Below are 57,671 nucleotides of genomic sequence, written 5' to 3'. Positions count from 1 at the left end.
CCATCGCGCCCACCACCGGGCGCACCTCCACCCCAGGCCGCTTCGAGGCGGCGCTGCAGGGGGCCACCCGCACGCTGGCCAGGGGCGTGGCCGGCGCGGTCGAGCTGGCGGCGCCGGCCGTCCCCTTCGGCACGGTGCTGGCCGGCGCGGTCCGCGGCGCGGTGGGTGGCGGCGCGGGCGGCGCGGCCGGCCTGGCGGGCTCGGGCGGCGGCGCCCGGCTGGCGGCGGGTGGGGGCGCGGCCGCGGTGGCAGGCGGGGGCGTGGCCGGCGCGGCGGAGGCCGGCAGCGCGGGAGATCTCCTCGAGGCCACCCGGGTGCTGCAGCAGGAGGCGCAGGCCATGAATCTCCAGTACCTGCAGCTGCAGGAGCAGATGCAGCGCGAGAGCCGGGAGTTCACGGCGCTCACCAACGTCATGAAGGTGCGCCACGACTCGGCTCGCGCCGCCATCGCCAACATCCACTGAGCCCGCCCGCCGTGCCCCTCCCCGCCCTCGGCCCTGCCGCCGCCGCGGCCAGCGCCCCCTCCGCCGCGCCGCCGGCCGGGGCCCGCTTCGGCCCCCTCCTGGCGGCCCGGCTCCGCCCGCCCCCGCCGCCTGCGGCGGCGCCCGCGCTCCCGCTGGCGGCCGCGCTCCGCGGCGTCGAGGCCGCCCAGGCCCGGCTCGAGGCCGTGGTGACGGCCGCCCGGCGCGGCCAGGTCTTCACCGCCGGCGAGCTCCTGGCCCTGCAGGCCGAGGCCCACCGCTTCACCCAGGCCCTCGACGTGGCGGGGAAGCTGGTCGAGCAGGGGGTGTCGGGGCTCAAGCAGGTGCTCAACACGCCGCTCTGAGGAGGCCGCCGTGGACCCCTGGGAAGGCAGCACCCAGCCGAGGCCTCCGCGCCCGGCCCCGACCTCGCCGGACGCCCTGGCAGAAGGCGACGAGCTCCCCTCCTCTCGCGGGCGCGGTCCGCGGGCTCCTGCATGGGGGCTGCGCGCGCTCCTGCTCGCCGCATTGGCCGGTGCGCTGGCCGGCTGCGGCGAGGAGCCCCTGCTGCACGACCTCGCCGAGCGCGAGGCCAACCAGGTGCTGGTGGCGCTCGACGAGGGCGGCATCGCCGCCGTGAAGGTGCGGTCCGAGGGGAGCGAGGCCGGCTGGACCGTGGCCGTGCCGCGCGGCGAGGGGCCGCGCGCCCAGCGGCTGCTGCAGGCGCGCCAGCTGCCGCGGCCGCGCCCGGCCGGGCTGGGGGAGGTCTTCGGGCAGGCCGGGGTGGTGCCCACCCCGGTGGAGGAGCACGCCCGCTGGCTGCACGCGCTGGCGGGCGAGCTGGCCGCCAGCGTGGAGGCGCTCGACGGCGTGGTGGAGGCGCGGGTCCACCTCGGGCTGCCGGCCGAGGACCCGCTCCGGCCCGGCGCCCGGCCGGCGGCGCGCGCCGCGGTCCTGGTGAAGTGCCGCCCGGCCGCCTGCGACGCCGTCCGCGCGCTGGAGGGCGGGCTGCGCGCGCTGGTGGCCGGCGCCGCCGACGGCCTCTCGCCCGAGCAGGTGGCGGTGGTGATCGCCCCGGGGGTGGAGCCGGCCACGCCCGCGCCGCCGGCGCGCCGCCCCACCGCCCCGCTGGTGCTGGCCCTCCTGGGCGCAGCGGGCGCCGCCACCCTGGGTGGGCTGGCCTGGCGGGAGCGCCGCCGCCTGGCCCGGTCCGCGTGACCGCCGAGGACAGAAGGCTGGTGGCGCTGGCGGCGGCGCTCTGCCCGGCGCGGGCTGGGGCGCTGCTCGGCCGGCTGGCGGCGGTGGGCCGGCGCGACCTCGCCGCCCTGGCCGCCACCCTGGCCGCCGCGCCGCGCCGCGCCCGGCTGGCCGCCCTGGCCTGCGCGCTCCCCGCCGGCGGGCCCCCGCCGGCCGCGGACGCCCACCCGGTGCTGGCGCGGCTGGCCCGCCAGGCGGACGGCGCGGCCGGAGTCGCTGGTGTGGCTGACGTCGCTGGTGCGGACGGTGGCGCCGGTGCGGGCGAGGTCGCGTCGGTGGCCGGAGTCGCTGGGGTGGCCGGAGTCGCCGGCGCGACCGGGCCTCGGACGGCGGTCCGCCCGGCGGTCGCCGCGGCCGAAGGTGGCGCCCGGATCCAGGGCTGATCCGGCCGGCACGCCGCGTGGAGTGAGGTCACCCCATGGCGCTGCCCTTCGACCTGCCGTCCTGCTCCCGTGGCCACGCCGCCCTCGGCCCCGGCGCGCGGGCCGCCGGGGTGGCGGCCGCCGCGGCCGCGGCCGGGGCCCTGGGCGAGGTCCTCGGCCTCGAGGTGGTGGTGACGGGCAGCCCCCGTCCGGCCGCCCCCGCGCCTGGCGCGGCGGCGGTGGTGCTCGGCATCGAGCTGCCCGCCCTGCCCGGCGCGGCGGTGCTGGAGGTGGAGCCGCTGCTGGTGGCCCGGGTGGTGGCGGCGCTCTCCGGCGAGCGCGGGGGCCCGCCGGGCGCCAGCGCCCTCACGCCCCTGGAGGCCTCGGCGCTGGAGCTGCTCGCCCTGGCGGCGCTCGACGGAGTGGCGGCGGTGGAGCCGGTGGCCGAGCGGCTGGCCCCGCGCCTGGCCCGGCGGGTCTCCTGGCCAGCCTCGCCGCTGGCGGTGGACCTGGAGGTGAGCGCCGGCGCGGTGCGGGGGCGCGCCCGGCTGCTCCTGCCAGCCGCGGCGGTGGCGGCGCTGGCCGGGCCGGCCGTGCTGGCGGAGCCGCTGCTCGGCTTCCCGCTCTTCGCCTCGCTGCGCGGCGGCGGCGCGCCGCTGCTGCCCGCGGAGCTCGGCGCCCTGGCGCCGGGAGACGTGGTGCTGGTGGACCCGCCGCCCGGGGGGCGCCACCGCCTGGTCTTCCCGGGCGGCTTCACCGCCTCCGGCCAGCTGGCCCAGGGCGCCTTCACGGTGGAGGAGACCTCGATGGACGAGCCGCTGGCCGCGATCCCGGTGATGCTGGAGGTGGAGCTGGCGCGCGTGCCCCTCACGCTGGCGGACCTGGCGCGCCTCACCCCCGGCAGCACGCTGCCGCTCACCCTCGACCGGCGCGGGCTGGTGACCCTGCGGCTCGGCGAGCGGACGGTGGCGCGCGGCGAGCTGGTGGACGTGGAGGGCGCGGTGGGCGTGCGGGTGCTCTCGGTGGAGGTGGCGCCGTGAGCCCGCTCACCTGGCCCGCGCCGCGCCCGGCCCTGCTGCTGCTGGGCGGCGCCGCCCTCTGCGGCGCGCTGGCCTTCCTGCCGGGCGAGCTCGGGCCGCTGGCCGCCCGGGCCGGCCTGGCCGCGGCCGGGGTGGGGGCGGTGGCGGCGCTGGCGCGGCGGCGCGGGCCGGCCGCGGCGGCCGGGGCCGGGCTCCGGGTGACCGGCCGCGCCGGCCTGGGGCGCGCGGCCGCGGTGGCGCTGGTGGAGGTGGACGGCCGGCGCTTCCTGCTGGGCGTGGGGGAGGGCGCGCCCGAGCTGCTGGCCGAGCTGGAGCCGGCCGGTCAGGCGCGGCGAGCCGGCGCCCGGGAGGCCGCGTGACCCCGCTCGTGGCCGCGCTGGCGCTGCCGCCGCCCGGCCCGCTGGCCGCCCGACCGGCCGAGCTCCTGCTCCTGCTGGGCGCGGCTGCGCTCCTGCCCATGGTGCTCGTCACCTGCACCTCCTTCCTCAAGATCGCCGTGGTGCTGTCGGTGGTCCGCTCGGCGCTCGGCGCGCCGCAGGTGCCCCCCTCCACCGCGGTGACCGGGCTGGCCCTGGTGCTCTCGCTGGCGGTGATGGCGCCGGTGGCCGAGGCGGCCTGGGCCGCCGCCGCCTCGCAGCCGGTGGCGCCCGGCGCCGAGGGCGCGCTGGCGGCCGGGGCGCGGGCCCTCGGACCGCTCAAGCAGTTCCTGGCCCGCTTCGCCCGGGCCGACGACCGCGAGGCCTTCCTGGACCTGGCGCGCCGCCTGCGCCCGCCCGGCCGCCAGGCCGAGGCCGGGCCCGATGACCTGGCCGTGCTGGCGCCGGCCTTCATGGTCTCCGAGCTGCGCCGCGCCTTCACCGCCGGCTTCCTGGTCTTCCTGCCGTTCCTGGTGGTGGACCTGGTGGTGGCCAGCGTGCTGCTGGCGCTCGGCCTCACCCAGCTCTCGCCCACCTCGGTGGCCCTGCCGCTCAAGCTCCTGCTGCTGGTCTCGGTGGACGGCTGGCGCCTGCTGGCGCGGGGGCTGGCCCTCGGCTACGCCACCGAGAGCGGTGGCCCGTGACCGGCGCCGTCCTGCACCTGGGCCGCGAGGCGCTCTGGCTGGCGCTGCTGCTGTCGGCGCCGCCCCTGGCCGCGGCGCTGCTCACCGGCCTGGTCACCGGGCTCTTGCAGGCGGTGACGCAGGTGCAGGAGCAGGCGCTCGGGGTGGTGCCGCGCCTGCTGGCGGTGCTGGCGGCGCTGCTGGTGGCCGGGCCCTGGATGGGCGGCCACCTGGCCCGCTTCGCCGGCGAGGTGCTGGCGCTGGCCGCGCGGGGCTCGCCGTGAGCGCGCTGGCGCCCGGCCAGCTCGAGGCCGCGCTGCTGCACGCCCTCCGGCTCCTGCCGGTGGCGGCGCTCGCCCCGTTCCTGGGTGGGCCGCTGGCCCCGCCCGTCGTCCGGCTGGCCCTGGGCGGCGGCGCGGGGCTGGCGGCGTTCCTGCTCGGGGGGGCCCGGCCGGTGGAGGCCTCCGGCCTCGAGCTGCTGGCGCTGGCGGCCCGCGAGCTGGCCCTGGGCGCGGCGCTGGCGGTGCTGTCCACCGCCCCGGTGGAGGCGGCCCGCGCGGCCGGCCGCCTGGCCGACACCGTCCGCGGCGCCACCCTGGCCGAGCTGCACGTGGCGCCCATCCGGCAGCACGAGACGGCGCTGGGCGACCTGCTGGTCCACTGGGTGGTGGCCCTGGCGGCGCTGACGGGCGGCTCGCGCCTGGTGGTGGCGGGGCTCCTGGGCTCGTTCGCGGCGGCGCCGGTGGGGGCGCCGCTGGCCGTCACCCCGCTCGCCGAGCTGGCCCTCTCGGCCGCGGCGGCGGTGCTGGCGTCGGCGGTGGCGGTGGCGGCGCCCGCCGTGGCGGGGGTGCTGGCCGCCGACCTGGCCGTCTCGGCGGTGGCCCGGCTGGCGCCGGGGCTGGCCTTGCCCGAGCTGGTGCAGCCGGCGCGGGCGGCGCTGGGGCTGCTGGTGGTGGCCGCTGCGGCCAGCGCCGGGGCCGGCCGCCTGGTGGCGCTGGTGGCGCTCTCGGCCGGGTGGCCCGGGCAGCTGGGGCCCGGGGGCGCGCCGTGAGCGGGCCTCGCACCGAGGCGCCGACCCCGCGCCGCCTGGCCGAGGCGCGCCGCCGCGGCGAGGTGGCGGTCTCGCGGGAGCTGACCGGCGCGGTGGCCCTGGCCGCGGGGCTGGCGGCGCTGGCGGCCGCCGGGCCCGCCCTGCTCGACGCCGCGGCCCGCCTCCTCCGGCGCGGCCTGGGCGCCGCGCTCGGGCAGCAGCCTCCGCCCGCGGCGGCGCTGCTCGAGGCCGCCGGCGCGGTGGCCCGGCTCTCCGCCCTGCCCTGCCTGGCCGCCCTGGTGGCCGGCGCCGCGGCGGGCCTCCTGCAGTCCGGCGGGCTGCTGGCCCCGGCGGCGGTGGCGCCGCGCGCCGGGCGGCTCGACCCGGCCAGCGGCCTGGCCCGCCTGGTCTCGGGCGACCGGCTGGCGGCGGTGGGGCTGGGCCTGCTCAAGGCCACCCTGGTGGCCGGCCTGGCGCTCCTCTGGGCCCGCGGGGCCTTGCCCGCGCTGGCCGCGCTGCCGCGCGCCGCCCACCCGCTCTCGGCGCTGGGTGGGGTGCTGGCCCCGCTGCTGCGCGGGCTGCTGGTGGCCCTGCTGCTGCTCGGCGGCGCCGACCTCCTGCTGGCCCGGCGGCGCCACCAGCGCCGGCTGCGCATGACCCGCGACGAGGTGCGCCGCGAGCAGCGGGAGGACGAGGGCGACCCGGCCCACCGCGGCGAGCGGCGGCGCCGCCACCGGGCCCTGCTCGAGGCCACGCCGGTGGCTCGCGCCACCTGCCTGGTGGTGAACCCCACCCACGTGGCGGTGGCCCTGCTCCACCGGCGCGAGCGGGACGAGCCCCCGCGGGTGGTGGCCAAGGGGCGGGGCGCGGCCGCGCGCCGGCTCCGCTCCGAGGCGCGGCGGGCCGGCGTCCCCATCGTGCGCGACGTGGCGCTGGCGCGGGCGCTCCACCGGCTCGCCGAGGTGGGCGACGAGCTGCCCGAGCCGCTCTACGACGCCGCCGCCGCGGTGCTGGCCCACCTCTACGGCGCGCCGGCCGGGGGCGCGGCGTGAGCGCCCTCGACGCCCTGCACGCCCTGCTGGCCCGGCTGCGCGGGTCCGGCGACGTGCTCTTCGCGCTGGCGGTGCTGGCGGTGGTGGTGCTGCTGGTGGCGCCGGTGCCGCCGGCCCTGCTCGACGCCGGCCTGGCCCTCTCGCTGGCGCTCTCGGCCACCCTGCTCACGGTGACGCTGCTGTCGCGCGACGCGCTGGCCTTCGCCACCTTCCCGGCCCTGCTGCTCCTCACCACCCTGCTGCGCCTGGCCCTCTCGGTCAGCTCCACGCGGCTGGTGCTGACGCGCGGCGAGGCCGGGCGGGTCATCGAGGCCTTCGGGCGGGTGGTGGTGCAGGGCAGCCCGGTGGCGGGCGCGGTGGTCTTCGCCGTGCTCACCCTGGTGCAGCTGCTGGTGGTGGCCAAGGGGGCGGAGCGGGTGGCCGAGGTGGCGGCGCGCTTCACGCTCGACGCCCTGCCGGGCAAGCAGCTGGCCATCGACGCCGACCAGCGGGCCGGGCTGCTCTCCGCCGAGGAGGCGGCGCGGCGGCGCCGGGCGCTGGAGCGGGAGTGCCAGCTGCACGGCGCCATGGACGGCGCCCTCAAGTTCGTGAAGGGCGACGCGGTGGCCGGCGTGGCCATCGTGCTGGTGAACGCCGCCGGCGGGCTGGCGGCCGGCCTGCTGCGCGGCCGGACGCTGGCCGACGCGGCCGGCCGGGCGGTGCTGCTGGCGGTGGGCGACGGCCTGGCCGCGCAGGTCCCTTCCCTGCTCACGGCGGTGGCGGCCGGGCTGGCGGTGACGCGGGTGGCGGCCGAGGAGGAGGGGCGCCGGCTGGGCGGTGAGCTCGGGCGGCAGCTCCTGGCGGAGCCGCGGGCGCTGGGCGCGGTGGCCGCGCTCATGCTGGCGCTGGCGGCGGCGCCGGGCCTGCCGGCCCTGCCCTTCCTGTCCCTGGCGGCCGGCGCCCTGGCGCTGGCGTGGCCGGGCCGGCCCGGCTGGTGGCGGCCGGCGGCGGCAGGTGCGGGGGCCCACCCCTGGCTGCCGCCGTGGGCCCGGGCCTCCCCGGGGCCGCCCGGCGGCCTGGCGCGGGTGCTGCCGGCGGCAGCGCCGCCGCTGCTCGGCGTCGGGGTGCTCCCGTCGGACGCCGCGGAGCCCGGTCAGGCCCCCGAGCCGGCCCTGGTGCTCGAGCTCTCGCACGACCTGCTCCAGCTGGTGCGCGACGGCGGGGACCGCTTCCTGGCGGAGGCGCTGCCCGCCCTCCGCGAGCAGGTGTGGCGCGAGCTCGGGGTGCCCGTGCCGCCGCTCGCGGTGCGCGGCGGCGCGCTGGCCGAGGGGGAGTGGGTGCTGCTCATCCACGAGGTGCCCGCGGCCGGCGGCCGCGCCGCCCCCGGGGAGCTCCTGGCGCTGGCGCCGCCCGACGACCTCCTGCTCGCCGGCGTCCCCTTCGTGCCGGCGCTCGACCAGGGCAGCGGGCGCCCCGCCGCGCTGGTGGCCGCCGCCGACGGCGAGCGGGCCGCGGCGCTCGGGCCGGTCCGCGCGCCGCTGGAGCGCGTGGCCGAGGCCTGCGGCGCCGAGCTCTCTCGCCAGGCCGCGCTGCTCATGGGGCTGCAGGAGTCGCAGGTCCTGCTCGACGGCCTGGAGGCGTCGGCCCCGGCGCTGGTGCGCGAGGTGGCGCGGCAGGTGCCCCCGGCCCTGCTGGCCGAGGTGCTGCGCCGGCTCCTCGAGGAGGGCGTGCCCATCCGGCCGCTCCGCACCGTGCTCGAGGCGCTGCTGGAGGCCGGCGGTGCGCCGCGCGGGGCGGCGGCGCTGGCCGCGGCGGCCCGGCGGGCGCAGCGGCGCCACATCGGCCACCGGGCCGCGCGGGGCGGGGCGCTGGTGGCGCTCCTGCTCGACCCGGAGGCCGAGGGGCTGGTGCGGTCCTCGCTGCTCGGCGAGCACCCGGCGCTGGCCCCGGACCAGGCGGCCGGCCTGCTCGACGCCCTGGCCGCGGCCATCGAGGGCGCGGGCGAGGCGCCGGTGCTGCTGGCCAGCGCCGACGTGCGCCGGGCGGTGCGCCTGCTGGTGGCGCCCCGCTACCCGCGGCTCCAGGTGCTGGCCTACGACGAGCTGCCGCCGGAGCAGCCGGTCCGGCCGGTGGGGCGGCTCAGGCTGGTGGCGTGAGGCGCGGCGCCCCGAAACGCGAGAAGCGCCCAGGCAGCGGGCGCTTCGGCGATGCGGCGAGGTCCGGAGGACGGCGCTCAGGAGCCGGCGGCGATCGGTGGCGTCCCGCCGCCGCCTTGCGCCGGCGCCTGCTCGTCCTCGATCCGGTTGACCCGATCGCGCAGCTCCTTGCCGGTCCGGAACAGGATGCCGCGCTTGGGCTTCACCGGGATCACCTCGCCGGTCTTGGGGTTGCGGCCCTGGTAGCCCTCGTAGTGCTTCACGTGGAAGGCGCCAAGTCCGCGAATCTCGATGTTCTCCCCGCGGCAGAGGGCGTCCTTCATCGAGTCGAAGATCGTCTCGATGGTCGCCTCGGCCTGCTTCTGGGTCACACCGCGCTTCACGACCAGAATGTTGATGAGGTCCGACTTCAGCATCGGCGCTCCGCGTGAGCGGCCCCCCTCTCTGGAAGCCGCTGGAAAAGTGAGGCGAGTCTAGTCGAGGGATCCGAAATCGGCAAGGGTTCCACGGGCATGGCCGGTCGCTGGGCGGCGGGAGCCCCCCTGGCAGGTCCGCCCCACCCCGTCCATCAGGCGCTGGCGCGGCCACCCGGCGCGGCGCCGGAGGCCTCCACCAGCGCGCCGCCGACCGGCGCCGCGCCGGGCGCGGCCGCGCGGCGGGCGTGCTCCTCGTCGCACAGCGCCCGCAGCGTGGTGGCCGCCAGGCGGGCCTCGGCCTCGGCGTCCACCTCGGCCAGCACCCGGTCCACCGCCGCCTCGCCGCCGGCGGGGTGGCGCGGGATCTGGCCGCGCACCGCCAGCCGCACGTCGAGCAGGGTGATGCGCTCGGCCGGCCGGCCAGGCACCAGCCCGCCGCCGGAGAGATCCTCCAGCAGCCTGGCCGCCCGCAGCGACTCGACCACCTCGGCGATGTCCTCGCCGCGCACGCCGAGCCGTCGCACCAGCGCGCCCACGTCGGGCGACCCCCGGCCGCCGCGGGTCCCGGCCGGCGCGGCGCCGCCGCCGCCCTCGTCGAAGGCCAGCGCCACCTCCAGCACCACCCGGCCCGCCAGCACCTCGCGGGTGGTGGGGTGGTCCACCAGCGGGCCGCCGTGCCAGAGCACCGGCGCGTTCTGGACCACGAAGGCCACCCGGGCGCCGAAGAGCACGATGGTCCAGGAGACGTAGAGCCAGAGCAGGAAGGTCGGGACCGCAGCCACCGAGCCGTAGATGACGTGGTAGCGGAAGAAGCGGGTGACGGCCAGGGCGTACCCCCACTTGGCCAGCTCCCAGGCCAGGCCCGCCAGCAGCCCGCCGCCCAGCGCCGCCCACAGGTTCACCTTGGTGTTGGGCACCAGCAGGTAGAGCGTGGAGAAGAAGGCGCAGGTGAGGAGCACGCCGCTGGCCACCGCCAGGAAGCCCAGGCCGGTGCCGCCCAGCCAGGTCCGCACCGAGTGGCCCAGCCAGATGGACCCGGCCAGCAGGAGCGGTCCCACCGTGAGCCCCACCCAGTAGATGACCGCCTGGTCGCGCAGGCGGCGCAGCTTCCTGACGCCCCACACGTCGTTGATGGCCTCGTCCACGCTGGAGAAGAGCGAGACCATCGACCAGACCAGCAGCGCGCCGCCCACCAGGCCGGCCGAGGCGGCGTGGGCGTTGCCCACGAACTTCTCCAGGTAGGGCTCCAGCGTGGCGCGGGCCCCCACCGCCAGGTTGTCGAGCAGGAACTCGTGCACCTGGTCGGCCATGCGCGCCATGCCGGTGAAGGCCTGCACCACCGAGAAGGCCACCAGCAGCGCCGGCACCAGCGCGAAGAGCGACAGGTAGGTGAGCGCCATGGCGCGCACCCGGAGGTTGCCGCCCTGCACGGCCCGGCCGGCCGCGTCGACGCCGGCGCTGGCCAGGCGCCGCAGCCGGTCAAGCCAGGGCGCCTCGTCGGGCTCGACCGGCGGGGCGGCTGGCGCCGAGGCTCCTGCGGTGTCGGTCGGGGCCGTCACCAGGCCTCGTCAGGAGGCGTCGCCGGCAGGTCCCTGGCCGCCGCCCTCGCCACCCTGGCCACCGCGCTCTCCACCCTGGTTGCCGCGCTCGCCACCCTGGCCACCGCGCTCGCCGCCCTGGTTGCCACGCTCGCCGCCCTGGCCGCCGCGCTCGCCGCCCTGGTTGCCGCGCTCGCCGCCCTGGCCACCGCGCTCGCCGCCCTGGTTGCCACGCTCGCCACCCTGGCCACCGCGCTCGCCGCCCTGGTTGCCACGCTCACCACCCTGGCCACCGCGCCCGCCGCCCTGATTGCCACCCTGGCCGCCGCGCCCGCCGCCGCCGCCGCCGCCACCGCCACCGCCACCGCCACCGCCACCACCACCACCGCCGCCGCCGCCGCCGCGCCCGCGGTTGCGCCCGCGGTCGCGATCGCGCCCGCCGCGCTCGCGCTCACCGCGGTCCCGCTCCGGCCGGTCGCCGCTGCGCTCCGGCGGGGGCGTGGCGCCGCCCGGCCCCGACTCCTCCAGCCGCTGGTGGCGGCCGTAGATGTCGAACTGCTCCTGGTGGTAGTTGCCCTGCGACTTCACCTGGATGGTCTTGTTGAAGCGGTCCATCAGGTAGCGCAGCTCGTCGCGCTCGGCGCCCTGCAGGATGCGCCCCACCTCGGTGTGGCAGTTCACCACCAGCACCGGCTCGGGGAAGTGCGGCGCCTCGCGCCGGATCTCCCGGAAGACCTCGTAGGCGATGGTGATCTTCGACTTCACGTGCCCCTTGCCGTCGCAGTAGCTGCAGGGCTCGTTCATCATCCGGGTGGTCGACTCGCGCACGCGCTTGCGGGTCATCTCCACCAGGCCCAGCTCGGAGATCTTGAGGACGTTGGTCTTGGCCTTGTCGCGCCCCAGCGCCTCCTGCAAGGCCTTGAAGACCTTGTCCCGGTTCTGCGCCTTGTCCATGTCGATGAAGTCGATGATGATGATGCCGCCGATGTTGCGGAGCCGGAGCTGGTAGACGATCTCCTTGGCCGCCTCGGTGTTGATCTTGGTGATGGTCTCCTCGAGGCTCTTCTTGCCGACGTAGCGCCCCGAGTTGACGTCCACCGCGGTGAGCGCCTCGGCCTGGTCGATGATGATGTAGCCGCCGCTCTTGAGCCAGACCTTGCGCCCGGCGGCCCGCTTCAGCTCCTGCTCGATGCCGAAGGCGTCGAGGATGGGCTCCTCGCCGGCGTACAGCTCGATGGACTTCTCCAGGTGCGGCGCCTGCTCGCGCACGAAGCGCAGGATGCGCTCGTACTCGTCGCGGTCGTCGATCACCATCTTGCCGACCTCGGACGTGAAGAGGTCGCGGGTGGCGCGCAGGATCAGGTCGAGGTCGCCGTGCAGCAGCGCCGGCGCGCCCACCTTGTCCTTCATGCGGATGATCTCGTTCCACACCTGGATGAGGAAGCGGATGTCCGCCTCGAGCTTCTCGGCGTCCACGCCCTCGGCCACGGTGCGGACGATGAAGCCGGTCCCGTCCGGGCGCATGCGGTCCACGATCTCGCGCAGGCGGCGGCGCTCGCCGTCCTTCTCGATGCGCCGCGAGATGCCGATGTGGTCCACCGTCGGCATGAAGACCAGGTGGCGGCCGGGCAGGGAGATGTGGCTGGTGATGCGGGCGCCCTTGGTCCCGATGGGATCCTTGGCCACCTGCACGATCACCTCCTGCCCCTCCTTGAGCAGGTCCTGGATGTTCTTCGGCTCGCGGGCCTTCTTGTCGTCGCGGTGGCCGTTGCGGCCGCCGCGCTCGGGGCGATCGCCGCGCTCGCGCTCGCCCTTGTCGCCGCGCTCGCGCTCACCCTTGTCGCCGCGCTCCCGCTCGCCCTTGTCGCCGCGCTCGCGGTCGCCCTTGTCGCGGCGCTCGTCGCGGCCGCCGCGGCGGCCCCGCTCGCGCTCGCCCTTGGCCTCGCGGGCCGCCTCGCGCGACGGCGCGGCGATGGCGCCGGCGGACGGGGCGGCCTCGCCGGCCTCGGCCGCGGGGGCGCCCTCCGGGGGCGAGGCGTGCTCGGCGCCTGCGCCGGCCTCGCCGAGGTCCTGCGGCCCGGCCTCGCCGGTGCTGGCCGGCAGCGCCAGCGGCTCGGGCAGGGCGGCCAGCAGCGGGATGGGGGTGGGGGCCTCGAGGAGCAGCGGCTGGCGCGGCGGCGCGACCTCGTCGGCCGGCGGGGCCTGGCGGGGCGGCAGCGGCGGCGGCAGCTCCAGGGCAGGGGCCGCCTCCACCGGCGCGGCGGGCGCCTCGGGCTCCGCCGGAGGGGCGGCGACCTCGGCGGGCGCGGCCTCGACCGGGGCGGCGCTGGTCGCCACCGGGACGTCCATGGGCCCGGCCGGCGTGACCTCGGCGCCGGTGAGCGCCTCCGTCGGCGAGCCGTCGCCGGCGGCGGCAGGCTCGGGCACTGCGGCGGACTCGCCGGGCGTGCCGTCCTGCGGCTCCGCGACGGCGCCGGCCTCGGTGGGCGGCGCGTCGGCCAGGGCCTGCACGCGGGCCTCCTGCTCGGCGGCCTCCTCCTCGCTCGGCACCTCGGTGATGCCGGTGGCGTGCTCGCCCTCGGTGAGCTCGAACTCCTCCGAGAAGTCCGGGTCGCCGGTGACGTCGCCCACGTAGAGGAAGGCGGCCTTCTCCAGGCCGATGTCCACGAAGGCGGCCTGCATGCCCGGGAGGACCCGGACCACGCGCCCCTTGTAGATGTTCCCGACGATCCCCTTCTCGCGCTTTCGCTCGAGGTAGTACTCGTGGATCGTCCCGTTCTCGACCAGCGCGACGCGCGTCTCCGCGCCCGCGGCGTTGATCACCAGGATGTTCTTGTCGGCCATGGCAGGTCCCTCTCCACCCGGGCCCGAGGCGCAGGGGGAGCGAGGCCGGCCGGCTCGGCCAACCGCGATCGAGCGAGGCCCGGAGGTTCCGGGCTCCGCCAATCGTCTTCGGAGCGTGTGCTCACGAGGTCGCTACCCTTCGCGCCGGGCGGCCGCGCGGCTCGCGGCCATGCTTCCCGGGGCATCGATTCGTTGGACTTCAAGCGTCGAGGTAGCGAGGCGCGCGCGGCTGGCCCTGTGGCCCATCCCGCTCGGTCCTCGCCAGGCTCACGCCCTCCTTCAGAAGCTTCACTCCCGCGGGAGGCTCCCCATCTGCACCGAACACCGCCGCCAGCACCTCGGCTGGCCGCGCGCTGCCGGCTGGGTCCACCCTCAAGCTGAACGCGACCCGGCACGGTCCTTCGACGCCCATGTGGGTCACTATGTCCTTGAGATCTATCTCTCTTTGCTTGCGTCCCGCAATCTTCTGGTGACGCTTCCGGTCCTTGTTCTTGGGCGCCTGGGTCCGCTGGACCACCGAGCGCTCGCTGGCCAGGAAGGCCTCCACCGCCTCGCCGAGCCGGCCGTCCCCCCATGGAACCGTAGGGAAAACGGCGACATAGTGCATGGCACGCAGTGTCTCGCCGATCGACTTGGCCCCCGGAGGGAGGAGCTCGGCCGACTCCAGGGTCAGCCCATCCGGGAGCTGCGGCGCCAGCCTGGCGGCCACGTCCCCGGCGTCGGCCTCGCCCACCAGCTCCACGTCCAGCAGCTCGCAGCGGCTCTCGATGCCCACCGACAGGGCCGGGCCGAAGGAGACCTTGGGCTTCGGGTGGTAGCCCTGGCTGAAGGCCATGGGCAGGCGCGCCCGGCGGAACGCCCTGAGGAGCGCGTGCATGGTCTCGAGGTGCGAGAGGGCCACCAGCCGCCCCGACTTCGAGTAGCGCAGCCGCACGTGGCTGCGCAGCGGCGAGGGCTCCGGGCGCGGCGGCGGCGCCGGGGCCCGCGCGTAGTCCTCCGGGAGGTGCACCCGGTTCTTCACCACCTCGTGGTCGCAGGCGCCGCAGTTGGTGCAGGGGGCCAGCACGCAGTCCGGCACCTCGGCCAGGTTGCGCGCCGCCAGCAGCTGCTTCTGCAGGTAGGCCTTGGTGACGCCGCAGTCGATGCGGTCCCAGGGCAGCACCTCGTCGAGGCGGCGGCGGCGGTGGGCGAAGAAGTCCAGCCCGACGCCGTGGATCCGCTGGCACTCCTCGAAGGCGGCCGTCCAGCGCCCCTCGTCGAACCACTCGGTCCAGCCGTCGAGCCGCTGCCCGGCCCGGTAGGCGTGCAGCACCGCGGTGCCGACCCGCCGGTCGCCCAGCGCCAGGGCCCCCTCGATGGAGGACGGCCGCGGGTCGTGCGGCTTGAACTGGATGGCCCCGTGCCGGCCGCCCAGCGCGGCGGTGATGAGCGCCTGGCGCCGCCGCGTCTCCTCGGGGCCGATCATGGGCTCCCACTGGAAGGGCGTGAACGGCTTGGGCACGAAGGTGGAGGCGCCCAGGTGGATGGCCACCGAGCCCTGGCCCTTGGGCAGGGCGCGGCGCCCCGCCGAGAGGCACCGCTGCGCCAGGGTGGCGATGGCCACCACGTCCTCGTCGCGCTCCTCCGGCAGGCCGATCATGAAGTACAGCTTGAGCGTCGACCAGCCGTTCTTGAAGATCGACCCCACCGCGGCCAGCAGGTCCTCCTCGCGGTTGCCCTTGTTGATGACGGCGCGCATCCGCTCGGTGGCGGCCTCGGGGGCCAGGGTGAAGCCGGTCTTGCGCACCCGGCCGATCTTCTCGGCCAGGCCATCGCTCATGGTCTCGGTGCGCAGCGAGGGCAGCGACATGGCGATCTTCTCGCCCTCGTAGCGGCCGATGAAGTCGTCGAGCAGCGGGTCGAGGCAGGCGTAGTCGCCCGAGGAGAGCGACAGCAGCCCCACCTCCTCGTAGCCGGAGGCGGTCAGCCCGGTCTCGGCCAGCGCCAGCACCTGGGCCGGGCTGCGCTGGCGGGTCGGGCGCGTGATCATGCCCACCTGGCAGAAGCGGCAGCCGCGGGTGCAGCCGCGCTGCAGCTCGATGGGCAGCCGGTCGTGCACGGTGGCCATGAAGGGCACCAGCGGGCGCGTGTAGGCCGAGGTCGAGAGGGTGTCGAGGTCGGGCATGACCCGCCGCTCCACCTTCTCGTAGCCGGGCAGCAGGGCGTCGATGGCCGCCAGGGTGCCCGAGGCCGGGTCGTAGCGCGGGGCGAAGAAGGCCGGCACGTAGACGCCCGGGAGGCGCGCCAGCCGCTCCAGCACCTGGGCGCGCGTGGCCCCGCCGCGCCGGAAGCCGGAGGCGGCCACCAGCTCGGCCAGCTCCACCGCCACCTCCTCGCCCTCCCCCACCACGAAGCAGTCGAAGAAGTCGGCCACCGGCTCGGGGTTGTAGGCGCACGGGCCGCCGCCCACCACGATGGGGTCCTCATCGGTCCGCTCGGCGGCCAGCAGCGGGATGCCCGAGAGGTCGAGCAGCGCCAGCACGCTGGTGTAGCAGAGCTCGAACTGCAGGGTGATGCCGAGCAGGTCGAAGTCGCGCACGCCGGCGCGCGACTCCAGCGTGAAGAGCGGCAGCCCGCGCTGGCGCAGCATGGCCTCGAGATCCGGCCAGGGCAGGAAGACCCGCTCGCAGGCCAGCCCGGGCTGGTCGTTGAGCAGGTGATAGAGCAGGCGGAAGCCGAGGTTGGACATGCCGACCTCGTAGGTGTCCGGGAAGGCCAGGGCGAAGCGCACCCGCGCCTGCGCCAGGTCCTTCTTCACCGCGCCGAACTCGCAGCCGACGTAGCGGGTCGGCTTCTCGGCGTGGAGGATGAGGTCGTCGAGCGTGACGGGGAGCGGCGCGAGGCGCCTGCTGAGGTCGGTCATGGTTCGCCGGGTGGCGGAGTCGAACCGCCGGGTACCCGCCGCTGGAGGAGGCCGGGCAGGTACGTCGCGCCCGGCGGAGGGCCGGGTGCGTACCACGCCGCGGATCGGCGGGGCAAATGAGGGCCGGGTGGGATCCGTGGCCGTGGCCGTGGCCGGGATCGGGATCGCGGTCGCGGTCGCGGTCGCGGTCGCGGTCGGGGTCGGGGTCGAGTTGGTCTGCTCACCCTCTCCCCCACCCAGTGGGGGAGAGGGCCGGGGTGAGGGGGCCGCCCGGGGTCGGGGTCGGGGTCGGGGTCGGGGCCGGGGTCGGGGTCCGGGCCGGTGCTCCGGGCCGGGACCCCGCCGACCGCCACGCGGACCACCAGACCGCCGGTCGGCCGCGGCGGCGCGCCGACTCCGGGCGGATCACCCACGATCTCGGCGCCGCGCCGCCGCGGCGGGCGCGGCACGGCGGTCGCAATCAGCCCAGCTTCAGCACGGCGCCAGCGCCGCTCCAGCACAGCACCCGCTCCCGCTCCACCCGCCGCCACAGGGGCCCTCATGTCCATCCGCTCGGTCTCCACCGCCGCCGCCTCCAGCCTCGACCTCCGCCTCGACCCGCCCCTCTCGCCACCGCCCCGCCCCCCGCGGCCGGCCAGCGGCGGCCGGCTCGGCGCGGCCGCCCTGGCGCCGCTCCAGGTGGTGCGCCCGCGCCCGGCGCCGGATCCGCTCTCCCTGGCCGGGCTGCCCGCCTGCGTCGAGGACGTGGGCGCGGCCGCCCTCCGGCCGACCGACGGCCCGGCGGATCCGCTCCAGCTCACCTCCCTCCGGACCCGCCTGCAGCGCGCCGCGGCGGAGCTGCCGCCGGCCTACCGGCGCGCCGTGGCCCAGCCGCTCCTCGCGGCGCTCGAGCAGCTCGGCCCGAAGGGCTTCGCCAGGCTGCTGGCGGAGGACCCGGACCGCGAGGGCGGCGCCCGCCTGCTGCTCGACCTGGCGCAGGCGGTGCTGCAGCGGGGCGAGGGGTACCAGCCGCGCGCCACCGCCGCCTTCCAGGAGGTGGTGGCCGACCTCTACGACGGCTTCCTCTCGGCCGAGGACCGGCGCGGCGTGAAGCCCCCGGACCACGGCGTGCTCCCCCCGCTGGTCCGCTGGGGCGAGGCGGGCTCCGGCCCGTACACCTGGCCGGCCACGGCCACCGCCTCCTTCGGCGCCACCGCGGCCGTGGTGAGCCTGCCCGCCGCCAACGCCTCGGCCGGCCTGCTGGCCTGGGCGGCGCTGGCCCACGAGACCGCCGGGCACGACCTCCTGGCGGCCGACGACGGCCTGGCGGACGAGCTGGCCCGCGCGGTCCGCACGGAGACGCGCGCCGCCGGGCTGCCGCCGGTGCTGGGCGACTACTGGGCGGAGCGGATCGAGGAGACCGCCTCCGACGTGCTCGGGGTCCTCAACATGGGGCCGGCCTCGGCGGTGGGGCTCATCGGCTACTTCCGGGGGCTGCACGCCGCCTGGTCCGGCGGGCCGGCGCTGCGGAGCGACGGCCAGGCCGAGGACCCGCACCCGGCCGACCTGGCGCGCGCCTACCTGGCGGCGGAGACGGTGCGGCTGCTCTCCTTCGAGGGGGCGGAGCGATGGGCCGACCGGCTGGTGGCGGAGGCGGACCGGGACCTCGGCGGCGTCCTCCACCTCGGCGAGGTGGCGGTGACCGGAGGCGTCGCCCGGGCCTCGGCCGCGGTGGTGGCCAGGGCCATCGTGCGGACCCGGCTGGGCGCGCTGGAGGGGCGCGCCCTCGGGCAGATCCAGGACTGGCGGGACCGGGACGAGCGGGTGGTGGCGGAGCTGCGGCGGGAGCTGGGGCGCGCCGGCGTCAGCCCAGGTGCAGGTGCCGGCCAGGACGGCCAGGGAGCGGGGGGCGATCGGGGCGGCGGGGCAGGTGCGGGCGAGGCCGCGGGCGCGGGGCGGTACCTCACGGGGGCCTACGCCGCCCACGTGGTGGCGGCGGGGGTCTACGAGGCGGTGAGCGGCGGCGCGCGGCCCGCCGCGGTGACCGGCCGGATGATCGAGCTCCTGGCCGAGATGCACGCCAGGAACCCGGCCTGGGCGCAGGCGGGAGTCCTGGCCCCGCCGATGGTCCGTGACGGTCGGTGACGGTCGGTGACGGTCCTGCACCCACCGTCCATTGCAGCCGGTGGCGCGGAGCCGCTAGCGTGGCAGGCGAGACCCCCCTCTGGGCGGAGCCCACCGTGCCCCTCAGGCCGCGCACCCTCGGCGTCGCGCTGATCCTCCTCGTGGCAGGCTTCGCCGCCGGCTACCTGGCCGGACGGTCGTACGGCGCCGCGGCGCCGGGCCAGGGCGCCCTGGTGGAGCGCCGGGAGGGCGGGTTCCGCTTCGTCAACCCGCTGCTCGAGTGCGACCTGGCCGACGACCTCCTGCGGAACCGCGAGCTGATCCCGTTCAAGGAGCAGCTGGCCGACCACCTGGCGGCGCGCCTGGCCGGGTCGCCGGACAGCGCCGTGAGCGTCTACTTCCGCGAGCTCAACGACGGCATCTGGTTCGGCCTGGGCGACACCGACCGGTTCGCCCCCGCCAGCCTGCGCAAGCTGCCGATGCTGATCGCCGTGCTCAAGGCCGCCGAGCAGCCGGGCGGGGGGGCGCTGCTCGACCGCCAGGTCCCCTTCGAGCTGGCGCGCGACTACAACCTCGACCAGAACGTCCGGCCGTCCCAGGCCATGGTGCCCGGCCGGCGCTACGCCGTGCGGGAGCTCCTCGAGCGGATGATCATCCTCTCGGACAACAACGCCTTCACGCTGCTGGGCCGGGTCGTCGATCCGGCCGAGCTGGACCGCGTCTACGCGCTCCTCAGGATGCAGCGGCCCGGGGCCGCCGGCGACGACGGCTTCCTCTCGGTCCAGACCTACGCCTCCTTCTTCCGCATCCTCTACAACGCCACCTACCTCGGGAAGGGAGCCTCGGACTGGGCGCTGTCGCTGCTGGCGCGCTCGGAGTTCCGGGCCGGCCTGGTGGCCGGCGTCCCGCCGGAGGTGGCGGTGGCGCACAAGTTCGGCGAGAAGTCCGACCAGGCGACCGGCCGCGTGCAGCTGCACGACTGCGGCATCGTCTACTTCCCGAACAACCCCTACCTGCTCTGCATCATGTCGCGCGGGCCCGACTTCCAGGCGCTCGACGAGGTCATCGTGGAGGTGTCGCGCCTGGTCTACCAGGAGGTGGCCCGGCAGGGCCCCCGCCCCGCCTCGCCCTGAGGGCGGCGCGGGCGAGCTCCAGGCGCCGGGCTATCGCCGCACCTCGAAGGGGCCGAGGCCGCCCTGGGCCTCGGCCCAGGCCACCTCGACGCCGGCCACGACGGCCGCCGGCGGGCCGCGCCGGCAGGCCTCGAGGAGCGCCTCGAGCGGGGCCCGCGCCCCCTCGGCCACCACCTCGACGCGCCCGTCGGGCAGGTTGCGCACCCAGCCGCTCAGCCGCAGCCGGGCCGCCGCCTCGGCGGTGGCCCACCGGTAGGAGACCCCCTGGACGCGGCCGGAGACGACGAGGTGCAGGCGGGCGCTCGGCACGCGGGCTCACTCCTCCAGCAGCTTCAGGAACCCCGCCTCGTCCACCACCCGCACCCCGAGCTCGACGGCCTTCTTGAGCTTGGAGCCGGCCTCCTCGCCGGCCACCACCAGGTCGGTCTTGCGGGAGACGCTCCCCGAGACCTTCCCGCCGCGCCGCTCGATGGCCGCCTTGGCGTCGTCGCGGCTCAGCCCGGCCAGGCCCCCGGTCAGCACCACGGTCTTGCCGGCGAACGGCCCCCCCGCGGCCACCTCCTCCCGGGCCGGGGACACCCCCGCCGCCAGCAGCCGCCGGACCACCTCGCGGTTGCGCGGCTCGGCGGTCCAGGCGCGCACCTGCCGCGCCACCTCCGGCCCCACGTCGCGCACCGCGGTGAGCGCCGCCTCGTCGGCGTCGAGCACCGCCTCCACCGTGCCGAAGGCCCGGGCCAGCTGCGCCGCGGTGGCGTCGCCCACCTGCGGGATGCCCAGGCCGAAGAGGAGGCGGCGCAGCGTGGTGCCGCGGGAGCGGGCCAGCGCCTCGACCATGTTCTGGGCGGCCTTCTCGGGCGGCGGGGCCGGCCTCTTCACCGGTCCGGCCCCCCCGGGCGGCGCCTCACCGGCGCCCTCGGCCGGCCCGGCCGCCGCCTTGCGGGCCCGGGCGAAGAGCTGCTGCCAGTCCTCGAAGCGCACCTCGTAGAGGTCCGCGAAGTCCTTCACCAGCCCGCGCGCCACCAGCGCGGCGCACAGCTTGTCACCCAGGCCGTCGACGTCCATGGCCCGCCGCTGGGCGAAGTGGGTGAGCCGCCCGACCAGCTGGGCCGGGCAGGCCGCGCCGGTGCAGCGCCAGGCCTTCTCGCCCTCCTCCCGCACCACCCGGGCGCCGCACTCCGGGCAGGCCTCGGGGAAGGCGAAGGCGCGCTCCTGGCCGGTGCGCCGCTCCGGCAGCGGCTTGACCACCTCCGGGATGACCTCGCCGGCCCGCCGGATCAGCACCCAGTCGCCCACCCGGATGTCCTTGCGGCGCAGCTCGTCCTCGTTGTGCAGCGTGGCCCGCGAGACCACCGCCCCGCCCAGCGTCACCGGCGCCACCTCGGCCACCGGGGTGAGCACGCCGGTGCGCCCCACCGAGGCGAAGATGCGCGTCACCTGGGTGGCCTCCTCCTGCGGCGGGTACTTGAAGGCCACCGCCCAGCGCGGCGCCTTGGAGGCGGCGCCGAGGCGGGCGCGCAGGTCGAGGTCGTCGACCTTCACCACGATGCCGTCGGTGTCGTAGGGCAGCTCGAAGCGGCGGGCCGCCATGCGGTCGCGGTAGGCCTTCACCTCGGCGAGGCCGCGGCAGCGGGCGTTCTCGGCGTTGACCTCGAAGCCGAGCGCGGCCAGGCCCGCCAGCTTCTCCCAGTGGGTGGCCCAGGGCTGCGGCCCCGGCACCAGCGCCTCGTAGGCGATGAAGGAGAGCGGCCGGGTGGCGGTGACCGTCCAGTCGAGCTGGCGCAGGGAGCCGGCGGCGGCGTTGCGCGGGTTGGCGAAGGGCTCCTCCCCGGCCGCCAGCAGGCGGCGGTTCATGGCCTCGAAGTGGGCCTTCTGCAGCAGCACCTCGCCGCGCACCTCCAGCCGCGGCGGGGCGCCGGCTGCGCTGGCAGCGCCGTCGCCACGGGCGCCGGCTGGCAGCTCGGCCAGCACGCCGCGGTTCGCCCCCAGCCCGCCGATGGTGCGCAGGTTGGGCGTGACGTCCTCGCCGGTGACGCCGTCGCCGCGGGTGGCGCCGTGGTGGAGCAGCCCCCGCTCGTAGACCAGCTCCACCGCCAGCCCGTCCAGCTTGGGCTCGACCACGTAGGCCACCGGGTCCTCGGCCGGCGTGCCGAGCAGCTTGTGGATGCGGGCGTCGAACTCGTCCAGCTCCTCGTCGCTCACCACGTTGCCCAGGGACAGCATGGGCTCGCGGTGCAGCACCTTCTCGAACCGCTCCGAGGGTGTCCCGCCCACCCGCTGGGTGGGCGAGTCGGGGGTGCGCAGCGCCGGGTGGGCCTCCTCCAGCGCCGCCAGCTCCCGCATCAGCCGGTCGTACTCGGCGTCGGCCAGGACCGGGCGGTCGAGGACGTAGTAGGCGTGATCGGCGGCGCGCAGCCGCTCGCGCAGGTGGCTGGCGCGGCGGGCCGCCTCGGCGGTCGGCATGGGGCGAGAGGATGGCGCGGCGCCGGGCGGGGCGCAACCGCGGCGGGGCGGTCCCCGCTCAGAAGCTGATGAAGTCCTCCTGGCCGGGCACCGGGAACTCCAGGACCAGCTGGTACAGGCCGTTGAGCCGCTCGAAGTCCGTCTGCTTGATGCTGAGGGTGGCGTCGCCGTCCAGGTCGCCCCAGGCCAGGATGCTCAGGGTGGGCGGGTTGACGCTGTCGTCGGCCACGAACCGGTAGGAGTAGTAGGTGGCCCCCTCGATCTCCTCGGTGGAGCGGAAGATGTCGTCCCAGCCCACCGCCCGCCAGTTGGGCATGCGCTTGACCTGCGCCACCGGCAGCGCCGGCTGCCAGTCGCCGACCAGCTGGACCCCGCCGTTGATCTGCCCCTTCTGCACGTAGGTGTCGGCCACCGCCTTCTTGATGCGCAGCATCACCTCGTGCCGCTCGGCCGCCTTGGCCCGGTACAGCAGGCGGGTGAACTCCGGCATGGCCACCGACGCCAGGACCCCGATGATGGTCACCACCACCATGAGCTCGATGAGCGTGAAGCCGCGTGCGCTGCGCCTGGCTGCGTGGAGCCTGTTCATGGGGTACGCCCTCCTCCGACCGGCGGAGACGGTGGCGGGGCGGGCGTGATGACCAGCATCCCGCCGCCGAGCTCCGTCACCTGGTTGCCCAGCAGCTGCTGCTGGGCCTTGAACTTGTCGATCTGCAGCCGCTCCGGCGTGCCCCGCAGCGGCACCAGCGTCTTTGGGGCCCCGGGCTTGCCGGGCAGGAGCAGCATCCCCTCGGGCGCGCCCGGCATGGCCGGCATGGCGGCGATGGCCCGCTCCTTCTGCAGGTAGCGCCAGCCGTGCAGGCCCGCGGCCGCCACCAGCACCACCACGAAGATCACCCAGACCGTGCGGCTGCGCCGGGTCTCGGCCTCGCTCACCTCGTCGGCGCCGGCCTGCACGCTGAGGACGCGCGAGGCGGCCGCGGCGCGGGAGGCGTGCGGCCTGGCGGCCACGGCCGGGACGCCGCCCTCCACCAGGCGGTGCACCGCCTCGGAGAAGTCCACCGCCTCGCGCACCAGCGCGTTGCGCACCGCCTCCAGGGCGGGCTGGTGCTCGGGCGGCGCGCCGGCCGCCAGCGGGTTCACCAGGGCCAGCACCCCGTCGAGCTCGGCCAGCAGCGCCTGCACGGCCACCTCGTCCACCCGCGACGGCGTGGTGGGCATCGCGGCCAGGGCCGCCGCCACCCGCAGGCGGAGCACGGCCGCCCGGTACACGGGCGTGGCGTCGAAGGGGAGCGCGGCGCCGCTCACCGCCTGGCGCTCCAGCTCCGACATGCCGGCCACGGCGTGCCGGGTCACCGCCGCCAGCGGCGCGTCGGGCCGCAGCTTCCCCCGCACGTAGAGCACCAGCGCCGACTCTGCCTCCTCCTCGGTGGGGGTGGAGGCAGGCCACTCGACGGCGTGGGGCGCGGCCGACGCGGGAGGCGGCACGTACACGGTGGCCACGGCGGGCGGGCCGTAGGTCGCGGGCGCGGCCTGGCCGGCCGCGGGCTCGACGGACCCGAGGCCGTCGAAGAGGTCGGTGCCGGCGTCGTCGACGGCCGGCGCGGCGAGGGGCGCCGGCCCGGCCAGGTGAGCGGCCGGCGCGGCGGCGGCCGGGACCCCTGTGGGCGGCGTGAGGGCCGGCGGGCGGGCCAGCGGCGGCGCGGCGGGGATCCCGGCGGGCGGCGTGGTGGCGGGCGGGCGGGCCAGGGTCGGTGGCCGGGCCTGCCCCGGCGTCCCGCCGGCCGGCGTGGTGGCCGGAGGGCGGGGGGGCGGCTGCGGCGGGTGGGCGGCCGCGGCGGGCGAGGCCTGAGCGGCGGGCAGTGGCGCCGGTGGCTCCGCCGGCGCGGGGGCCACCGCCAGCGCCCGGTCCACCGCAGCCAGCACCGCCGCCGCGTGCCCGTCCCAGGGCACCGCGTCCACGCCGAGCGGCCCGAGCGCCAGCGCCGCGGCCTCCAGGCCGCGCGGCAGGGCCGCCACGATCCGCAGCCCGGGCGCCTGGGCCCGCAGCTGCGCCAGCACCGGCTGCCAGGCCTCGCCGTACTCCACCAGGAGGAGGCCGGTCGACGCGCCGCACAGCGCCAGGGCCTGCTGCGGCTCGGGGGCGATGCGCGGACGGGTGCCGGCGCGCTCGGTCACGGGCGCGAAGAGCGCCAGCGCGAAGGCCTTCGAGCCGGCCACGACGACGTCGGTGGAGTTGGCCATCCTGGGTGCGCCCTCCCTTGTGAGCGCACGGGTCGATGTTACCCCGTTTGACGTGATTGCCGTCCACCCCGCCTGCCCCCTGATCGCGCGACGGCCACCCACGGTGTAGGCGCGCCGCCGCACAGGTGGGCCCCACGTTGACAGGCTCTCGGCTCCCGCCGTAGCCTCGATCCCCTCTCCGCGGTACTCCCCGCACCGCCTCCCCGCCACGAGCCAGCGCCCGCGCCCAGCGCGCGGCCGGCCGCCCGCCCCGGACGTCCCCCATGCCCGCCGCGCCCGTCACCCCCGCCGCACCCGCTCCCGTGGTCGCCACCGCCTCCATCACGGACCTCAAGCACAAGAAGGTGGCCGAGCTCACCGAGCTGGCCCGCGAGCTCAAGCTCGAGGGGGCCGGGGCGCTCAAGAAGCAGGACCTGATCTTCGCCATCCTGCAGGCCCAGTCCAGGGCCGCCGAGGAGAAGAAGGAGGAGATGGAGGTGGCCGGCGAGGGCACCCTGGAGGTGCTGCCCGACGGCTTCGGCTTCCTGCGCAGCCCCGACTTCAGCTACCTGGCGGGCCCCGACGACATCTACGTCTCGCCCTCGCAGATCCGGCGCTTCAACCTGCGCACCGGCGACACCCTGCGCGGCACGGTGCGCCAGCCCAAGGAGGGCGAGCGCTACTTCGCCCTGCTCAAGGTGGACAGCATCAACGGCGCCCCGCCCGAGGAGACCCAGGAGAAGGTCCTCTTCGACAACCTGACGCCCCTCTACCCCACCGAGCGGCTGCACCTGGAGCACGACGCCAACGAGATGACCACCCGGGTGGTGGACCTCTTCTCGCCCATCGGCAAGGGGCAGCGCTGCCTCATCGTCTCGCCCCCGCGCGCCGGCAAGACGGTGCTGCTGCAGAACATCGCCCACGCCATCACCACCAACCACCCCGAGGTGACCCTCATCGTGCTGCTCATCGACGAGCGGCCCGAGGAGGTGACCGACATGGAGCGGACGGTGAAGGGCGAGGTGGTGGCCTCCACCTTCGACGAGCCGGCCACCCGCCACGTGCAGGTGGCCGAGATGGTCATCGAGAAGGCCCGGCGCCTGGTGGAGCACAAGCGCGACGTGGTCATCCTGCTCGACTCCATCACCCGCCTGGCGCGCGCCTACAACTCCACCGTGCCGCCCTCGGGCAAGATCCTCTCCGGCGGCGTGGACTCCAACGCCCTGCACAAGCCCAAGCGCTTCTTCGGCGCGGCCCGCAACATCGAGGAGGGGGGCTCGCTCACCATCATCGGCACCGCGCTGGTGGACACCGGCAGCCGCATGGACGAGGTGATCTTCGAGGAGTTCAAGGGCACCGGCAACTCGGAGATCGTGCTCGACCGCAAGCTGATGGAGAAGCGCATCTTCCCCTGCATGGACATCGCCAAGAGCGGCACCCGCAAGGAGGAGCTGCTGCTGCCGCCCGAGTGGCTCTCCAAGATCTACATCCTGCGCCAGACCATCCTGAACGGGCTCGACAACGTCGAGGCCATGAAGTTCATGCTCGACAAGTTCCGCCAGGTGAAGTGCCACGACGAGTTCTTCAAGATGATGGTGGGCGGCGGGGCCCGCTAGGTCCTCCCACCCTCCCCCACCCCCGGCCCGGCGGCCGGGGGTTGACGCAACCTCCCGTTCCGACTAGATCCCGCGGTTCCCATAGCCGGGCCCGGTCCACCGCCGCCACGACGGCGCGGTGCAAGCGGCCCAAAGGATAGCGACGTCATGAAGGAAGGCATCCACCCCGAGTACAAGCCCGCCAAGGTGCTCTGCGCCTGCGGCAACCTCATCGAGACCCGCTCGGTGGCCGGCGACTTCCACATCGAGATCTGCTCGGCGTGCCACCCGTTCTTCACCGGCAAGCAGAAGATCATGGACACCGCGGGCCGCATCGAGAAGTTCAAGAACCGCTACGGCAACGCCTCCTCGGCCACCATCAGCGCCGCCCCGGACGCCAAGAAGCCCGAGGCCGCACCGGCCGCCAAGAAGGCCGCCGCCGGCGCCGAGAACCGCGCCGCCAAGCGCGCCAAGGCGTCCGCCGGCAAGCCCAAGAAGGTGGAGGCCGCCCCGGCCGCCGAGGCCGCCCCCGAGGCCCCCGAGGCCGAGTAGCCCGAGGGGCCCCGGCCCCGACCGCTGCACCGACGGCGCCCGCGAGGGCGCCGTCGTCGTTCCAGGCGCCGCCGTCGCGCCGGCCCCCGTGGTGGCTCCGGGCGCGGCGCGCCACGGGTCGGCGCGGCGCCGCGCCTCCGCGCCCGCGGCGCCGCTGGGGGCGCGGTGTATGCTCGCGCCGTGACACCCCTCGTGCTGATCGTCGACGACGAGCGCCCCAACCTCGAGTCGCTGGAGAAGATCTTCGCCCGCGAGGGCTGGCGGGTGGCCCTGGCCTCGTCCGGCGGCGAGGCGCTGGAGGCGCTGCGGCGCGAGCGGCCGGCGGTGGTGGTGACCGACCTCATGATGCCCGGCATGAGCGGCGACTCGCTGCTGCGGGCGGTCAAGGCCATCGCCCCCGAGACCGAGGTGGTGCTCATGACCGCCCACGGCACGGTGGAGTCGGCGGTGGCCGCCATGAAGGAGGGCGCCTACGACTTCATCGCCAAGCCCCTCAAGCGGCAGGCGGTGGTCAAGAGCGTGCGCCAGGCCATCGAGAAGGCCTCGCTGGTGGCCGAGAACCGGGCCCTCAAGGCGCGCCTGGCGGCGCTGGCGCCGGGCGGGGCCCCCGGCGCGGGCGGCCTGCTCGGCACCTCCCCGGCGCTGCTGGCCATGGTGGAGACCCTGCGCCAGGCCGCCCCCACCAGCGCCAGCGTGCTGCTGGTGGGCGAGAGCGGCACCGGCAAGGAGCTGGCGGCGCGCCTGGTCCACGACCTCTCGCCGCGGGCCGCCCGGCCCTTCGTGCCCATCAACTGCGCCGCCATCCCCGAGACCATCCTGGAGGCGGAGCTCTTCGGCTACGAGAAGGGCGCCTTCACCGGCGCGGTGGGGCGCAAGGAGGGGCGCTTCGAGCGGGCCGACGGCGGCACCCTCTTCCTCGACGAGGTCGGCGAGACCTCGCCGGCGCTGCAGGTCAAGCTGCTGCGGGTGCTGCAGGACGGCATGGTGGACCGGCTGGGCGGCACCGCGGCGGTGCGGGTGGACGTGCGCATCGTGGCGGCCACCAACAAGGACCTGGCCGCCGAGGTGAAGGCCGGCCGGTTCCGCGAGGACCTCTTCTACCGGCTCGACGTGGTGTCGGTGCGCCTGCCGCCGCTGCGCCAGCGGCGCGAGGACGTGCCGCTGCTGGCCGCCTCCTTCCTGCGCCCCTTCGCCGAGAAGAACGGCAAGCAGGCCACCGGGTTCACCCCGGCGGCGCTGGCGGCGCTGGAGGCGGCGCCCTGGCCCGGCAACGTGCGCGAGCTGAAGCACGCCGTGGAGCGGGGCGTCATCCTGGCGCGCGGCGACCTGGTGGACGTGGGCGACCTGCCGGAGGCGGTGCGGCAGCGGGCCCCGGCCACCGAGCGCGCCGCCGGGCCGGCCTCGCTCACGGTGCCGCTCGGCACCACCATGGACGAGATCGAGCGGCTGGTGATCCGCGAGACCCTGGCCCAGACGCGCGGGGACAAGACGCTGGCGGCGCAGCTCCTCGGCATCGCCCCGCGCACCATCTACCGCAAGCTCGACCGCGACGAGGCGGGGCGGCTGCGGCGGCCGGGCGAGGTGGTGGAGGGCGAGGAGGCCGGGCCGGACGAGGGCGGCGAGCCGACCTGATCCCGGCCGCGTGGGGCCGGGCGGCGGTGACATTTTGGCGGGCTGGGGACGGAGGCGCCGGTCCCTTTGCCAAAATGGCACGGGCGGCCCCCGGCCGAGGCCTCGGGGCTGGCGGGCTCCAGGAAGAGTGCCCTGATGCCGCCAGCTTGAGCGAGGCCCGGCGCGGCCGCCGGTGGCACACGGGTTGCTCACTCGGTGCCGGGCACCCATGCTCGACCTCTTCTTCCGCAAATACGCCTGGACCGCCAACCTGGCCCTGCTGTTCGCAGCGGCCTGGCTCTTGGCCCGAACCGTCAACACGCTGGTGGGGGCCGCCATCCGGCCGCGCCCGCAGGCCGACCAGGCCGCGCTGGCCGCGCCACCGCCCCGGGCGGTGCTGCCGACCACCCTCGACCCCGACCGGCTCTACCGGCTCATCGGCGTGGAGCCGCCCAAGGTGGTGGAGGAGTCGGTGGTGGCTGCGCCGAGCCGCCCGCAGACCTGCCAGGACCCCGCCGCCCGGCCCTCCAAGAGCGACCTGCGGCTGCAGCTGGTGGCCGGCGTCCTCGGCGAGGTGGCCCGCCACTCGCTGGCCACCCTGCTCGACCCGCAGAGCCGCGAGACCAGGGTGCTGGGCGTGGGCGAGGAGTTCGCCGGGGCCAGGCTGCTCGGGGTGGAGCGGATCGCCGACCCGCGCGACCTGACCGGCAACGCCTTCCGGGTGGTGGCGGTGATCTGCAACGGCGGCACCAAGGAATACCTCGACGGCGAGCCCGGCGCCGGCGCCGGCGAGGCCTCGCTCAACCTGGGCGTGGCGCCGCTGCCGCCCGGCCGGCCCAGCGCCGTGCGCCCCGCCCCGGGCGCCGGCGCCGAGGGCATCCGCAAGCTGGCCGACAACAAGTACGAGATCGACAAGCAGGTGATCGAGGGCGCGCTCACCAACCTGAACACCCTGGCCACCCAGGCACGCCTGGTCCCCAGCTTCAAGAACGGCCAGGCCAACGGCTTCAAGCTCTTCCAGATCCAGCCGGGCTCGCTCTACGCCTCCATCGGCATCGAGAACGGCGACGTCATCACCCGCATCAACGGCTACGAGGTCAACTCGCCGGACAAGGCCCTCGAGGTCTACCAGAAGCTCCGCGAGTCGGCGCACGTCTCCATCGAGCTCGAGCGCGGCGGCCAGACCATCAAGAAGGACTACAACATCAGCGGTCCGTGAGGACCGGTGGACTCCCCATGCGCATGCGCTCGCTCCTCGCCACGCTCTGCCTCGCCCCCGCCCTCGCCGCGGCCCAGGCGCCCATCCGCCCGCCGCGCCCCGGCGGCGTCCCCGGCGCGGTCGCCCAGCCGGTGACCCGGCCCACCACGCCGCGGGTCGACCCGCGGCGCGGCACCACCACCCCGGAGGGCGTTCCCATCAACCGGGCCACGGGCCTGCCGGCGGAGGGCGGCCAGGCCCCCTTCCCGGGCGGCGGCGCGGCCCCGGCCACGCCCGGCGGCGGCGGCGACACCATCAGCTTCACTCCGGTCAAGGCGGGCACCAGCTGCCAGCCCATCCAGGGCAAGTTCCTCCTGGCCTTCAACAAGGCCGACGTGGTGGACATCCTCGAGCAGGCCAGCCGCTGGACCTGCCGCAACTTCATCTACGGCGAGGACGTCGCCAAGGGGAAGATCACCCTGCTCTCCAAGAGCGCGGTGAGCGCCGAGGAGGCCTACGCCGCCTTCCTGGCCGCCCTGTCCTCCAACGGCATCGCCCTCTACCAGACCGGCAAGTACTGGAAGCTGGTGCGGACCGCCGACGCCAAGAAGACCCCCATCCCCACCTACACCACCGACGGGGAGACGCCCTCCACCGAGCAGCCCATCACCAAGCTCATCCGGCTCAAGTTCGCCGACGCCGACCAGGTGCGCGGGGTCCTCGGCAACTTCATCTCGCCGCAGGGCGCCGACCTGCAGACGGTGCCGCCCGACCTGCTGATCATCACCGACATCGGGCTCAACATCCGCCGCATCGAGCGGCTGCTCGAGACGCTGGACCGGGCCGGCGCGGGCGAGGTGGTGCGCATGGTCCAGATCCGCTACGCCGCGGCCAAGGACATCGCCGACAAGGTCAACCAGATCTTCGCCCAGGGCGGCGCCAAGGGCGCCCGCAAGACGGTGCTGGCCTCGCCCGCCACGCCGGCCCGGCCGGCCGCGCCCGGCGCCCCGGCCGCCCCGGCCAGCGCCGGCGGCGGCGTCGACGTGCAGGTCACCAAGGTCATCCCGGACGACCGCACCAACAAGCTCATCATCATCGCCGACGAGAAGAGCTTCGAGCGCATCCTGGAGCTGGTGCAGCAGCTCGACGTGCCCACCGCCGAGGAGGGCGGCATCCACGTCGTCTACCTGAAGAACGCCGCCGCCGAGGACCTGGCCTCCACCCTCTCCAACCTGGCCCAGGGCAAGAGCGGCAAGAGCGCCGCCGGCGCCCCCGGCGGCGGGGCGCGCTTCGTCCCCTCCCTGCCCGGCGCCGGCGGGTCCCCGGCCGCCCCGGTGGCCGCCGGCGGCGGCACCGTCACCGCCGAGCTCTTCACCGGCGACGTGAAGATCACCGCCGACAAGGCCCAGAACGCCCTGGTCATCCAGGCCAGCGGCGCCGACATCGTCACGGTGCGCCGGCTCATCGACAAGCTGGACCGGCCGCGCCGCCAGGTGTTCGTCGAGGCCGTCATCATGGAGGTCAACCTCAACAACTCGAACACCTTCGGGGTGGGGGCGCACGGCGCCATCCCCTTCACCACCAAGGACGGGTCGGGCTTCGTGCCCATCAACCTGGCGCCCGGCCGCATCAGCACCATCGGCCAGTTCGCCAACGTGCAGAGCCTGATCGGCCTGGGCGGGTTCCTGACCGGCTACGCCGGCCCGGTCTCGGCCTCGCTCAAGGACCTGGGGCTCAACATCCCCAGCATCGGCGTGATGGTGCAGGCGCTGCAGTCCAACTCCGACGTCAACGTCATCTCCACGCCGCACATCCTGGCCTCGGACAACGAGGAGTCGGAGATCACGGTCGGCCAGAACGTCCCCTTCCAGGCGGCCTACGCCCCCTCCGGCCTCTCCGGCCTGACCAGCGGCGCCAGCGGGACCACCGGCGCGGCGCTCGGCTCGCTGCTCGGCAGCCAGGGGCTCAACAGCCTGTACGCCCCCATCCAGCGCCAGCCGGTCGAGCTGCGCCTCAAGATCAAGCCGCAGATCAGCGAGGGCGACAACATCCGCCTGGTCATCGACCAGCAGACCGAGGAGATCGTGGACAAGGACCCGCAGCTCGGGCCCACCACCGCCAAGCGCAGCGTCAAGACGCAGATCGTGGCCAAGGACCAGTCCACCATCGTCATCGGCGGCCTGATCCAGGAGCGCAACGTCCGCAGCGTGAAGAAGGTGCCCTTCCTGGGCAGCCTGCCCATCCTCGGCTGGCTCTTCCGAGACACCACCACCACCAAGACCAAGACCAACCTGCTCATCTTCCTGACGCCCTACATCATCCGCGACGAGGCGGACTACCGGCGCATCTACGAGAAGAAGCGCAAGGAGCAGCAGGACTTCACCGAGCAGTTCTACGGGCGCCAGCCGGGCTACGACGTGGCCATCGACTTCACCCGCAAGACCGGCCCGTACTCGCTGCTGCGCCGCGACGTGGCGGAGGAGACGGCCCGGCCCGAGAACGGCGGCGCCGGCGGCCCGGGCGAGCGCGTCATCGGCCCGGACGCCACCCCGTCGCCTCCGCCGGCCCCGCCGGGCGGGCCGGGCGCCGCCGCGCCGGCCTTCCCGGCCCCGCTGGTGCCGGCCCAGCTCTACCCGGTGCCGAGCCGGGCGCCGGCGGCTTCGGCGCCCCCCGAGGCGGCCGAGGTCCCGGGCCACGCCCCGCCCGACGCCGGCGGGCTCGAGCCCGTCGAGGTGACGCCGGAGGGGCCGCCGGCCGACGTCCAGCCGCCGCCGCCCGCGCTCCCGGAGGGGCAGTAGCCATGGCCGAGGGCGCCACCGAGCTCTCGGCCGAGCGGCCCGGGCACGCGCCCGCCGTGGCGCCGGACCCGGCCGCGGCCGGCCTGCGCGGCCGGCGGCTCGGCGAGATCCTGGTCGAGCTGGCCGGGCTGGCCCCGGCCCGCCTGGAGGAGGCGCTGCTGGCCCAGCGCGGCGAGCACGCCGGGCTGCGGCTCGGCGAGGTGCTGCTCAAGCTGAAGGCCACCACCGAGATCGACGTGCTGCGGGCCCTGGCGGTGCAGCTCGAGCTGCCGTACCTGGAGCGCATCGACCCGGAGGCCCTCGACCCGGCGGTGGTGGCCAAGGTGCCCATCAACTTCGCCAAGCAGGCCCGGGTGCTGCCCATCGGCTGGCAGGGCGGGGCGGTGCGGCTGGTGGTGGCCGACCCGCTCGACACCTCGGCGCAGGACTCGGTGGCGGTGCTGGTGGGCGCCCCGGTGTCGCCCGAGGTGGCCACCCCGCAGGTGGTGCTCGACGCCATCAACGCCGCCTACGACCGGGCCGCCGACGAGCACGACACCATCATGCAGGGCCTCGAGACCGAGGACCTCGAGTCGGTGGCCCACGAGCTGGAGGAGCCCACCGACCTGCTCGACGCCGACGACGAGGCCCCCATCATCCGGCTCGTCAACTCGCTGCTGTTCCGCGCCGTCAAGGAGCGGGCCAGCGACATCCACATCAACCCGGAGGAGCGCGACATCTCGGTGCGCTACCGCATCGACGGCGTGCTGCGCGAGGTCATCCGCGCCCCCAAGCGCTACCAGGCCTCCATCGCCAGCCGCATCAAGATCATGGGCGGCCTCAACATCGCCGAGAAGCGGCTGCCCCAGGACGGCCGCATCCGCATCAAGATCGCCGGCAAGGACGTGGACGTCCGCCTCTCCACCGTGCCCACCAACAACGGCGAGCGCATCGTCATGCGCCTCCTCGACAAGTCCAACGTCATCCTCGACCTGGCCGAGATCGGCTTCGAGCCCTGGCAGCTCAAGATCATGGACGGGCTGGTGACCCGGGCCCACGGCATCGTGCTGGTGACCGGCCCGACCGGCTCCGGCAAGACCACCACGCTCTACGCCGCGCTGGCCAAGATCAACTCGCCGGATCTCAACATCCTCACCATCGAGGACCCGGTCGAGATCCCGCTCAAGGGCATCGGCCAGGTGCAGGTCAACCCCAAGATCGAGCTGACCTTCGCCGGCGGGCTGCGCTCCTTCCTGCGCCAGGACCCGGACGTCATCATGGTGGGCGAGATCCGCGACCTGGAGACGGCCGAGATCGCCATCCAGGCCTCGCTGACCGGCCACCTGGTGCTCTCCACGGTGCACACCAACGACGCCGCCGGGGCCATCACCCGCCTGGTGGACATGGGGGTGCAGCCCTTCCTGGTGGCCTCCTCGCTGGTGGGCGTGCTGGCCCAGCGGCTGGTGCGCGTCCTCTGCCCCCAGTGCCGCAAGCCCTACGCGCCCACCCGCGAGGAGCGCGACCAGGTGGGGCTCTCCGACGACATCTGGGCCCAGGCCGGCACCCCGGCCGTGATCTACAAGGCGGCCGGCTGCCCGGCCTGCCAGGGCACCGGCTACCTGGGGCGCACCGGCATCTACGAGCTGATGCTGGTGGACGACGACATCCGCCAGCTGATCCTCAAGAACACCGACTCCTCCACCATCAAGCAGGCCGCCGTGAACCACGGGATGCTGTCCCTGATGCAGCACGGCGCCTACAAGGTGGCCTGCGGCATCACCACCGCCGCCGAGGTCCTCTCGGTCACCGCCGAGGACCTGCACTAGCGCCATGCCCGTCTTCGAGTACAAGGCCCTCAGCGCGGCCGGCAAGGCGGTCCAGGGGCTCAAGGAGGCCGAGTCCCCCAAGGCCCTGCGCACCGCGCTGAAGCGCGACGGCGTCTTCCTCACCGAGGTGCTGGGCGAGCAGCAGCAGCAGGCCCAGGCCAAGCGCGACGTCAACGTCAGGCGCTGGGTGGTGGGGCGGGTCAGCGCCGAGGACCTGGCGGTCATGACCCGCCAGATGGCGGTGCTGATCCACGCCGGCATCCCGCTGGTGGAGGCGCTCTCCGCCCTGGTGGAGCAGGTGGAGCACGAGCGGCTCAAGCGGGTGGTCTCCGACGTGAAGCAGCGGGTCAACGAGGGCGCCTCGCTGGCCGACGCCATGGCGGGCCACCCGCGGGTCTTCAACGGCCTGTTCGTCAACATGATCCGGGCCGGCGAGTCCTCCGGCGCCCTCGACGTGGTGCTGGTGCGGCTCTCCGACTTCACCGAGAGCCAGGCCCGCCTGCGCTCCAAGATCGTGGCCACCATGATCTACCCGGTGGCCATGCTGGTCATCGGCACGCTGGTGCTGGGCGCCCTCTTCACGGTGGTCATCCCCAAGATCACCAAGATCTTCGAGGACACCAAGGCGGTGCTGCCCTGGACCACCAAGGCGCTCATCGGCTTCTCCACCTTCATGGCCAGCTACTGGTGGGCCGTGCTGGCGCTGGCCATCCTGGCCATCTGGGGCTTCCTGCGCTGGAAGGCCTCGGTCCCGGGCCGGGCCCGCTGGGACCGCTTCAAGCTGACCGTGCCGGTCTTCGGCCGGCTCATCCGCACCATCGCCATCGGCCGCTTCTCGCGCACCCTGGCCACCCTGCTCAAGAGCGGCGTGCCGCTCCTGTCGGCCATGGACATCGTCAAGAACGTGGTGGGCAACGTGCGCCTGGCCGAGGTGATCGAGCAGGCCCGCGTCTCCATCCAGGAGGGCGAGTCCATCGCCGCCCCCCTCAAGCGCTCCGGCGAGTTCCCGCCCCTGGTGCACCACATGGTGGCGGTGGGCGAGCGGTCCGGCTCCCTCGAGGAGATGCTCGGCAACGTGGCCGACGCCTACGAGGACCAGGTCGAGACCACCGTGGCGGCCCTCACCTCGCTGCTCGAGCCCTTCATGATCGTCGGCATGGGGGTGGTGGTGGCGTTCATCGTCTTCTCCATCCTCATGCCCATCCTCCAGATCAACTCCCTCGCAGGAGGCAACTGAACGTGACCAACAGGAAGCGCCGCGCCCAGCGCGGCATGACCCTCATCGAGATCATGGTGGTGGTGATCATCATCGGCCTGGTCGGCACCGCCGTGGCCGTCAACGTCTTCGGCAACCTCTCGGAGGCCAAGGTGCGGACCGCCAAGTCCGACCTGGCCAAGATCTCGGAGGGGGTGGACACCTACCGGGTGCTGCGCGGCCGCACCCCCACCACCGAGGAGGGGCTGGGGCTGCTCATCCAGGAGAAGATCCTCAAGCCCAACAAGAACGGCAAGCTGCTCGACCCCTGGGAGCGCGAGTACATCTACCTCTCGCCCGGCCAGGCGCACGCCGACGGGTACGACGTGAAGAGCTACGGCGGCGACGGCGCCCCCGGCGGCGAGGGCGAGAACGCCGACCTGGTGAACAACTAGGCGGCATGGCGCGCCCGGCCCACAGCCGAGGGTTCACCCTCGTGGAGCTGATGATCGTGGTGGCGGTCATCGCGGTGCTGTCGGCCGCGGTGGTCCCCCGCCGTGGCGTCGCTCTCGGGGGCCGACGCCCGCCAGGCGGCCGGCGAGCTGGGCGGCGGGCTGCGCTACCTCTACGACACCGCGGCGCTGCGCCACGCCACCTGCCGCATGGCGCTGGACCTGACGGCGCGCACCTGGTCGGCCGAGTGCGCCGAGGGGGCGGTGGGGGTGGCGCGGGGCGACGACGCGGCCGCCACCAGCGACGAGGAGCTGGCCGACCGGCTGCCCGACGAGCGCGACCAGGAGCGGCGGCGCCTGCTGGCCAAGACCCGCTTCGGCGCCTTCGGCGACCGGCTGGTGACGCGGCGCGAGCTGCCGGGCACCACCGCCATCCGCGAGGTGCGGGTGGAGGGGCGCCGCGAGCCCATCACCGAGGGCACCGCCTACGTCCACTTCTTCCCGGGCGGCCAGGCCGAGCGGGCCTGGGTGGAGGTGGCCGACGGCGACGCGGTCTACACCGTGGTGGTGGAGCCGTTCACCGGCCGGGCCCGCGTGGTGGCCGGCGTGGTGGAGGCGCGGCGATGAGGCCGGCCCGGCCCGGGCGCCCGGCGGCGCGCGGCTTCACGCTGCTGGAGGTCATGGTGGCCATGGCCATCCTGGCCATGGCGCTGACGGCCGCCTTCGAGGTGGTGGGCGGCGCCCTCCGGAACCACGTGCGCACCCGCGATCTCGAGCTGGCCACCATGCTGGCGCGCGGCAAGCTGGCCGAGGTGGAGGCCACGTTCGAGGCGGATGGCTTCCGCGACTTCGACCAGTCGGAGGACGGCACCTTCGAGGACGACGGCCACCCGGAGGTGCGCTGGAAGGTGGCCACCGTCAAGCCCACCCTGGAGCTGGGGGCCGAGGGCGTGGTGAAGGCCTTCACCGGCGCCGACGGCGGCCTGGAGGGGCTGATGGCCCAGATCACCGGCGGCTCCGACGCGGCCGCCAAGGCCGCCGGGAGCGGCGGCCCGACCCCGGGCCCCTCGCCCCTGGCGGGCGCCACCACGGCCTTGCTGCAGAGCGCGCTGCCGGTGCTGGGCGAGGAGATCAAGAAGGGGGTGCGCCAGGTCCGGCTCACCGTCTCCTGGCAGGACGGGGCCCGCGAGGAGTCCTTCACGGTGGTGACCCACCTGGTGGTGCTGGCGCCGGGCGCCGGCGGCTCGCCGGGCGGAGGTGGCCGGTGAGGCCCGCCCCCCGCGGCTTCACGCTGGTGGAGCTCATGATCGCGGTGGCCATCACCGCCTTCATCGGCGCGGTCATCGCCGGCAGCTACCAGCAGGTGGACCGGGCCGCCAGCATCGTGCGCGACCAGTCGGAGCGCGCCTCGGCGGTGCGGCTCTCGCTGGCCCGCCTGACCCGCGAGCTGTCCATGGCCTACCTCTCGGAGCACTACGACCGGGCCCGCTTCCGCGACCGCCCCACCCTCTTCGTGGGCCGCGGCGACGAGCTGCTCTTCACCACCATGGCGCACGTGCGCCGCTACCAGGACACCGCCGAGTCGGACCAGGTGGTGGTGGAGTACCTGGTGGAGCGCGATCCCGACACCGGCGAGGAGGCGCTCTTCCGGCGGGTCAAGACCCACCTCGACGACGAGCCGGACCGCGGCGGGGCCAAGGACCTGGTGGCCGACCACGTCAGCAAGGTGACCTTCCAGTACTGGGACCGGGTGCGCAAGGAGTGGAGCCGCGAGTGGTCCACCCGCTCCAGCGAGCGGATGAACGAGCTGCCCTCCCGGGTGCGCATCGAGCTCGAGGTGAAGGACGCCGACGGCCAGGTCCAGACCTACGCCACCCAGGCCCGCGTGGCCCTCACCACCCCGCTGGAGTTCTGACGTGGCCCGCCTCCCTCCCGGCCCGGCAGGTGGCGCGGCGGCCCGCCGGCCCGCCCCGCGCGGCGCCGCCCTGCTGGTGGTGATGGTGGCGGTGGCGCTGGTCACCGCCGCCGCGGTGGACCTGGCCTACCAGGCCCGCGTCTCGCTGCAGATCGCCGGCAACGCCCGCGACGAGCTGAAGGCCCAGGCGCAGGCCCGCGGCGCGGTGGCGCTGGGTCGGCTGGTGCTGCACTTCCAGGCCCAGCTCGACGAGGTGGGCAACCGCGCCCAGGATGCGGCCAAGAACCTGGGCGGGACGGCCGGCGCCCTGGCCGGCGGCCAGGCCTCGGCCCGCCCCCAGCTGTGGCGCCAGATCCCCATCGACTCGGACCTGGCCGGCCGGCTCTTCGCCGGCTCGGCGCCGCTGGGCGCCGAGGCCCCCGCGCCGGAGGCCGACGGGCGCTTCGAGGCGGTGCTCGACGACGAGGACCGCAAGGTCAACGTGCAGCTCGACGGCAGCGCCACCACCCAGCTGCAGGGGGCCCAGCTCGACAGCTTCCTGGCCATGGTGGCCGACAAGCACTGGGACTTCCTCTTCGACCGCGACGACGCCAACGGCCAGCGCACCTCGCGCACCGACCTGGCCATCCACCTGAAGGACTGGGTGGACGACGACCAGGTGCAGTCGTCGGTGACCGGCCTCTACGACCGGCCCTTCGAGGCCGGCTTCGGCGACGAGAACTTCGCCTACGACCGCGGCCCGGATCGCTACAAGGCCAAGAACGCCCGCTTCGACTCCCTCGACGAGCTGTTCCTGGTGACCGGCGTGTCCGACGCCTTCATGGCCGCCTTCGGCGACCGGCTCACCGTCTTCGTCTCGCGCAACGCCAAGATGAACGTCAACGCCGACGACCCGGTGGAGCTGGTGCGCAACGCCCGCATCATGGCCGACCCGCCGCAGCAGCCGCTGCTCGACGACCCCACCTTCGGCGAGCGGCTGCAGCTGGCGGCGCGCGAGCTGCGCCTGGGCGGCTTCCTCTCCATGACCCCCATGCAGTTCGCCCAGCTCCTGCAGGTCATGGGGCTCACGGTGAACGCCACCTACCTGCAGGCCAACAACAAGGACGGCCGCGGGGCCTTCACCGACCGCTCGCGCGTCTACACGGTGCGCGGCAGCGGCACGGTGGGCCGGGTGGAGAAGACCATCGCGGCGGTGGTGAGCTTCGACCCCGAGCAAGCCCGCGAGCAGGCCACCGGGCTGGGCCGCCTGCTGCACTGGCGAGAGGAGTGACGATCATGGCGCAGTCCATCCTGGGTCTCGACGTGGGGGCGCGGGCCGTCAAGGCCGTGCTGCTCTCCAGCGCGTACCGCGGCTTCGAGGTGGCCGACCACGCCGAGGCGCCGCTGGAGCCGGCCGTCGAGGGCGGCCCCTCGCTGCGGGAGCGCCAGGCGGCGGCGCTGGGCCGGCTGCTGGCCGACCGCGGCTGGAAGGCCGAGCTGTGCGTGGTCACCACGCCCGGCGTGGCGGTGGCGGCCCACGTGGTCACCCTGCCCTTCACCGACCCCCGGCGCATCGAGCAGACCATCGGCTTCGAGGTGGAGGGGCAGATCCCCTACGAGCTCGCCGAGGCCGCCTGGGACTGGCAGCCCATGGGGGAGCGGCCCGGGATGGCCGACCTGTGGGTGGGGGTGGCGCCGCGCGCCGAGCTGACCGCCCTGCTGGAGCTGCTCTCCGGCGCCGGGCTCGATCCCCGGGTGGTGGCGCCGCCGGCGCCCACCCTGGCGGCCCTGCTGGCCCCCGGCGTGCTGGCCGGCGAGCCGCTGGTGGCGGCCGAGGGGCAGCCGGCCCCGGCCGAGGCGGTGCTGGACCTGGGCGAGGAGCGCGCCACCTTCTGCCTGGGCGCGGCCGGCAAGCTGGAGGCGGCCCGCACGGTGGCCTGGGGCGCCGGCGCGCTGGCGCGCAGCCTGGCCGCCGACCTGGGGCTGTCGGCCCCCGACGCGGCCCGCCTGCTGGCCGGCCTGGCCGGCGGCCCGCTCGACGGCCCCGACGACGGCCCGCTGCAGGCGCTGCGGGACGACCCGCGCGCCGCCGAGGCGCTGCGGCGCGCCGTGGCCCCGCTCCTGCGCGAGCTGCGCGCCACGGTGCGCGGCTGGCGGGCCCGCGGCGAGGGCTCGCGGCCGCTGGCCCGGCTCTGGCTGGCCGGCGGCCTGGCCCGCCTGCCCGGGCTGGCCGAGCTCTTCGCCGGCGAGGTGGACGGCCAGGTCCTGCCGCTCGAGCTGGGCGCCGCCGCGGCCCGCGGCCTGCCCGCCGACACCGCCCCGTCCTTCGCCCTGGCGCTGGCGGCCGCGCTGCGCGGCCACCTGGGCGCGCGGCTCTCGCGCCTCAACCTGCGCCGCGGCGACGCCGCCTACACCCGCGACATGGAGCAGCTGCGCGGCCGGGTGGCCACCCTGGGCGTGGCGGCCGGCCTGGTGCTGCTGCTGGCGGTGGCCTCCTCGGGGGTCAAGGTGTTCGCCCTGGCCCGCCAGGAGCAGGCCCTCGACAAGGTGCTGTGCGACGCCCAGACCAAGATCCTCAACAAGTGCTACCCCAACTACGAGGAGGCGCTCTCGGTGCTGCGCGGCCGCGGGGTGCCGGGGGCCGCCATCCCCAAGGGCTCGGCGGTGGACGTCCTGGGCGACCTCTCCGCCCGGGTGCCCGACGGCGTGGCGCTGCGCCTCGACCGCATCGACGTGACCGAGAAGAAGCTGCACCTGCAGGGCACCACCGACACCGCCGAGAACGTGGACCGCATCGTCACCGGGCTGCACGCCTCGCGCTGCTTCGCCGACGCGCGGCCGCAGGGGGTGCGCAAGCGCGCCTCCGACTCGAAGTTCGAGTTCTCCATCGACTCGGCGCTGGCCTGCTCGAACCCGGCCCAGGGAGGGGAGTGACCATGGAGCGCTGGAAGCAGCTCAAGGCCGACCTGGAGGCGTGGGCCTCCCGCCTCTCGCCGCGCGAGCGCGTCATGGTGACGCTGGCCGGCGTGGCGGTGGTCCTCTTCGTGGTCTTCATGGTGTCCTTCCGCCTGCAGGCCGGGGTGCGGGCCCGCGAGGCGCGCATCGAGGAGAAGACCAAGGTGCTGGCCCAGGTGGGCGCCCTGGCCTCCGGCTACAAGCGGGTGCAGGCCGAGCGGGCCGCGCTGGAGGCGCGCCTCAAGGGGCCGCAGGTGCCGCTCATGAGCCACGTCTCGCAGACCGGCAGCTCGCTGGGCATCGAGGTCACCGACCTGCGGCCGGTGGGCAACCCGGTGGACCTGGACGGCGTCACCGAGGAGAGCGTGGAGGTCAACCTGCCGCGCATCGAGCTGCCCCGGCTGGCCAGGCTGCTGCAGGGGCTGGAGCGCAGCCAGGGGCTGGTGAAGGTGCGCCGGCTCCGCCTCTCCACCCGCACCGACGACCCCAAGCTGGTGGACGCCACGGTGGTGGTGGCCACCTACCAGATCAAGGGCTGAGGAGAGGGCGCACATGGCCATCGACTGGACCACCTGGAAGCCGCGGCTGCTCTACGGCGCCTTCTTCGTCGCCGCCTTCCTGCTGGCGCTGCGCCAGACCCTGCCGGCGGCCGCCATGCGCGACCGGCTGGTGGTCGAGGCGGCGCAGCGCGGCTGGAAGCTGGAGGCCGGCGAGGCCGGCCCGGCCGGCCTGGTCGGGGTGGGGCTGCGCGACGTCTCGCTCAAGGACAAGGACGGGCTGGCCATCCCCATGGAGGAGCTCGACGTCACCCTGGCGGCCCTGCCCCTGCTGCGCGGCCGGCTGCGGGTGGCGGTGGCGGCCCGGCTCTACGACGGCCGGGCCACCGGCAGCTTCGACCTCTCCGGCGCGCCGCAGGTGGTGGAGGCCAGGCTCTCGCACCTCGACCTGGCGCAGGCGGTGCCGCTGCGCAAGGCGGCCGGCCTGGACCTGACCGGCCTGGCCACCGGCACGGCGCGCTTCGTCCTGCCGGCCGACGAGAAGGGCAAGCTGGAGGGGCGCGCCGACCTCACCATCGAGGGGGCCGGCCTGGCCGGCGGCAAGGTGCCGGTGCCCGGCATGGCCGCCCCGCTCACCCTGCCGGCGCTCTCGCTCGGCCAGGTCACCGCGGCGGTGGCGGTGGCGGCCGGCAAGGGGACCTTCGAGAAGCTGGCCTCCAGCGGCGGCGACGCCACCCTGGCCGGCGACGGCCTGGCCTTCACCGTGCTGCCCAAGCTGGACCTGTCGCCGCTGACGGGCCGGGCCTCCATCCGCCTGTCGGAGGCCTTCGCCGCCAAGGCCGAGGGCAAGACGGTGCGGTCGCTGCTCGACCTGGCGCTGGCCTCCGGCAAGGGCAAGGACGGCGCCTGGCACCTGGCGGTGGCCGGCACCCTGGGCCACCCCTCGGCCCGCCCGGCGCCGCCCCCGGCCGCGCCGGCGCCGTGAGCCGCGGCCCCGCCGGGGAGGGCCCCCGGCGCGGACGGGGCGAAGGCCTCAGACCTTGAAGCGGTCGATGCGCTCGGCCAGCGCCGTGGCGCGGCCGCCCAGCCGCTCGGCCACCCCGGAGAGGACCTCCACCGCCCGCTCGTGATCGTCGGTGGTGCCCGACAGGTCGCCCAGCGTGTCGCGCACCCGGCGGGTGGCGGCGTTGTGCGCCTCCACGGCCCGGGTGATGTCGGCGATCATCCGCTCCAGGCGGGAGAGGCTCTCCAGCTGCCGCCGCCCCATGCCGGACTGGTCCTCCAGCGCCCGGCTCACCTGCTCGGCCAGCGCGTTCACGCTGCGTGACACGCTGCCCACCCCGGCCACCGAGCGCCCCACCAGCTGGACCGCCGCGGTGACGGCGCGCGAGCCGTCGGCCACCGACTCGACCAGCTGCGAGACCTCGCGCGACGAGCCGGCGTGGGCGTCCACCGCCTGGCGGATGGCCCCGGCGGTCTCCCGCCCCTGGGCGGTGGTGCGCTGGATCTGGCCGAGCGCCTCCAGCGAGTTGCGGGCCAGCTGCACCCCCTCCACCGCCAGCGCGTCGCCGCGGTCGATGAGGGCGGCGGTGGCCTCCACGTCCTCGCGCACCGCGTGGATGATGTCGCCGATGGACTTGGTGGAGCGGGCGATCTGGGCGGCCAGGTCGCGGATCTGGTCGGCCACCACCGCGAAGGCCTTGCCGTGCTGGCCCGCCTGGCTGGCGATGATGGAGGCGTTGAGCGAGAGCAGGTTGGTGCGCCCGGCCACCTCGGAGATGAAGTCCACCACCTGGTCGATGTCGTCGGAGCGGCGCCCCAGCGCGGTGATGCGCCGGTGGGCGTCGGAGACCGCGGCCCGCAGGGTCTCGATGCCGTGCACCGTCTCCTCGACCACCCCGCCGGAGCGCTGCGCCATCTCGGCCACCAGCGCCGCGTTGGCCTCGCTCTCGCCGGCGGCCCGCTCCAGGGCCGACACCGAGGCGCGCACCGCCGCCAGGGTGCCGCCGGCGTGGCTGGCCAGCCCCTCCAGCTCGCCCAGGGTGGCCTCGGCCTCGCGCCCGGCCGACGAGAGGTTGTCGACGTCGGCCAGCGCCGAGTCCATGGCGCGGTCGAGCTCGGCCCCCTTCTTGCGGACCTCCTCGAGGGCCGCCGCCATCTCGCCCACCGCGCCGGTGGTGACCTGCACGTAGTCGGAGAGCGACCCCACCCCGCGCGAGACCTGGGCCACCGAGCCCTCCATGGCCTCCACCGCGGCCTGCACCGCCACCACCCCCTGGTGCTGGTCGAGCGCGCCGTGGCGCACCCGCTCGCCGATGGCGCCGGCCTCGCGGGCGCCGTGCGAGACGCCGGCGCTGGCCGCCTGCACGTCGATGACCAGGGCCTTCAGCCCCTGGGCCATGCGGCGGAAGTCGGCCGCCAGCTGGCCCATCTCGTCCTGCGAGATGGAGGGCGGGCTCACCGTCAGGTCGCCGCCGGCGATGCGGTCGGCGGCGCGCCCCAGCGTGCGGAAGGGGATGGTGATGGCGCGGGCCGCCATCCAGGCCAGCACCGCCGCCGCCAGGTAGACCAGCAGGCCGGTGGAGGCCAGCGACGACCAGAAGTCGCGCCGCCGCCCCTGCAGCGGCCCCTCGGAGAGCCAGCTGACCACCAGGCCGCCGCCCGGGGCCCGCGCCGCCACCAGCCAGCCGCCCGCCACGCGCTGCGTGCCCGGCGAGCCGGCTGCGCGGGAGAAGGGGTGGTCGCCGGCGCCGAAGCGCGCCAGCACGCCGCCGCCCGGCCCCAGCAGCGCCGAGGGCGCCGCCGTCACCAGCCAGACGTGCTCGGCGACCTCGCGGTCCGCCAGGAGGCGCGACGAGGAGACCACGCTCTGCTGGGCCCGCTCGGCGGCCGCCAGGTACTCGCGGTCGATGTCGGCCCGGTAGCGCACGTAGCCGGAGGCGGCGAAGAGCAGCAGCCCGATGGTGTTGAGGCCGAAGCCGACCACCAGGATCTTGCCGCGCACCGTGCCGTGCACCGCCACCTCGGCGCGCGGCCCCAGCACCTCCAGCGCCTGCGCCGCCGCCGAGGCCGCCAGGGTGTAGGTGGCCATGGCGCCCAGGATGGCGGCGGCCAGGCCCACCCCGGCGCCGGCCAGCCCGATGTCCGGGGGCACCCCCTGCCGCAGCATGAGCCACACCCGCAGCCCGGCGATCAGGGCCCCGGCCAGCAGCGCCGCCATCGAGGCCGACGAGGGCAGCCGGTGGGCCGAGTGCGCGGCGGCCAGGGCCTGGGCGTCGTCGAGCGGCGCCTGGCGGGCGGCGGCCAGGCGCAGCGGCCGGACCAGCACCAGCAGCGCCGCCCCCACCAGCAGCACCTCGAGGCTCACCGCCAGGGGGAAGACCCACTGCAGGCTGGCCAGCTGGGCCGGCGTCAGCGGGAAGACCGTGACCGCCATCCACCAGGCGACCACCTGCGACAGGATCAGCGCGAAGACGGTGTTGCGGAGCAGGGGTCCGAGGAGGCGCATCGGGGCGTGAGTCTAGTCGCAGGCTCCCCCCTTGGGAAAAAGCCCGGCGGGCGGCGTGCCGTGCGGTGGCATGTGGTGTCACCTAACGCCCCGATCCGATGGGCGAATTCGGGCCACCGGCCCCCCGAGCGCCGGTCAAGTTCCCGGGATTCCCGAGCACGATCAACGGCTTGTGTTGAAGCGCCCCATGGGACGTGATATCGCCATCCACCATGCGCATCAGGCGTCTCGACGTGGTCGGCTTCAAGTCGTTCATGGACCGGACCGTGGTCGTCTTCGACGACGGGGTCACCGGCGTGGTCGGCCCCAACGGCTGCGGCAAGTCGAACGTGGCCGACTCCATCCGCTGGGTCCTGGGCGAGCAGTCGGCCCGGCAGCTGCGCGGCCGCTCGATGGAGGACGTCATCTTCAACGGCTCCGAGTCGAAGCCGCCCCTCTCGGTGGCCGAGGTGACCCTCACCTTCGTCAACGACCGGCCCAGCGAGCTGCCGGCCGCCTACCAGGGCTTCGGCGAGATCACGGTGGGGCGCCGCCTCTACCGCACCGGCGAGTCGGAGTACCTGCTCAACGGGGTGTCGGCCCGGCTCCTCGACGTCAACGAGATCTTCTTCGGCTCCGGCATCGGCCGCACCGCCTACTCCATCGTGGAGCAGGGGCGCATCGGCCAGATCGTGTCGGCGCGGCCGGAGGACCGGCGCGCCATCATCGAGGAGGCGGCCGGCGTCACCAAGTACAAGAAGCGCCGCGAGGCGGCCGAGCGGAAGATGGAGGCCACCCACCAGAACCTGACCCGGGTGGCCGACATCGTGCTGGAGCTGGGCAAGCAGCTGGAGAGCCTGAACCGGCAGGCCCGCCGCGCCGAGAAGTACAAGGGGCTCAAGGCGGAGATCCGCGAGCTGGAGCTCCAGGCCGCCGCCGCCCGCTACCTGGAGCTGACCGCCACCCGCCGCGCCGCCGAGGAGCGCCACGCCCTGGCCCGCGGCCAGGAGGCCGAGCTGGCGGCCCGCCTGGTCGAGCTGGAGGCGGCGCTGGAGGCCGACCGGGCCCTGCTCTCCGCGGGCGAGGCCCGCCTGGCCGAGCTGACGGCCCGCGAGCACGAGCTGACCAGCGCGGCGCGGGTCTCCGAGGTGTCGGTGGAGGCGGCCGCCCGCGAGCTGGACCAGATCGGCGAGCGCACCCAGGCCCAGGCCGGCGAGGTGGAGGGGCTGAAGGCCCAGGCCGAGGCCCTGGCGGCCGAGCGCGAGGCGCTGCTGCGCCAGCGCGACGACCTCACCTCCCTCTCCAGCAGCGACGACGTGCGCCTCGGCGACGCCGAGATCACGCTGCGCGAGCTGTCGCGCGAGCAGGGCGGCGCCCAGGGCGAGGCGGACCAGGCCCGCGCCGACGCCGCCGCGGCCCTCTCCGAGGCCACCGGCCACCGCAGCCAGCTGGCCCAGCTGGAGCGGCAGCGCCTCGACGTGAAGGGCCGCCACGACCGCAACCGCGCCGAGGCCGGCGAGCTCGGCGACCGCACCACCCGCCTGGACGGCAGCCGCTCGCAGTACGCCGAGAAGCTGGGGCAGACCCGGCAGCTCAAGCTGCGGCTGGAGGAGCAGCGCGGGGCGCAGGAGGAGCTGCTGGAGCGCACCCGCTCCGAGTTCATCCAGAACGAGGCCAAGCTCATCACCCTGCGCGAGGAGCTGCAGGACAAGCGCTCGCGCCTCATGACCCTGAACGAGGTGCTGCGCAACTACGAGGGCTACGGCCGCGGCGTGCGCTCCATCATGACCCGCGCCGGCCAGGGCGAGGGGCGCGACCGGGGCATCTTCGGCCTGGTGGCCGACGTGGTCTCCTCGGCCCCGGAGTTCGAGAACGCCATCGAGGCGGTGCTGGGCGAGCGGCTGCAGTACGTCATCGTGGAGAGCCACTCCCAGGGCGTCGAGGCCATCGACTACCTCAAGACGGCCGCCGAGGGGCGCGCCTCCCTCATCCCCATGGCGCGCCTGCGCGACGCCGAGGCCTGGCTGCCCGAGTCGGCGGCCCACCCGGGCGTGGTGGCCTCGGCGGTGGACGTGGTCCGCTTCGAGCCCTCCTACGAGAAGGTGGTGCGCTTCCTGCTGGGCGACGCGCTCATCGTGCGCGACCTGCCCTCGGCGCTGGAGCTGTGGCAGTCCGCCGAGCCCAAGCGCACCCTGGTGACGCTGGACGGCGAGGTGCTGGATCCCTCCGGCGTGGTCACCGGCGGCCCGCTGGAGGGCGAGGGGCACGGCGCCCTGCAGCGCCGCCGCGAGGTGCAGGAGCTGGAGGAGACGGTCCGCGCCTTCGAGGCCGAGTTCGCCCTGGCCCAGGAGCGCCACCGCGCCCTGCAGACCCGCCTGCTGCAGCTGGAGGCGGCGCTCAAGTCGCTCGACAAGGACGGCCGCGAGAAGGAGCTGGCCCTGCTGGACCAGGAGAAGGACCTGGCGCGGCTGGGCGAGGAGCTGGAGCGGACCGCCCAGCGGCTGGGGCAGCTGGAGCTGGAGCGCTCCCAGCTGGAGGACGGCCTGGGCGGCCTCTCGCGCGAGGAGGAGGAGCACCGCCTGGCCGCCGCCACCGCCGAGGCCCTGGCCGCCCGCGGCGAGGAGCGGGCCCGCGCCGCCATGGAGCGGCTCGACGCCCTGCGGGCGCGCGGCGACGTGGCCACCGCCGAGCTGCTCAACCTGAAGGTCAAGGTGGCCGCCGACGCCGAGCGGCGCGAGTCCATCGGCTCGGCGCTGCGCCGCATCGACGACACCCGGCGCGAGGTGGAGGACCGGCGGGCCCGGCTCTTCGCCGGCCTCTCCGAGCAGAACGCCCGGGCCGCCGAGCTGCGCGGCCGGGTGGACGGCACGCGGGTGGACCTGGGCCGGCTGGCCGCCGACCTGGTGGTGGTGCAGGCCGCCCTGGCGGCCGCCCGGGCCGAGCACGACGGGCTGGTGGCCGCCGGCCGGGCCCGCGACGCCGAGCTGCGCGAGCTGCGCACCCGGGTGGAGGGCGTGCGGGCCGACCTGTCGGCCTCGGCGCTGACCGCCCGGGAGCAGGCGCTGGAGCTCAGCCACCTCGAGGAGCAGGTGCGCGAGCGCTGCCAGGCCGAGCTCCGCTGGGAGGTGTCGCGGTTCCACCTGGAGCGCCCGCCCGCCGAGGCCGAGCGCGAGCGGCTGGAGGAGCTGAAGGGGCAGGCCGACCGGATGGGCGCCATCAACCTGACCGCCATCGAGGAGTACGACGAGCTGGCCCAGCGCCACACCTTCATGACCGCGCAGAAGCTGGACCTGGAGTCGTCGATGGCCGACCTGAAGGCCGCCATCGTCAAGATCAACCGGGCCAGCCGGGAGCGCTTCCAGGAGACCTTCGACCGGGTCAACGAGAAGTTCCAGCAGGTCTTCCCGCGCCTCTTCGCCGGCGGCCGCGCCGGCCTGGTGCTGACGCAGCCCGAGGGCGGCGAGGGCGAGGCCGGGGTGGAGATCTTCTCCCAGCCGCCCGGCAAGAAGCTGCAGAGCGTCAACCTGCTCTCCGGCGGCGAGAAGGCGCTCACCGCGGTGGCGCTGATCTTCGCCATCTTCCTCATCAAGCCCACCCCGTTCTGCCTGCTCGACGAGGTGGACGCCCCGCTCGACGACGCCAACGTGGGCCGCTACAACGAGATCGTGAAGGAGATGTCCAGGACCTCGCAGTTCATCCTCATCACCCACAACAAGCGGACCATGGAGATGGTGGACACGCTCTACGGGGTGACCATGGAGGAGCCGGGCGTCTCCAAGCTGGTCTCGGTGCGGCTCTCCGAGCGGGCGCGCGAGTCCACCGCGGCCTAGGGCCAGGGGGCGGGGGCGCCGGGGCGCGTTGACACCCCCGCGGAGGGGGTCCTATATCCACGCCCTCCCGAGCCTTTTCCCAGGATGGAGCCCCTCGTGATCCCGCTCGCCCTCACCGCGAACGACGCCGTCGGCATCGGCGTCCTCGTCGCCCTCCTCGTCCTGGTCGGCGCCGTGGCGCTCCGCCTCCTCCGCACGCCGCGCGGGACCCCGGAGCCCGAGGTTCCCCAGGCCGAGATCGAGCGCGAGCTGCGCGACGCCCCGCCCCCGCCGGAGGACGAGGGGGAGGAGGCCCCGGCCGAGGTGAAGGGGAAGGCGGCGAAGGGGAAGGCGGCGCCGACCCGGACCGCTGCCCCGGCCCCGGCCCGGACCGCGACCCCGACCCGGACCGCGACCCCGACCGCGACCCCGACCCCGACCCCGGCCGCGACCACCGCCAGCGCCACCGCTGCCGCCGCCGCCGCCCGGGCCGCCGCCAGCGCCGCCGCTTCGGCCGCCCGCGACGAGGAGGCCAGGCGGGAGGCCTACCGCCAGAAGAAGGAGGCCGACCGGCTCGACAAGGAGCGCAAGCGGCTGGAGCGCGAGGAGGCCGAGGCGCGCGCCCGCGAGGAGGCGGCCCGGGCCGCGGCCGCGGCCGAGGCGGCCCGCCTGGCCGAGCAGGAGGCCCAGCGCCGCAAGGCCGAGGCCGAGGCCGGCAAGACGCTGGCCTCCGGCCTGGAGAAGACCCGCGGCGGCTTCATGGCGCGGCTCAACGCCCTGCTGGGCGGCGGACGCCAGCTCGACGACCAGGTGCTGGCCGACCTCGAGGAGGTGCTCTTCACCGCCGACATCGGCGTCAAGACCGCCACCACCCTGCTCGAGGCGGTGCGCGAGAAGGTGCGGGCCAAGGCCCTCTCCGACCCCGCCAAGGTGAAGGCCGCGCTGCGCGCCGAGATCTCCCGCATCCTGGCGCTGGACGGCGCGGCGCCGCAGCGCCCCTTCGCCCCCGGCGCGGAGCGGCCCTGGGTGGTGATGGTGGTGGGCGTCAACGGGTCGGGCAAGACCACCACCATCGGCAAGCTGGCCGCCAAGCTGAAGGGGGCCGGCCACGCGGTGCTGCTGGGGGCCGGCGACACCTTCCGGGCCGCCGCCGGCGAGCAGCTCGAGATCTGGGCCGATCGGGTGGGCGCCCCCATCGTGCGCGGCAAGGACGGCGCCGACCCGGCCTCGGTCTGCTTCGAGGCGGTGCAGCAGGGCGTGGCCAGCGGGGCCGACGTGGTGCTGTGCGACACGGCCGGCCGGCTCCACACCAAGGCCCCGCTCATGGAGGAGCTGAAGAAGGTGAAGCGGGTCATCGGCAAGGCCGCCCCGGGCGCGCCGCACGAGGTGCTGCTGGTGCTCGACGCCACCAGCGGGCAGAACGCCATCGCCCAGGCCCGCCAGTTCCACGAGGCGCTGGGGGTGACCGCCCTGTGCCTCACCAAGCTGGACGGCACCGCCAAGGGCGGGGTGGTCATCGGCATCACCGACGAGCTCGGGCTGCCGGTGCGGTGGGTGGGGGTGGGCGAGACGGTGGCTGACCTGAAGCCCTTCTCGCCCGCCGAGTTCGTGGAGGCGCTCTTCGAATGAGGCGCCCGGCCGCGCTGCTCTTCGACATCGACGGCACCCTGCTGCGCGCCAGCGGGGCGGGCCGGCGGGCCTTCGAGCGGGCCCTGGGCGACCACGCCGGCGGGCCCATCGACGGCGCCATCCGCTCGCTCAAGTTCGACGGCATGACCGACCGGGGCATCGTGCGCGAGTCGCTCCGGCTGCTGGGCCGCACCTTCGACGAGGCGGCCTGCGCCGCCATCCTCGACCGCTACGTGGCCCACCTGCAGGGCGAGATCTCCGCCCCGGGCTTCCGGGTCCTGCCGGGCGTGGTCGACCTGCTGACGGCGCTCACGGCGCGCCGCACCCCCTACGGCCTGTGCACCGGGAACGTGGTGGCGGGCGCCCGGGTCAAGCTGGCCCGCGGCGACCTGGAGCGCTTCTTCGACTGGGGTCCGGCGGGCATGCACGGCTTCGCGGCCGACGGCGAGGAGCGCGCGCTGGTGGTGGCCGCGGCGGTGCGCCGGGTGGCGGCGGCCCTGGGGCGGCCGGTGGCGCCCGCCGAGGTGCTGGTCATCGGCGACACCCCACGCGACGTCCTGGCCGCCCACGCGGTGGGCTGCCCGGCCCTGTGCGTCACCACCGGCAACTTCGACGAGGCCGCCCTGCGCGCCGCCGGCGCCGACGCCGTCATCCCCGACCTGGCCGACCCGGCGGCGCGGGCGCTCCTGCTGGAGGCCGGGGCGGCGCAGGCCTGAGGCCCGGCCGCCACCGCCCCCGACGACGCCATGGACCAGCACCCCGCCCTGCCCCCGCTCGACGCGCCCCGCCTGGTCATCCGGCCGGCCGGGCGCCGCGACGCGCCGGCGCTGCAGCGGGTGCTGGAGGGCGCCCCCGGCTACCACGAGGCCACCGAGGGTGGCCCGGCCGACCCGGGCGCCGCCGACCACCTGCTCGACGAGGCGGAGGCCGACCCGCTGCGGCGGGTCTGGCTGGTGGCGGCCCGGCGCGACGGCGCGCCGGTGGGGCTGCTCGACGTCTGGCTCGACCAGCCGGAGCCCGGCACCGCCCACCTCGGGCTGCTGGTGCTGCGCGAGGCCGTGCAGGGGCAGGGCTACGGCGCCGAGGCCGCGGCCGCCCTGGAGCGCGGGCTGGCGGCGGCGGGCTTCGGCACCCTGCGCCTCTCGGTGGGCGACGAGAACCCCGGCGCCCAGGCGTTCTGGACGCGCCTGGGGTTCGCCGCGGTGGGGCGGCTGGACCGCGGCGTCACGGTCTACGAGAAGGCGCTGGCCGGGTAGGCGGCTACTCCACGGCGCCGGCCGGCGCGAAGACCCGGGCCAGGCGGAGGACGCGGCCGCGCAGCCCCTCGTAGATCGAGACCAGCGCCACGTACCCGTAGCCCACCTGGAAGAGCACCAGGAAGGGGATCGAGTAGTAGACCTCCCGCTCGATCAGGTAGGCCACGCCGTAGGTCATGTAGGCCGCCAGGGCCAGCTCCACCAGCGGCTGCAGGGTGGCCGCCGCCTTGTAGCCGCTCTTCTTCTTCAGGGCCGCGGCCGGGCCGCCCACGCCCGCCTTGGGCGTGCGCACGAAGCCGGTCTCGTACCCCATGAGCGCCTCGACCACGGCGCGGGCGTTGTTGACCGAGAGGCCGATGCCCAGGGCCATGACGAAGGGCAGGTGCTTGACCCGGTCCCACCAGCTGGCGCCCTGCTCGGCCTGGCTGACGGCGTAGAACATCAGCACCGACAGGGTGGCCATGACGAAGAAGGGCAGGTCCACCAGCAGCACCTCGAACCAGCCGTGGGAGACGCGCACCACGCAGGAGACGGGGAGCAGGATGGCCAGCGGGATCATCACCACCCAGGCCAGGTTGGCCGTCAGGTGGAAGAAGGCCTCCTTGCGCTGCTCGGGCGGCAGGCCGGCCTGGCGCAGCATGGGCCAGAGCTTCAGGGCCACCTGGATGGAGCCCTTGGCCCAGCGGTGCTGCTGGGCCTTGAAGGCGTTCATGTCCTCGGGCAGCTCGGCCGGGGTGACCACGTCGGGCAGGAAGACGAACTTCCAGCCCTTCACCTGGGTCCGGTAGGAGAGGTCGAGATCCTCGGTGATGGTGTCGTGCTGCCAGCCGCCGCCGTCCACGATGGCGGCGCGGCGCCAGACGCCGGCGGTGCCGTTGAAGTTGAAGAAGACGCCGGAGCCGCTGCGGGCCGAGTGCTCCACCAGGAAGTGGCCGTCGAGGAAGATGGCCTGGGCCCGGGTCAGGAGCGAGTGGCCGCGGTTGATGTGGCCCCAGCGGGCCTGCACCACCGCCACCCTGGGATCGGTGAAGTGGTGGACGCAGCGGAGCAGGTAGTCGGCCTGGGGCAGGAAGTCGGCGTCGAAGACCGCCACGAACTCGCCCTTGGCGGTGGTCAGGCCGTGCTCCAGCGCGCCGGCCTTGAAGCCCTGGCGGTTGACGCGGTGGACGTAGCTGACGTCCACGCCCTGCTGCCGCCAGCGCTCCACGCAGGCGCGGGCGATGCCCTGGGTCTCGTCGGTGGAGTCGTCGAGGACCTGGATCTCCAGCCGGTCGGCCGGATACTCGAGCTTGCAGGCGGCGTCGATGACCCGCTCCGCCACGTAGAGCTCGTTGAACATGGGCAGCTGCACGGTGATGCGGGGCAGCTCGGCGAAGCGGCCGGCGGGGGTCGGCAGCCGGAACTTGTGCCGGTAGTACAGGTAGACCATCCGGATCCGGTGGGAGCCGTAGAGCGAGAGCACCAGCAGGAGGCAGGAGTAGGCGAGGAAGACCGACAGCTCGAGTGTGCTCATCGTGACCTGGTGCCGCCGGCTCGCCCCCGCGAGCGACGGCTGTCTTTCGTGTCCTGGGTGGGGGCCCCGGGGTGCTCTTGGAAGCAAACGCGAGGCCGCGCGTACTTTACTGATCCCGACGTGAATGTCAAATCGCGAAAAGCCCGAGATGTCTCAGGAAAATCGAGCAGATGGAGAAGTCGCGGGTCGCCTGACGCGCCACGTCATGCCTCCGGGACAGGCAGCGGCGACACAGGCAGGCGTGTCCGGCGGGCCGCGGCCGAACGGAGGCGGACGGAGCGCCCGGGCCCGGCCGGGACCACCGGCGGCCGGGCCTCCCCCTGCTCAGCGCGGCAGGGCCGGGGCGGCCCCCGCCGACTTGAAGATGTCCACCGCCTTCAGGTAGTCGAGCGCCGTGCGCAGCTGGTAGTCGTCGCCCGGCCCCTCCGCCGGCGCGCCGCGCCCGGGCCCGCCGGGCGGGGCGGCCCCGGCGCCACCGGGCCCGGCCGCCCGGTCTCCCGCCTCGTTGCGGAGGTGGCGCTTCAGGTCGCGCTCCCCCGGGCCGTCCTCGCGCGCCTGCGGGGCGGCGTCGGCCACCACCACGTCCGGGGTGATGCCGTGCTCCTGGATGGAGCGGTGGCGCGGCGTGTAGTAGCGGGCCACGGTGAGCTTGAGGCCCGCCCCGTCCTCCAGCTCGATGATGGTCTGCACCGAGCCCTTGCCGAAGGTGGGCGTGCCCATGATGACCGCCCGCTGGTGGTCCTGCAGCGCGCCGGCCACGATCTCGCTGGCGCTGGCGGTCCCCTTGTTGACCAGCACGATGAGCGGGTAGGCCGGCTCGGTGTCCTTCTCGCGCGCCTTCTCCACCTCCACGTTGCGCCGCCCCCGCCCCTCGGTGGTGACGATGACCCCGCCGGTGAGCCAGCGGTCGCTGACCCGCACCGCCTGGTCGAGCAGGCCGCCGGGGTCGTTGCGCAGGTCCAGCACCAGCCCGCGCAGCTCTCCCTTCAGGGTGGCGCGGGCCTCGCCGAGGGCCTTCTCCAGCGCCCGGTCGGTCCGCTCCTGGAAGGCCTTGATGCGCACGTAGGCGTAGCGGCGCGGCCCGTCCAGCACGCGCCAGTCCACGCTCTGCAGCCGGATCCGGTCGCGCACCAGGGTGAGCCGCTGCGGGGCGCTGAACCCCTCGCGCATCAGCTCCAGCGCCACGGTGGTGCCCACCGCCCCCTTCAGGCGGCGGATGGCCTCGGCCAGCGTCAGGTCGCGGGCCGGGCTGCCGTCGATGGAGACGATGTGGTCGCCGGGCCGGATGCCGGCCCGCTCCCCGGGCGAGTCGGCCATGGGCGAGATGACGGTGAGCTGCCCCTCGCGCACCGTCAGCTCCAGCCCCAGCCCGTCGAACTCGCCGGTGGTCTCGTCGCGCAGCGCCTTGAAGACCTCCGGCCGGAGGAAGACCGAGTGCGGATCGAGCCGCCCCACCAGCCCGTCCACCGCGCCGTAGACCAGCTCGCGCTCGTCCACCTCCTCCACGTAGGAGTTCTCCACGTGGGCCAGCACGTCGGCGAAGACGTCGAGCGGCCGGTAGGTCTCCGACCGGCGGGCGGCCTGGGCCACGTGGTTCACCGAGAGGCCGGCCAGGAAGGCGGCGCCCACCAGGAGCGGGCCGAGGAGGCGGCGGAGGGGCGAGGGGCGCATCCCGGGAGTCTAGCGCGCCGGGGGCCGCGGTCGAGGTGCCGGCCTTCCCTACCTGGCCAGCCACGGCCCGGGATCGACCGGCCTGCCCCGCTCGCGCAGCTCGAAGTAGAGGTAGTCCCCCTTGAGCGAGCCGGAGTCGCCCACCGTGCCGAGCACCGCGCCGGCCTCGACCTCCTCGCCCATGGCGGTGCGCATGGCGCCCAGGTGCGCCACCAGCGAGTGGTAGCCCTCGCCGTGGTCCACGATCACCAGGTTGCCGTACCCCTTGAACCACCCGGCGTGGACCACCCGCCCCGGGGCCACCGCGTGCACCGGGGCGCCCGCCGGCGCCTGGATGTCGAGGCCGTTCTGCACGGTGACGGTGTTGAACTTGGGGTTGACCACCTTGCCGAACCCCACCGTCACCGGCCCGTCGGCCGGCGGCACCAGCCGCCCCTGGCGCGCCGCGAAGCCGCTGCGCGCCGGGCCGCCGGTCCGGGACGGCGGCAGGGTGGCCACGAAGGCCGCCAGGCGCCGCGCCTGCCCGGTGGCCTCGGCGGCGACGCGCTCCTGCAGGGCGCGGGCGCCGCGCAGCGCCGCCAGCAGGCTGCGCCGCTCCTCCTGCCGCTCGCTGGCCAGCGCCTGGCGGGCCCGCGCCGCCTCCACCGCCGCCGCCAGCCGGGTGGCCTCGGCCTGCCGATCCCGGCGCGAGGCCTCGCGCTCGTCCCGGGCGGCGCGGGCCGCCGAGACCAGGGCGGCGTCGCGCGCCAGGATGCGCCCCAGCAGCCAGCGCCGCTGCACCAGCTCGGCCAGCGACGGGGCCGAGAGCAGCGCCACCAGCTCGCCGGCCGCCCCCAGCCGGGCCCGCGCCCGGAGCCGCGGGCGGAGCTCGGCCAGCCGCGCCTGGAGCCGCCCGGTCGCCGCCTCCTCCGCCTCGGCGGCCCTGGCCAGGCGCCGCTCGGCCGCGGCCCGCTCCGCCTCGGCCCGCTCCGCCTCCTGGGCGGCGGCGGCCGCCGCCACCTCCACGGCGTCGAGCCCGTCGAGCACCGAGGCCTCCTGGTCGGCCAGCAGCCGCGCCGCGGCGGCGGCCGCCCGGCCCCGCGCCTGCAGCGCGTCGAGCTGGGCCCGCGGGTCGGCGGCCAGGGCGAGGCCGAGCAGCGCGGCGAGGGCGGTCACGGCGTCAGGTGCGGCGCAGGTGGCGGGCCAGGGCCAGGGCGCTGGCCACGAGGCCGATGGCCCCGCCGCCGAGCGCCAGCCCGAGGAGCAGCGGCCAGGGGAGGACGTCGGACCTGGTGAGCGCCGCCAGCCCGGAGGCGGCCGCCAGGCGCGGCGCCAGCGCGGCGTGCAGGGCCAGCAGCACGCCGGCCGCCAGGCCCCCGCCCAGGAGCCCCTGCAGCAGCCCCTCCACCAGGAAGGGGGCGCCCACGTAGGCGTCGGTGGCCCCCACCAGCTTCATGATCTGGATCTCCTCGCGCCGCGCGAAGACCGCCAGCCGCAGCGTGTTGGAGACCAGCACCGCCGTGCCCAGGGCCAGGAGCCCGAGCAGCGCCAGGCCGACCAGGCGGGCCCGGGCCAGCAGGGCCTCCAGCCGCTCCAGCCAGGTGGTGCCGTAGTCCACCTCGGCGGCGCCCGGCACCTGCCGCAGGCGCGCCGCCAGCGCCCGCACCTCCTCCAGCCGGAGGCCCGGGGCGGCCACCTCCACGGCGTCGGGGATGGCCTCCGGCCCGACGCCCTCCAGGATGCCGGCCTGCTCTCCCAGGCTGGCGGCCAGCCGGCGCAGCCCCTCGGCCGCCGGCACGGCCTCCACCACCCGGCCCGGCGCCAGCGCGGCGGCCGCCGCCCGCGCCCGCTCCAGGTCGGCCCCCGGCGCCAGGTAGACCGAGAGGCGCACCTGGCCCGCCCAGGAGGTGACCAGCCGCTCCAGCCCGCCCAGGGCCGCGGCGAACAGGCCGGTCACCAGCACCGCCACCAGGATGGTCGCGGTGCCGGTGAGCGTGACGTAGGGGCCCCGGACCATGGCCTGCAGGGCGCGGCGGGTGACGTGGACGGGTCGGAAGGCCATGGGCGTGCGGGGTCAGCCCCCCATCCTCCGCACCGCCGCGCCGTCCGACACCACCCGGCCACGGTCCAGCTCCACCACCCGCCGCTTGTAGCGCTCCAGCAGGCCGCGGTCGTGGGTGGCGATGAGCACGGTGGTGCCGCGCGCGTTGGCGGCCGCCAGCAGCTCCATGACCTCCAGCGTGCGCGCGCCGTCGAGGTTGCCGGTGGGCTCGTCGGCCAGCAGGAGCTGCGGGTCGCCGGCCAGCGCCCGCGCCACCGCCACCCGCTGCTGCTCGCCGCCGGAGAGCGAGGGGGGGAACTTGTCGGCGCGGTGCTCCAGCCCCACCGAGCGCAGCAGGCCGCGCACCCGCCGGCGCAGCTCCTGGTCGGCCAGGCCCCGCACCTCGAGCGGCAGGGCCGCGTTCTCCGCGACCGTCCGGTCCTCCAGCAGCTTGAAGTCCTGGAAGACCACCCCGATGTGGCGGCGCACGAAGGGCACCTCGCGCGGCGTGATGCGCGCCAGGTTGCGGCCGAAGAGGAGCACCTGCCCGCTGCTGGGGGGCTCGGCGCAGAAGATGAGCTTGAGCAGGGTGGACTTTCCCGCGCCGGAGGGCCCGGTCAGGAAGACGAACTCGCCCTTCTCCACCTCCAGCGTCACGTCGGAGAGCGCGGGCGGCTCGCCCGGGTACTCCTTGGTGACGTGGAAGAGCTGGATCATCCCGCCGGCCGGGGCCCTACTTCCGGTCGCCGAGGTCCTCGGCGAGGTACGAGAGGATCACCTCGTCGAGGCTCTTCTCGCTGATGAGGTCCTCGCCGAAGAGGGTCTCGGCCCCGTCGTTGCGCAGCACCGGGGTGGGCTCCTGGCGGGCCGCCATCACCTCGGGCGGCAGGGAGCGCGCGCCCGGCGGGGGCGGCGCGGCGCGGGGCTGCGCCGGGAAGGGCGGCGGCGTCAGGGCCGGGGCGGCCTTGAGCGGGGCGGGCTGCGCCGGGGCGCCGCGCGGGGCCGCCATCATGCTCGGCTGCAGCTGCACCGTCCGACCGTCGGCCTGGATCTCGCCCGGCTGGAAGGCCTGGGCCTGCTGCGCGTAGGCGGCGTCGAGGTCGTCGTACACGCCGTTGATGAGGTTGCGCAGCATCTCCTTGTGCTGCTCCTCCATCAGCTCGCGCACCACCTGGGCCAGGTTCTCGGCGCCGACGATGTCCGCGTAGGAGGTCTTCTTCGACGCCAGGATGTTCCCGCCGACGAAGAGGTGCGTGATGATGTGGGGGTTCTCCAGTCCCGAGTCCTCGGTCTGGATGTGGTACCCCTTCCCCTTGTGCTTGATGTTGTGGTTGAAGCCCACAACCATCTTCTTCACGTCGGCCATCGGTGGGTGACTCTAGCAGCGCCCCCCGGGTCCCGCCAGCACGCGCCCCGGCCCGCCTAGACGTCGACGTGCTCCGCCGCCTCGACCGACCGGCCCAGGAAGCGGCCCGCCACGGCCAGGAAGCGGGCCGGCGCGTCGGTGACGAAGAAGCGGTGCGCGCCCTCCGGGCCGGCCGGCGCGCTCACCAGGGCGGCCACCTCGGCGGCCACCGTCTCGGCGCTGTCCACCAGCACCACCCCGGGCAGCTCGGCCGCGATGGCCTGCCTGAGCAGCGGGTAGTGGGTGCAGCCCAGCACCAGGGTGTCGACGCCCGCGGCCCGGAGCGGCGCCAGGTAGCGGCGCACCACGCCCTGCACCACCTCGTCGGCCGGGT

Annotated in this window: 45 protein-coding genes and 3 pseudogenes (2 of these 48 running past the window's edge); 32 read left to right on the top strand and 16 right to left on the bottom strand. The window is 75.7% G+C overall.

Annotation, left to right across the window (positions count from 1 at the left end; translation table 11 throughout):
- From IPO09_04400 to IPO09_04350, 11 genes are all read left to right on the top strand, one after another.
- A protein-coding gene (locus IPO09_04400; protein ID MBK9516592.1) for a hypothetical protein crosses the window boundary here: on the top strand, positions 1-464 show its 3' portion. It extends 22 nt beyond the left edge of the window; only the last 464 of its 486 coding nucleotides appear in the window; the start codon falls outside the window, past its left edge; its stop codon occupies positions 462-464.
- Positions 465-475: 11 nt separating this feature from the next.
- Positions 476-826, top strand: coding sequence for a hypothetical protein (locus tag IPO09_04395; protein ID MBK9516591.1), 351 nt, complete (start codon positions 476-478; stop codon positions 824-826).
- Between the two features lie 139 nt (positions 827-965).
- Entirely contained in the window at positions 966-1,679 is a 714-nt protein-coding gene (locus tag IPO09_04390; protein MBK9516590.1) for a secretion protein, read from the top strand.
- The gene (locus IPO09_04385) at positions 1,676-2,101 is read left to right on the top strand and encodes a hypothetical protein (protein ID MBK9516589.1); all 426 of its coding nucleotides are present in this window, start codon (positions 1,676-1,678) and stop codon (positions 2,099-2,101) included. The genes IPO09_04390 and IPO09_04385 overlap by 4 nt, the downstream gene beginning before the upstream one ends.
- 35 nt (positions 2,102-2,136) lie before the next feature.
- Positions 2,137-3,120, top strand: a complete 984-nt coding sequence (locus IPO09_04380) for a FliM/FliN family flagellar motor switch protein (GenBank protein MBK9516588.1) — start codon at positions 2,137-2,139, stop codon at positions 3,118-3,120.
- A complete protein-coding gene (locus IPO09_04375) occupies positions 3,117-3,479 on the top strand; it encodes a flagellar biosynthetic protein FliO (protein ID MBK9516587.1) in 363 nt (120 codons plus the stop codon). Before IPO09_04380 ends, IPO09_04375 begins: the two co-directional genes overlap by 4 nt.
- 8 nt (positions 3,480-3,487) lie before the next feature.
- A complete protein-coding gene (locus IPO09_04370) occupies positions 3,488-4,180 on the top strand; it encodes an EscR/YscR/HrcR family type III secretion system export apparatus protein (GenBank protein ID MBK9516586.1) in 693 nt (230 codons plus the stop codon).
- Positions 4,177-4,443: a type III secretion system export apparatus subunit SctS gene (gene sctS / locus IPO09_04365; protein MBK9516585.1), complete on the top strand. Its 267-nt coding sequence runs from the start codon at positions 4,177-4,179 to the stop codon at positions 4,441-4,443. The genes IPO09_04370 and sctS overlap by 4 nt, the downstream gene beginning before the upstream one ends.
- Entirely contained in the window at positions 4,440-5,210 is a 771-nt protein-coding gene (locus IPO09_04360) for a flagellar biosynthetic protein FliR (GenBank protein ID MBK9516584.1), read from the top strand. Before sctS ends, IPO09_04360 begins: the two co-directional genes overlap by 4 nt.
- On the top strand, positions 5,207-6,241 hold the full coding sequence (locus IPO09_04355) for an EscU/YscU/HrcU family type III secretion system export apparatus switch protein (GenBank protein ID MBK9516583.1): 1,035 nt from the start codon (positions 5,207-5,209) through the stop codon (positions 6,239-6,241). Before IPO09_04360 ends, IPO09_04355 begins: the two co-directional genes overlap by 4 nt.
- Complete coding sequence (locus IPO09_04350; protein ID MBK9516582.1) at positions 6,238-8,376, top strand: FHIPEP family type III secretion protein; 2,139 nt, start codon at positions 6,238-6,240, stop codon at positions 8,374-8,376. The genes IPO09_04355 and IPO09_04350 overlap by 4 nt, the downstream gene beginning before the upstream one ends.
- 77 nt (positions 8,377-8,453) lie before the next feature.
- Here the strand turns inward: IPO09_04350 and IPO09_04345 are convergent, their stop codons facing one another.
- The 4 genes from IPO09_04345 to IPO09_04330 all read right to left on the bottom strand — a co-directional run bounded on the left by IPO09_04345 (position 8,454) and on the right by IPO09_04330 (position 16,076).
- Positions 8,454-8,792, bottom strand: coding sequence for an integration host factor subunit beta (locus IPO09_04345; protein MBK9516581.1), 339 nt, complete (start codon positions 8,790-8,792; stop codon positions 8,454-8,456).
- Between the two features lie 152 nt (positions 8,793-8,944).
- Complete coding sequence (locus tag IPO09_04340; GenBank protein MBK9516580.1) at positions 8,945-10,192, bottom strand: YihY family inner membrane protein; 1,248 nt, start codon at positions 10,190-10,192, stop codon at positions 8,945-8,947.
- 168 nt (positions 10,193-10,360) lie between these two features.
- Positions 10,361-13,174, bottom strand: coding sequence for an Rne/Rng family ribonuclease (locus IPO09_04335; protein ID MBK9516579.1), 2,814 nt, complete (start codon positions 13,172-13,174; stop codon positions 10,361-10,363).
- 199 nt (positions 13,175-13,373) lie between these two features.
- Positions 13,374-16,076 (bottom strand): TIGR03960 family B12-binding radical SAM protein, encoded by a 2,703-nt coding sequence (locus IPO09_04330; GenBank protein ID MBK9516578.1) that lies wholly within the window; start codon positions 16,074-16,076, stop codon positions 13,374-13,376.
- A gap of 627 nt (positions 16,077-16,703) precedes the next feature.
- Between IPO09_04330 and IPO09_04325 the strand changes: the two are divergent.
- Positions 16,704-18,200: pseudogene (locus IPO09_04325) on the top strand (hypothetical protein).
- 95 nt (positions 18,201-18,295) lie between these two features.
- Positions 18,296-19,312 (top strand): serine hydrolase, encoded by a 1,017-nt coding sequence (locus IPO09_04320; GenBank protein ID MBK9516577.1) that lies wholly within the window; start codon positions 18,296-18,298, stop codon positions 19,310-19,312.
- A 30-nt stretch (positions 19,313-19,342) separates the two neighbouring features.
- Here the strand turns inward: IPO09_04320 and IPO09_04315 are convergent, their stop codons facing one another.
- From IPO09_04315 to IPO09_04300, 4 genes are read right to left on the bottom strand one after another with little or no spacing between them, the layout of a single operon-like run.
- Positions 19,343-19,621, bottom strand: coding sequence for an acylphosphatase (locus tag IPO09_04315; GenBank protein MBK9516576.1), 279 nt, complete (start codon positions 19,619-19,621; stop codon positions 19,343-19,345).
- A gap of 6 nt (positions 19,622-19,627) precedes the next feature.
- Positions 19,628-21,772 carry an NAD-dependent DNA ligase LigA gene (gene ligA / locus IPO09_04310; protein ID MBK9516575.1) on the bottom strand — a complete coding sequence of 715 codons (2,145 nt, stop codon included), beginning with the start codon at positions 21,770-21,772 and terminating at the stop codon, positions 19,628-19,630.
- Between the two features lie 58 nt (positions 21,773-21,830).
- On the bottom strand, positions 21,831-22,361 hold the full coding sequence (locus IPO09_04305; protein ID MBK9516574.1) for a prepilin-type N-terminal cleavage/methylation domain-containing protein: 531 nt from the start codon (positions 22,359-22,361) through the stop codon (positions 21,831-21,833).
- A complete protein-coding gene (locus IPO09_04300) occupies positions 22,358-24,016 on the bottom strand; it encodes a hypothetical protein (protein MBK9516573.1) in 1,659 nt (552 codons plus the stop codon). Before IPO09_04300 ends, IPO09_04305 begins: the two co-directional genes overlap by 4 nt.
- Before the next feature lie 263 nt (positions 24,017-24,279).
- Between IPO09_04300 and rho the strand changes: the two genes are divergently transcribed.
- The 15 genes and pseudogenes from rho (at position 24,280) to gspN (ending at position 41,532) form a co-directional block, all read left to right on the top strand.
- Positions 24,280-25,611 carry a transcription termination factor Rho gene (gene rho / locus IPO09_04295; GenBank protein ID MBK9516572.1) on the top strand — a complete coding sequence of 444 codons (1,332 nt, stop codon included), beginning with the start codon at positions 24,280-24,282 and terminating at the stop codon, positions 25,609-25,611.
- Positions 25,612-25,758: 147 nt separating this feature from the next.
- Entirely contained in the window at positions 25,759-26,142 is a 384-nt protein-coding gene (rpmE, locus tag IPO09_04290; GenBank protein MBK9516571.1) for a 50S ribosomal protein L31, read from the top strand.
- Between the two features lie 180 nt (positions 26,143-26,322).
- Positions 26,323-27,774: a sigma-54-dependent Fis family transcriptional regulator gene (locus IPO09_04285; GenBank protein MBK9516570.1), complete on the top strand. Its 1,452-nt coding sequence runs from the start codon at positions 26,323-26,325 to the stop codon at positions 27,772-27,774.
- A 208-nt stretch (positions 27,775-27,982) separates the two neighbouring features.
- A complete protein-coding gene (locus tag IPO09_04280) occupies positions 27,983-28,972 on the top strand; it encodes a PDZ domain-containing protein (GenBank protein ID MBK9516569.1) in 990 nt (329 codons plus the stop codon).
- 23 nt (positions 28,973-28,995) lie between these two features.
- A complete protein-coding gene (gene gspD, locus IPO09_04275) occupies positions 28,996-31,749 on the top strand; it encodes a type II secretion system secretin GspD (GenBank protein ID MBK9516568.1) in 2,754 nt (917 codons plus the stop codon).
- 2 nt (positions 31,750-31,751) lie between these two features.
- Positions 31,752-33,554 (top strand): type II secretion system ATPase GspE, encoded by a 1,803-nt coding sequence (gspE, locus tag IPO09_04270; GenBank protein MBK9516567.1) that lies wholly within the window; start codon positions 31,752-31,754, stop codon positions 33,552-33,554.
- A gap of 4 nt (positions 33,555-33,558) precedes the next feature.
- Complete coding sequence (gene gspF, locus IPO09_04265; GenBank protein ID MBK9516566.1) at positions 33,559-34,791, top strand: type II secretion system inner membrane protein GspF; 1,233 nt, start codon at positions 33,559-33,561, stop codon at positions 34,789-34,791.
- Positions 34,788-35,204, top strand: a complete 417-nt coding sequence (gene gspG / locus IPO09_04260; protein ID MBK9516565.1) for a type II secretion system major pseudopilin GspG — start codon at positions 34,788-34,790, stop codon at positions 35,202-35,204. Before gspF ends, gspG begins: the two co-directional genes overlap by 4 nt.
- Before the next feature lie 5 nt (positions 35,205-35,209).
- Positions 35,210-35,828: pseudogene (locus IPO09_04255) on the top strand (prepilin-type N-terminal cleavage/methylation domain-containing protein).
- A complete protein-coding gene (locus IPO09_04250; GenBank protein ID MBK9516564.1) occupies positions 35,825-36,469 on the top strand; it encodes a prepilin-type N-terminal cleavage/methylation domain-containing protein in 645 nt (214 codons plus the stop codon). Before IPO09_04255 ends, IPO09_04250 begins: the two are co-directional and overlap by 4 nt.
- A gap of 35 nt (positions 36,470-36,504) precedes the next feature.
- Positions 36,505-37,116 carry a general secretion pathway protein GspJ gene (locus IPO09_04245; protein MBK9516563.1) on the top strand — a complete coding sequence of 204 codons (612 nt, stop codon included), beginning with the start codon at positions 36,505-36,507 and terminating at the stop codon, positions 37,114-37,116.
- 82 nt (positions 37,117-37,198) lie between these two features.
- The gene (locus IPO09_04240; GenBank protein MBK9516562.1) at positions 37,199-38,386 is read left to right on the top strand and encodes a general secretion pathway protein GspK; all 1,188 of its coding nucleotides are present in this window, start codon (positions 37,199-37,201) and stop codon (positions 38,384-38,386) included.
- A gap of 5 nt (positions 38,387-38,391) precedes the next feature.
- Positions 38,392-40,029, top strand: a complete 1,638-nt coding sequence (gene pilM / locus IPO09_04235) for a pilus assembly protein PilM (protein MBK9516561.1) — start codon at positions 38,392-38,394, stop codon at positions 40,027-40,029.
- A 2-nt stretch (positions 40,030-40,031) separates the two neighbouring features.
- Complete coding sequence (locus IPO09_04230; protein ID MBK9516560.1) at positions 40,032-40,589, top strand: type II secretion system protein M; 558 nt, start codon at positions 40,032-40,034, stop codon at positions 40,587-40,589.
- A gap of 13 nt (positions 40,590-40,602) precedes the next feature.
- Positions 40,603-41,532: a type II secretion system protein GspN gene (gspN, locus tag IPO09_04225; protein MBK9516559.1), complete on the top strand. Its 930-nt coding sequence runs from the start codon at positions 40,603-40,605 to the stop codon at positions 41,530-41,532.
- A 48-nt stretch (positions 41,533-41,580) separates the two neighbouring features.
- Here gspN and IPO09_04220 read toward each other — a convergent pair whose 3' ends face one another.
- Positions 41,581-43,983, bottom strand: coding sequence for a HAMP domain-containing protein (locus IPO09_04220; protein ID MBK9516558.1), 2,403 nt, complete (start codon positions 43,981-43,983; stop codon positions 41,581-41,583).
- 284 nt (positions 43,984-44,267) lie between these two features.
- On the opposite strand from IPO09_04220, the gene smc reads away from it, so the two are divergent.
- From smc to IPO09_04200, 4 genes and pseudogenes are all read left to right on the top strand, one after another.
- Positions 44,268-47,864 carry a chromosome segregation protein SMC gene (gene smc, locus IPO09_04215; protein MBK9516557.1) on the top strand — a complete coding sequence of 1,199 codons (3,597 nt, stop codon included), beginning with the start codon at positions 44,268-44,270 and terminating at the stop codon, positions 47,862-47,864.
- Between the two features lie 349 nt (positions 47,865-48,213).
- A pseudogene (gene ftsY, locus IPO09_04210) lies at positions 48,214-49,472 on the top strand (signal recognition particle-docking protein FtsY).
- Entirely contained in the window at positions 49,469-50,188 is a 720-nt protein-coding gene (locus IPO09_04205) for an HAD family hydrolase (protein ID MBK9516556.1), read from the top strand. The pseudogene ftsY and the gene IPO09_04205 overlap by 4 nt, the downstream one beginning before the upstream one ends.
- Positions 50,189-50,218: 30 nt before the next feature.
- A complete protein-coding gene (locus IPO09_04200; protein MBK9516555.1) occupies positions 50,219-50,728 on the top strand; it encodes a GNAT family N-acetyltransferase in 510 nt (169 codons plus the stop codon).
- Positions 50,729-50,732: 4 nt separating this feature from the next.
- Here IPO09_04200 and IPO09_04195 read toward each other — a convergent pair whose 3' ends face one another.
- The 7 genes from IPO09_04195 to IPO09_04165 all read right to left on the bottom strand — a co-directional run.
- The gene (locus tag IPO09_04195) at positions 50,733-52,241 is read right to left on the bottom strand and encodes a glycosyltransferase (protein ID MBK9516554.1); all 1,509 of its coding nucleotides are present in this window, start codon (positions 52,239-52,241) and stop codon (positions 50,733-50,735) included.
- Between the two features lie 324 nt (positions 52,242-52,565).
- Entirely contained in the window at positions 52,566-53,912 is a 1,347-nt protein-coding gene (locus IPO09_04190) for a S41 family peptidase (GenBank protein MBK9516553.1), read from the bottom strand.
- Between the two features lie 48 nt (positions 53,913-53,960).
- Positions 53,961-55,067: a peptidoglycan DD-metalloendopeptidase family protein gene (locus IPO09_04185; protein MBK9516552.1), complete on the bottom strand. Its 1,107-nt coding sequence runs from the start codon at positions 55,065-55,067 to the stop codon at positions 53,961-53,963.
- Between the two features lie 4 nt (positions 55,068-55,071).
- Positions 55,072-55,953, bottom strand: coding sequence for a cell division protein FtsX (locus IPO09_04180; GenBank protein MBK9516551.1), 882 nt, complete (start codon positions 55,951-55,953; stop codon positions 55,072-55,074).
- A gap of 12 nt (positions 55,954-55,965) precedes the next feature.
- Positions 55,966-56,649 (bottom strand): cell division ATP-binding protein FtsE, encoded by a 684-nt coding sequence (gene ftsE, locus IPO09_04175; protein MBK9516550.1) that lies wholly within the window; start codon positions 56,647-56,649, stop codon positions 55,966-55,968.
- 16 nt (positions 56,650-56,665) lie between these two features.
- Entirely contained in the window at positions 56,666-57,298 is a 633-nt protein-coding gene (locus IPO09_04170; GenBank protein MBK9516549.1) for a hypothetical protein, read from the bottom strand.
- 56 nt (positions 57,299-57,354) lie between these two features.
- Positions 57,355-57,671, bottom strand: the end of a protein-coding gene (locus IPO09_04165) for a glutamate racemase (protein ID MBK9516548.1). 490 nt of this gene lie beyond the right edge of the window; 317 of the gene's 807 nt are visible here — the last part of the coding sequence; its start codon lies beyond the right edge, outside the window — the gene reads right to left on this strand; it ends in the stop codon at positions 57,355-57,357.

It is taken from the genome of Anaeromyxobacter sp. (assembly GCA_016718565.1).
In the GTDB taxonomy this organism is placed as follows: Bacteria; Myxococcota; Myxococcia; order Myxococcales; family Anaeromyxobacteraceae; genus JADKCZ01.
The sequence above is the reverse complement of the archived record's forward strand: the minus strand, read 5'-3'. Positions and strand labels throughout refer to the sequence as shown.

What these genes read in the sequence shown, in the direction of transcription:
- IPO09_04380 (MBK9516588.1), top strand. Translation starts at nt 2,137, where the DNA reads ATGGCGCTGCCCTTCGACCTGCCGTCCTGCTCCCGTGGCCACGCCGCC.
- IPO09_04345 (MBK9516581.1), bottom strand. Translation starts at nt 8,792, where the DNA reads ATGCTGAAGTCGGACCTCATCAACATTCTGGTCGTGAAGCGCGGTGTG.
- IPO09_04340 (MBK9516580.1), bottom strand. Translation starts at nt 10,192, where the DNA reads ATGGCGCTCACCTACCTGTCGCTCTTCGCGCTGGTGCCGGCGCTGCTG.
- IPO09_04335 (MBK9516579.1), bottom strand. Translation starts at nt 13,174, where the DNA reads ATGGCCGACAAGAACATCCTGGTGATCAACGCCGCGGGCGCGGAGACG.
- IPO09_04330 (MBK9516578.1), bottom strand. Translation starts at nt 16,076, where the DNA reads ATGACCGACCTCAGCAGGCGCCTCGCGCCGCTCCCCGTCACGCTCGAC.
- ligA (MBK9516575.1), bottom strand. Translation starts at nt 21,772, where the DNA reads ATGCCGACCGCCGAGGCGGCCCGCCGCGCCAGCCACCTGCGCGAGCGG.
- IPO09_04305 (MBK9516574.1), bottom strand. Translation starts at nt 22,361, where the DNA reads ATGAACAGGCTCCACGCAGCCAGGCGCAGCGCACGCGGCTTCACGCTC.
- IPO09_04300 (MBK9516573.1), bottom strand. Translation starts at nt 24,016, where the DNA reads ATGGCCAACTCCACCGACGTCGTCGTGGCCGGCTCGAAGGCCTTCGCG.
- rho (MBK9516572.1), top strand. Translation starts at nt 24,280, where the DNA reads ATGCCCGCCGCGCCCGTCACCCCCGCCGCACCCGCTCCCGTGGTCGCC.
- rpmE (MBK9516571.1), top strand. Translation starts at nt 25,759, where the DNA reads ATGAAGGAAGGCATCCACCCCGAGTACAAGCCCGCCAAGGTGCTCTGC.
- IPO09_04280 (MBK9516569.1), top strand. Translation starts at nt 27,983, where the DNA reads ATGCTCGACCTCTTCTTCCGCAAATACGCCTGGACCGCCAACCTGGCC.
- gspD (MBK9516568.1), top strand. Translation starts at nt 28,996, where the DNA reads ATGCGCTCGCTCCTCGCCACGCTCTGCCTCGCCCCCGCCCTCGCCGCG.
- gspE (MBK9516567.1), top strand. Translation starts at nt 31,752, where the DNA reads ATGGCCGAGGGCGCCACCGAGCTCTCGGCCGAGCGGCCCGGGCACGCG.
- gspF (MBK9516566.1), top strand. Translation starts at nt 33,559, where the DNA reads ATGCCCGTCTTCGAGTACAAGGCCCTCAGCGCGGCCGGCAAGGCGGTC.
- IPO09_04250 (MBK9516564.1), top strand. Translation starts at nt 35,825, where the DNA reads ATGAGGCCGGCCCGGCCCGGGCGCCCGGCGGCGCGCGGCTTCACGCTG.
- IPO09_04245 (MBK9516563.1), top strand. Translation starts at nt 36,505, where the DNA reads ATGATCGCGGTGGCCATCACCGCCTTCATCGGCGCGGTCATCGCCGGC.
- IPO09_04240 (MBK9516562.1), top strand. Translation starts at nt 37,199, where the DNA reads ATGGTGGCGGTGGCGCTGGTCACCGCCGCCGCGGTGGACCTGGCCTAC.
- pilM (MBK9516561.1), top strand. Translation starts at nt 38,392, where the DNA reads ATGGCGCAGTCCATCCTGGGTCTCGACGTGGGGGCGCGGGCCGTCAAG.
- IPO09_04230 (MBK9516560.1), top strand. Translation starts at nt 40,032, where the DNA reads ATGGAGCGCTGGAAGCAGCTCAAGGCCGACCTGGAGGCGTGGGCCTCC.
- gspN (MBK9516559.1), top strand. Translation starts at nt 40,603, where the DNA reads ATGGCCATCGACTGGACCACCTGGAAGCCGCGGCTGCTCTACGGCGCC.
- IPO09_04220 (MBK9516558.1), bottom strand. Translation starts at nt 43,983, where the DNA reads ATGGCGGTCACGGTCTTCCCGCTGACGCCGGCCCAGCTGGCCAGCCTG.
- smc (MBK9516557.1), top strand. Translation starts at nt 44,268, where the DNA reads ATGCGCATCAGGCGTCTCGACGTGGTCGGCTTCAAGTCGTTCATGGAC.
- IPO09_04205 (MBK9516556.1), top strand. Translation starts at nt 49,469, where the DNA reads ATGAGGCGCCCGGCCGCGCTGCTCTTCGACATCGACGGCACCCTGCTG.
- IPO09_04200 (MBK9516555.1), top strand. Translation starts at nt 50,219, where the DNA reads ATGGACCAGCACCCCGCCCTGCCCCCGCTCGACGCGCCCCGCCTGGTC.
- IPO09_04195 (MBK9516554.1), bottom strand. Translation starts at nt 52,241, where the DNA reads ATGAGCACACTCGAGCTGTCGGTCTTCCTCGCCTACTCCTGCCTCCTG.
- IPO09_04190 (MBK9516553.1), bottom strand. Translation starts at nt 53,912, where the DNA reads ATGCGCCCCTCGCCCCTCCGCCGCCTCCTCGGCCCGCTCCTGGTGGGC.
- IPO09_04180 (MBK9516551.1), bottom strand. Translation starts at nt 55,953, where the DNA reads ATGGCCTTCCGACCCGTCCACGTCACCCGCCGCGCCCTGCAGGCCATG.
- ftsE (MBK9516550.1), bottom strand. Translation starts at nt 56,649, where the DNA reads ATGATCCAGCTCTTCCACGTCACCAAGGAGTACCCGGGCGAGCCGCCC.
- IPO09_04170 (MBK9516549.1), bottom strand. Translation starts at nt 57,298, where the DNA reads ATGGCCGACGTGAAGAAGATGGTTGTGGGCTTCAACCACAACATCAAG.